We start from the raw sequence: 57,671 nt of genomic DNA on the forward strand, positions 1-57,671 counted from the left end.
CGCCGCCGTCCGGGCGCGCCAGCCCGGTCAGCAGGCGCAGCAGGGTGGTTTTTCCGGCGCCGTTGCCGCCGGTGACCTGCACCCACTCCCCGACGTCCACGGTGAACGACAGCCCACTGAACAGCGTCCTCTCGTCCCGCTCGCAGTACAGATCTCTGGCTTCAAGCATTCCCACTCATCAACGTCCTGTCAGAAACCTGGTTTAACATCACGCATATCCGGCAGTTTATGCGCGATCCCTTTGTGGCAATCGATACAGGTCTGTCCGTCTTTGACCGCCTGATCGTGCATTTTCGCCGCGACGCCTTTTTGCGCGGTCAGATCCATAAAATCGAAATTGTGGCAGTTACGGCATTCCTGCGAGTTGTTGTCTTTCATGCGCCGCCACTCATTTTGTGCCATTGTCAGGCGATGAGCTTCAAATTTCTGCGGTGTATCTATCAGCCCAAATACCTTCGCGTACAGCTCTTTACTGGCTTTGATCTTACGGATCATCTTCGGCCCCCACTCATGCGGCACATGGCAGTCAGGACAGGTGGCACGAACGCCGCTACGGTTGTTGTAGTGGACGGTTTCCATATACTCCTCATACACCGTGTTGCGCATTTCATGGCAGCTAATACAAAACTCTTCGGTGTTAGCCTTTTCCATTCCGGTATTGAAGCCGCCCCAGAAGATGATGCCGCCGATAAAACCGATTAACAGCAGCGTCCCCAACGCCAGGCGGCTGGGGCTGCGCCACCATCGCCAGACGCGCTTTATCCAGCCAGGTTTACGGTTAGAATTTTCCATAATGACCTCTTATTTCCCGTAACCTTGCGAGGGGGTAAAGGTATTGTCGATAATCGGCGCGGTATCAGACTGCGGTACGTGGCACTGCAGGCAGAAATAACGACGCGGCGCGACGTTGCCCGACACTTTACCGTCGCTGTCCATAAAGTGCGTCGGACTGATACGCGGCGCGCCCGTCGTACGATAACTTTCCACGCCGTGGCATTGCAGACAGCGGTTGGTATTGGTCGTCACCTGGTAGCCCTCGACGCTGTGCGGGATCATCGGCGGCTGGTTGACGTAATTTAGCGGCATACGTTCCTGCTCTTTCGGCATACGAATCGCCCCTTCCTGCGTCCCGGATACTTCCGGCGACTGGCTCAGATCCACTCCGTTTGCCGCCCAAACCGCACCACTTACCACCAGGGCAAGCGTGGCCATCCATTGACACAGCGCTTTCATCAGGTCATGGCTTTTCATTGTTTCGCTCCCGAACTCCATCGCATTTACACTTCATCCTTCGAGCTGCCTCTTTGTTGGCTGCGCTCGAAAATCCCAGTCACATCGTTATCTATGCTCCCGGGGATTTCCTCGCTTACCGCCGCGATGCATCCCGAATGATGTTGTGTATCGTTATTGTAAAAACATCCTCAGAACAGACATCCACGCAGCGACCGCAGGTCATGCAGTCGCGGTGAGTGACCTGCGCCGGGCTTTGCTCATCCAGCACCGGCGCACGTAGCACATGCGGTTCCGGGCAAACATGAAAACAATCCATACAGCGATTACATTTCTCACGTTTTTTGGCCGTCACGGTCACTACGCCTTTACTGCCCAGCACGCCATACAACGCGCCCATCGGGCAAATATGACCGCACCAACCGTGCTCAACGACTAATAAATCAAATAAAAACAAAGCAATAATCAGCAACGCGCCGCTACTAAATCCCATAATCAGACTACGGCCTAACAGCGACACGGGATTAATCCATTCCCACAGCAGCGTGCCGGTCAACGCCGAACCGATTAACACCACCACCAGAAGGACGTACCGTATATGGCGTGGAATCGTCGCAGACTGGTTCAGGTCAAATTTCCTGCGCATCCAGTTAGCCAAATCGGTAACGGGGTTTAGCGGGCAAACCCAACTGCAAAATAATCGCTTTCCCGCCAGCGCATACAGCACAGCGATAATCACTGCTCCCGTCAGCGCCACGGTAGCGGGAAGATGTCCACTGGCGAGACTTTCCAGGGTAATCAGCGGATCGGTCAACGGGAGGGTATCGAACAGCAAACTACTGCTGTAGTTGCCATGCAAAACCCAAAAGCCCAGCCACGGGCCGCTGAGAAACATCCCCAGCACCATAAACTGGCTGATACGGCGTAACACCAGCCAACGGTGGCTACGCCACCAGCCTTTTTTCGCCCGCGCTTCTCGCCCGGCGTCGCGTTTACGATTTGCCATCTTTCCCCTCCAGCCAGCCGAAGCGGTAATGGTGTCCTAACTCCCCTTTCGCCAATGACAACGGCAACACTTTTATCGCTGGTTGCTCCAGTACACAGACTTTTTCGCATTTGCCGCAGCCGGTACAGGCGTCGCTGTGTACAGTGGGCAGAAAGCGCGCATGTTTGCCGGTGCGCATGTTGCGATCCAGCTCCAGCGTGATGGCCTCATCGATTTTCGGGCATTCGCGGTAACAAACGTCGCAGCGCAGCCCCTGAAAGTTGAGGCAGTTTTCCTGATCCAGCAGCACCGCCAGCCCCATACGCGAGTCATCAATGGAGGCGATATCTTTATTCAGCGCCCCGCTGGGGCAGACTTTGGCGCACGGAATGTCTTCACACATTTCGCAGGGGATGTCGCGAGCGACGAAATAGGGCGTGCCTGCCGATAGCCCGGAGGCCAGCGTCGCCAGTTTTAGCGTGTCGTATGGACACGCCTGAACGCACTGCCCGCAGCGCACACAGGCGCTGGCGAAGACATTTTCATTCAGCGCGCCAGGCGGACGCAGCCGCACGCCCGTTGCGCGCGCGGTTTGCTGTTGCAAGCCCAGCGCTACGCCAACCGCCGCCAGCCCGCCCGCTGTGCGCACAACATCACGCAGAAAGCGGCGGCGGCCATTTTGGGGTTTCGCTGTACGGGACATAACGCGTTACACCTTCGCCAGCTTAACGGCGCACTTCTTGAAGTCCGTCTCTTTAGAGAGCGGGTCCGTCGCATCCAGCGTCAGGTTGTTCACTAGCTGAGCGGCATCGAAGAACGGCATATACACCAGTCCCTGCGGCGGACGGTTACGTCCACGCGTTTCGACAATCGAAATCACTTCACCGCGGCGGGATGACACTTTAACCTTATCCCCACGACGCAGATCGCGCGCTTTCGCATCCAGCGGGTGAATAAAGACCACCGCTTCCGGGAAGGCGCGATGCAATTCAGGCACGCGGCGCGTCATACTGCCGGTATGCCAGTGTTCCAGCACGCGACCGGTGGAAAGCCACAGATCGTACTCGTTGTCCGGCGACTCCGCCGCGGGTTCAAATGGCAGCGCGAAGATCACCGCTTTGCCATCCGGTTTACCGTAGAATTTGTACCCTTCCCCCGCTTTTACATACGGGTCGTTGCCTTCGCTGTAACGCCATTGCGTCTCTTTGCCTTCGACGACCGGCCAGCGCAGACCGCGCGCGTTGTGGTAATCGTCGAACGGCGCCAGATCGTGCCCGTGGCCACGTCCAAACCAGGCGTATTCTTCAAACAACCCTTTTTGCAGATAGAAGCCCAGCTCACGAGACTCATCGTTTAACTGATCCTCTTTCAGCTCGCTCAGCGGGAATTTGCTGACCGCCGGCGTGGCGAACAGAACGTCATACAGCGTTTTACCGCGCAGCTCCGGCTTCTGGGCCAGCAACGCCTCCGGCCAGACCTCCTCGGTTTTAAAACGACGGGAGAACTGCACCAGTTGCCAGAGGTCGGATTTAGCTTCGCCCGGCGCTTTAATTTGCTGACGCCAGAACTGCGTGCGGCGTTCGGCGTTGCCGTAAGCGCCTTCTTTCTCAACCCACATGGCGGTCGGCAGGATCAGATCCGCAGACAGCGCGCTCACCGTCGGGTAAGGATCGGAGACAATGATAAAGTTACGCGGATCGCGCCAGCCCGGCATCCGATCTTCATTGATGTTCGGCCCGGCCTGCATATTGTTATTACACATTACCCAGTAGACGTTCAGCTTGCCGTCTTTCAACGCGCGATCCTGCGCCACCGCGTGTAAACCCACTTTTGCCGGAATAGTGCCAGCGGGGATCTGCCAGTGTTTTTCGCAGATATCACGGTGTTTTTCGTTCGTCACGACCATGTCTGCGGGCAGACGGTGTGAGAAGGTTCCCACTTCACGCGCCGTACCGCAGGCGGAAGGCTGGCCGGTCAGCGAGAAAGGACCGCAGCCAGGCTGGGAGATTTTTCCGGTCAGCAGATGGAGGTTGTAAACCAGGTTATTCGCCCACACGCCGCGAGTATGCTGGTTAAAACCCATCGTCCAGTAAGAGATCACGCGCTTATTCGGATCGGCGTAGAGCTGCGCCAACTGTTCCAGTTGATCTTTCGGCACGCCGGTCATTTCAGCGGTCTTGTCCAGCGTATATTCCGCCACGAAGGCTTTATACTCGTCGAAGCTCATCGGCTCGGAAGCATCGGAGCCCGGATTCTTCGCCGCTTTTTCCAGCGGGTGCGTCGGGCGTAAGCCGTAGCCGATATCCGTCGCCCCTTTACGCAGGTTCACATGCTTTGTGAAGAAATCCTGATTTACCGCGTTGTTCTGAATAATGTAATTCGCGATATAGTTCAGGATCACCAGATCGCTTTGCGGGGTAAAGACAATACCGTTGTCCGCCAGCTCAAAGCTACGGTGCTGGAAGGTGGAGAGGACGGCAACCTTCACGTTCGGGTCGGACAAACGGCGGTTAGTGATGCGCGACCATAAAATCGGGTGCATCTCCGCCATGTTGGAACCCCACAGCACAAACGCATCGGCCTGCTCAATATCGTCGTAGCAGCCCATCGGTTCATCCATGCCAAAGGTGCGCATAAAGCCCACCACCGCCGAGGCCATGCAGTGACGCGCATTCGGGTCAATGTTGTTAGAGCGGAAACCAGCCTTGAACAGTTTCGCGGCGGCATAGCCTTCCCAGATGGTCCATTGACCCGATCCAAACATGCCGATCGCTTCTGGTCCTTTCTCTTTCAGGGAGGTTTTAAACTTCTCTTCCATCACATCGAAGGCCTGTTCCCAGCTCACCGGCGTAAACTCGCCGTCTTTGTGATAGCTGCCGTCTTTCATGCGCAGCATCGGCTGCGTCAGACGATCTTTACCGTACATGATTTTGGGCAGGAAGTAGCCTTTAATGCAGTTCAGACCACGGTTGACCGGCGCGTCGGGGTCGCCCTGGCAGGCGACCACACGGCCCTGCTGCGTGCCCACTAACACACCGCACCCCGTTCCGCAAAAACGGCACGGCGCTTTATCCCATTTGATGGCTTCCTGCTGCCCGACAACGGCGCGGGCGACGCCCGGCACGCTCAGACCGGCAGCCGCCGCAGCGGCCGCAACGGCGTTAGCTTTCATAAAGCTACGACGACTGAGTTTCATGGTGTTTCCTCACCTTGCTCATCCTGCTGGTGATAAACCAGCGACACCGCCAGTACGCCCTCGACATTGCGTACTGACTCAATTGTTTGCATCAGCGTTTCACTCTGATCTGCTTCCGCCACCACGATCAGTTGCCCGCTTTCAGCGTCGCTTAACGCGACTTCGCAACCCGGCAACGTATTCAACTGTGTGCCAATGGCAGCGATGTTCTGACTTTTGGCCTGCACAACCAGGCTACAGACCTGCCAGTTAGTGCGCATGGTGGTTCTCCGCTTTGATGGCTGACACGGGACAGATAGCCACACACGCCCCGCATCCGTTACAGGTCTGCGGGTCAAGCTGCGGCTGGTAAATGCCGGATAACGTGGGACGAAAGGTAATGGCCATAGGTTCACAACTGTCCTGGCAACGATGGCATTCAACCGATTGCCTGGCGAGGCAGTTTTCCGTGAGCGTAAAAACCAGATCCCAGGCCCTGGTGTGACGCGGGAGAAAAAGCGATTCGGTACAGGCCTGCGCACAGGCATAACAAAAGCTGCACTCGCCCCGTTTGAAATCTACGCTCGGATATCCCCCCGTCCCTCGCTGCAGGATGTCGGCCTCACACGCCTGGATGCAGGCGTCGCAACGCAGACAATGTACGAGAAAATAGGTTGTTTCTCTGGCCCACGGCGGAAGAATCCCATTGCTGGCGTTGCGCCAACTGCCGGTCAACATGCTTCGACGGGATAAATCAACCATGATATCGCCCTTCCATAACAACACGCTTCCATAGGGAGTGAATACCAATAAAAACCGTACAATTTATGAGTAGTTATTTTTGTAAATAAGATATTTCAGGATGTGTAAGAGATGCATACCCCGATAGAGGTAAATGCTGTTGCCGGATCAAAAGAGTGCCGGGTAAAGACTCGTAAACGTGCTTTTTCTCACATTTCAATGAGTTATATAGCTATTTATATAACGAAAACCACTAATAGCTGATAATTTCATTTACATTATCAATATCAGAATATTCCACTATATAAAAAGACACTATTTTATTAATAATCTTAAAAATATGAGTAAATACAGATTAATAGATAATATGAATATGTTAATCTGTTGTCCGTGCATACTGAAAACAGCAGAAAGGAAATACTGTGAACAATCAAATGAAGATGTTTGTCCCTGCCGTCGTCTTCGCCGCCCTCGCCAGCGCCTCTGCCTGGGCTAACAATGGTGATACCGCCCAGCCGCTGGAGAAAATCGCCCCCTATCCGCAGGCGAAAAAAGGAATGAAGCGGCAAGTGATAACCCTTACCCCTCAGCAGGATGAATCTACCCTCAAAGTGGAACTGTTGATTGGTCAAACGCTGAATGTGGATTGTAACCAGCATCGCCTCGGCGGCACGCTGGAAACAAAAACGCTGGAAGGCTGGGGCTACGACTATTATGTCTTTGATAACGTCACCTCTCCGGTATCAACCATGATGGCCTGCCCTGAAGGTAAAAAAGAGCAAAAATTCGTCACCGCCTGGCTGGGTGAAGACGGGATGCTGCGCTACAACAGCAAGCTGCCGATCGTGGTGTATACCCCGGCGAATGTGGACGTGAAATACCGCATCTGGAAAGCGGACGCTAACGTACAGAACGCCGTCACGCGATAACTTTCCCTTATCGGACATCTGCCCCACAGTCGATGCCACGATGCGGGTTTCTTTTTATCGGGTGATGCGTAAAACACTTCTGGAAACCCGCTCGTGGGACAGGTACTATGCGGCGCTTTACTATTCGCCGCACGGACGCCTGTCGGTCTGCTGTAATCAGGCCTGATTTGACCTGAGAGTGTTTATGTCTGCAACGTCTTCCCCCTCGACTACCGCTACGGAATATGCCGTTAGCCGTGTAATACGTTCTCCGCGCCTGTTGGTTCGCGAAACGCTGGCTGGCGTAATTACCGCGCTGGCGCTGATCCCGGAAGTGATCTCCTTTTCAGTTATTGCGGGCGTTGACCCTAAAGTCAGCCTGATCGCTTCCGTGGTGCTGTGTCTGGCGATGTCCGTGTTAGGCGGCCGTCCGGCAATGGTCACGGCGGCGGCAGGTTCCGTCGCGCTGGTCATCGGTCCCATGGTCAGCCAGCATGGCGTACAGTATATTTTGCCAGCGGTAGTGCTGGCCGGCGTTATTCAGATCCTGTTCGGCGTGCTGGGAATGGCGAGGCTGATGCGCTTTATTCCTACCGCCGTGATGACCGGATTTGTTAACGCGCTCGGCATTTTGATTTTCTTTGCGCAGGTGCCGCACTTCTGGAGTAAAAGTCCGTTAATCTGGGGACTGTTTGTCCTGACGCTGCTGATTGTATTGTGGGCGCCGCGCGTGATTAAAAGCATTCCCGCGCCGTTAATTGCCATCGTTCTGCTGACCGTGTTTACCGCTACAACCGGGCAACTGCTGCCTACCGTCGGCGATGAGGGTCCCATGAGTAGCGGACTGCCAGGTCTGACGCTGCTGACCGTCCCGCTTAACTGGCACACGCTGGCGATTATCTGGCCCTGTGCGTTAAGCATCGCCTTTGTCGGCCTGATGGAGTCGCTGCTGACAGCGAAACTGGTGGACGATCTGACGGCGACGCCATCGAATAAAAAACGAGAAAGCGCCGGGCTGGGTATCGCGAATATCCTGGCCGGTTTTTACGGCGGTATTGCCGGTTGTGCGATGATTGGCCAGACCATTGTCAACGTTGAAATGGGGAAAGGCCGCAGTCGCGTCTCGACGCTGGCCGCCGGCATAGTGTTGTTACTGCTGGTCACGGCGCTCAGCGAGGTGATGGCGAAGATCCCGATGGCGGTGCTGGCAGGTATTATGGCGATTGTGGCAGTGAAAACCTTTAGCTGGCACAGCATTCGACCCGCCACGCTGGCGCGTTTGCCAGTCGCAGAAACACTGGTAATGCTGATTACCGTGGCGGCAACGGTCTATACGGCAAATCTGGCGATCGGCGTCGTCGCGGGGGTTATCGCTATGCTGCTGCTTCCGCGCATTGTCAGGCGGAAAAACGCGGCGACAGCAGAAGTCCCCTCACCCGCCCCAGAAAAATAACTCGACCAGGCGTCAACATATTAACCATGCCGGATAGCGCCTTATCCGGCACAATAGTCGCATTACGCAGTACGCGCAACCGCATCACGCGAGGCGGCGTCACGTTCGTCGCCGGTGAGTTCGGTTAGCTGTCCGTTGCGCATTTCAAGCAGACGATCGGCGTGAATAAAATAGTGATCATCATGGCTGATAGCGAAAATGGTTTTGCCCATTTCCTGCATTAACGGCAACAGTACCTGATAAAACTCCCGGCGGAAATGCGGGTCCTGGTCGGCGGCCCACTCATCCAGCAAAATAATATCGCGCTCTTCCGCCAGCGCCAGCAGCAGCGCAATGCGCTTTTTTTGCCCTTTCGACAGTTTAAGATTCAAAATGCGCCCGTCGTTTAGCTCCAGCTTGTGCGTCATTTTCAGGTGCTCAAGCCACTTTTCGACCAGCGCAGGATTGGCGGGTTTCCCCTGCGGCCCCAGCAGGCGGTCGAATAACCACACATCGGTGAACACCGCAGAAAACAGTTTGCGATAATCTTCCGGCTGTCCGGCGGCAATGGGTTGACCATCAAGTAAAATCGTTCCCGATTGCGGCTGGTATAAACCGGTCAATAACATGGCCAGCGTCGATTTCCCGCTACCGTTGCCGCCAATTAAAAACAGCAGTTCGCCGCGGTGAATCGTCAGGTTGATGGGCCCCACGGAAAACGCGTTATCCTGATAGTGAAAAACCACGTTGCGCAGCTCCAGCGTCTTCCAGCCCGGAAAGGCTTTCGGCTGCGGAAAATCAGGCTTATACGGGGCGAGCGCGAATTTATTCAGTTTATTAAACGCCACCTGGGCGGTCAGTAGCGTTGGCAACGCCCCCACCGCAGACAGCAGCGGCGTGCGCAGGAACAGCAACGTCAGTGAATAGGTTGCCGCGACATTGGTATCCGCCCAGCCGAGACTATTCGCCATCCAGAAGACCAGGCCTATCGCCCCCAGCATCATGATATTCGACCAGTTGACGGCGCTCAGGTGAAAAGTATCGGCACGGATAATGTGATGACGGTACTCTTTGGCGTCCGGGATATAGCATTGCTGAAAAATCTGCTCCGCACGCTCGCGGTTTAGCGTCAGCTCTTTGCGTCCTTCCAGCACCGTCTGATAGTCGTTGTACAGCTTATCTTCGGTCTCGCGCAGGGTCGCCATATGCTGGTAAACCCGCGCCACCAGCACAAATCCGCCCCAGATAGTGATCGCCATCCAGATAGCCGTAACCAGCAACATTTTTGTCGATAGCATCGCCAGATACGCCGCCGAGCCGACGGTGAGGATAATGCCCTGTACCAGCTCAGGCAGACGCACAAAGGCGATAGTAATATTGCGAATATCGCTGGTCAGACCGGCCAGTAAAGAGGCGCTGCCCAGTTGCTCAATACGTTCAACGTGCGTATCCAGAATGCGCTTGATAAATTCGCTGCGCAGGCGGTAAACGAAATGGTGTCCCAGAGTGGTGAGCGCCAGTTGGGAACCTAATGTGACGACCATTAGTAACAGGAGCAGACCGAGAAATTCCGGCAGCACCATGACGGTGGTATCCACCGTTTCAATCAGGCGCTGATTGATAAACGCGATCAGGCCAATCCCCAGCGCCGCGCTGGCGAGGCTCAGCGCCATCACGCTAATAAATGGCCAGCGGTACTGCCGCCAGACAAGAATAAGAAGTTCCATGCATACAACCCGGACCGATAATAACAGCCTGCAGTTTAACTAACTCCACCTGCACAGCAATAATAATTCTTATTTTTATTCTTTTTCAGCCGCCTGACGGAAGGTGAGATTGTAACGAAATTCACCGGTCATGGGATGAAAGCCCGCTTTAAGCGGCTGGATACCATGATAAAACAGGCGGGACTCGCCGCCCCAGACCACGATATCGCCATGCTCCAGTAAGATCCGCTGGAGCGGATCGCTGCGACGCAGGCCGCCAAACTGAAAAACCGCCGGCACCCCCAACGAAACTGAGACGATAGGCGCGCGCAGATCCGGCTCGTCTTTATCCTGATGCAGCGACAGTTTTGCGCCGGGCGCGTAGCGATTGATCAGGCAGGCGTCCGATTGGAAGCTCGCATACCCTGCCGCGATTGCCGCCTGACGACATACGCTGGCAAACGATAACGGCAGCGCAGGCCAGGGTTTACCGGTCAACGGATCGCACACGGCATAACAATAACCGTGACGATCGGTGGTCCACCCTAACGCGCCGCAGTTGGTCATCGCCACCGACATGGTGTAGCCGCCCGGCGTCACCATCTGACGAAACGGAGACTGACTGGCGACAAACCCGATATCGTCTAATAGCGACTGCGCCGCGCGAAACGCAAAGCGGCGCAACACCACCGCGCCAGGCGCCAGGGGCTCTTGCCAGGGCGCTTCATCAGCAAATAGATCCAGCATTGCTACTCCTCTTTTTGCGCTTCTCGCTTTAATAGCTGCGCTTTTCGACGCACGCCCCAACGATAACCGGAGAGCGCGCCATCGCGACGCACGACCCGATGACACGGGATCACCATCGCCAGTTTATTCGCGCCGCACGCGCTGGCGACCGCGCGTACTGCCGTAGGTTTGCCGATAGTCGCGGCAAGCTGTTGATAGCTTACGGTTTCGCCGCAGGGAATCGCGCATAACGCCTGCCAGACCTGCTGTTGAAACGCGGTTCCCTGAATATCCAGCGGCAACGAGAGCAGCACATCGCGTGTGTTGATAGCCGCGACAACCTGCCGCACCCGTTGCTGAAAAGGCGCGTCAGCAGGTGCGTGGCGGGCCGTCGGGAAAAGGGTGTGTAATTCAGCCAGTAGCGCGTCGTCGCTATCACCGGGGAGAATCGCGCAAATCCCCCGCTCGCTTTCCGCCACCAGGCACCGTCCGTAAACCCAGTCCGTCAGCGCATAGCGAACGGAGACATTATCGCCGCCTTTGCGAAACTGTTTTGCCGTCATGCCCAGCGTCTGGTCGGCATGACGGTAGTAGCTACTGCTATCCGGGAAGCCGGCGCGGTAAATAGCCGCCGTGATCTGCTCTCCTTTCGCCAACGCCTCACGCAGCCGCCGGGCGCGCCACGCCTGCTGCCACCCTTTCGGCGTCATTCCGGTGCTCGCTTTAAACAGACGGTGCAGATGAAACGGACTCATCGCCACCGCCTGCGCCAGAGACGCCAGCGTTACCGGCGTCTCCTGCTCAAGTAAACGGCAGGCGCAGGCAATCTTATCCAACCGCCGTTGCTGCGCGCGCGCATTATCCGGCTGACAGCGCTTGCAGGGGCGAAAACCGGCGTCCAGCGCCTGCTGCGCGTTGGCAAAAAAGCGAACATTTTTACGTAACGCCCGCTTCGAGCGACAAGAAGGGCGGCAAAAAACGCCGGTGGTTCGCACCGCAAAAACGAAACGCCCGTCCGCGCTGGCATCGCGCGCCTGCACCCGCAGCCAGCATTCATCATCGGTAAGTAACGCTTTTTTCATCATAGACTCCTTCATTAAGCATAGTGCTTGCTTACATGCAGTGTGTCCGTAAATCCGCCCACAAAAACCCGTAATCTTGCGTTTTAATTCTTATCGCTCACCAGGAATGTTTTGAACTGCGGCGACATCCAGGTTTTAAAGCCTTCACCTTCTTTCATGATCATAAAGACCGCCAGCCCTTCCCGCCGCACGACCTCTTGCGCCTTTTGTGTACCGAGCACCATCAGGCCGGTGTCCCAGCCGTCCGCTTCCAGCGCCGTTGGCGCGATGACCGTAACCGATACCAGGTTGTGTTCAATGGGGCGCCCCGTTTGCGGATCGATAACGTGCGATACGCGCTTGCCATCCAGCTCATAATAGTTGCGGTAGCTGCCGGAGGTGCTGATGCCATGCCCGTTGATATCCACAATCGCCTGCACCGCGTTTTCCCGGTCGGTCGGCTTCTGAATCGCGACGCGCCACGGCAGCCCTTGCGCATTCATCCCGCGACTGCTTAATGCGCCGCCCACCGAGACCAGATAACGCGCAATGCCCTCCTGCTCCATCAGACGCGCCAGGTGATCCGCCGCATAGCCCTCCCCGACCGTGGAGAGATCAACATAAAGATCCGGCAGATCTTTTTGCAAAAACTGATGTCCAGCCCTGTCGATAACCTGCAAATGTTGCAGGCCTGTTTTCGCTTTTGCCGCATCGATTTGTGCTGGTGTTGGGATATGCAGCGGCTGCCGATCCGGTCCAAACCCCCACAGATTGACCAGCGGGCCCACGGTGATATCCATCGCGCCATCCGTCTTCGCGCCAATACGCAGCGCCGAGGTCACGATATCCGCCATGGCTTCGCTGACCGGCCAGGGCGCAAGACTGCGTGAATGGTTAAAACGCATTAGCGCGGAGTCATTTTTATAGGTGGAAAGCAACCAATCATCAGCATCAAGCTGAGTCTGGATTTTAGTCTGTAACTCTGCGGCGCGTTTCGCATCGATACCAACCACGCTCACCCGCCAGAGGGTCCCCATCGTTTTACCTTCCAGCACCTGAGCGGCAGGTGACGCTGTTGTCGTTTCGGGAGCCTCATCGCAGCCCATAAGTAAAAAAGCCGCCGCCAGACACACGGCCCGGCAAAAAGTCATTTTCATCGCTGTTTATCCTCATTCGAATGGACGCAAGCGTATATCAAAACGTCGTATTTGTACGCCGGAATAAGGCATGAAAAAAGGGCCCGCAGGCCCTTTAGCAACATCTTTTGCTGATTAGAACTGGTAAACCAGACCCAGCGCTACGATGTCGTCGGTGTTGATGCCCGCATCGCGGGTAAAGTCGTTTTTATCCAGCAGGTTGATTTTGTAATCAACATAGGTGGACATGTTTTTGTTGAAGTAGTAAGTCGCGCCGACATCAACGTATTTTACGATGTCCTGGTCGCCATAGCTGGCGCCGTAACCGTTGCTGATGTCCTTACCTTTAGACTGCAGGTAAGCTACAGACGGACGCAGACCAAAGTCGAACTGGTACTGAGCAACCACTTCAAAGTTCTGCGCTTTGTTGGCAAAACCGTAAGAGGTGGACGGGTTGCTGCCGTTAGAGGTACCAAAACGGGTTGCGTTATAGGTCTGAGAATACTGCGCTGCCAGATAGATGTTGTTCGCATCGTATTTCAGGCCGCCGGTGTAAACCGTGGCGCGATCGCCGTTACCATACAGGCGAGCGTTAGCGGTGTTGTTCTGATCGGCAGTACGTTTAGACGTGGTGATAGCGCCACCGACAGAGAAGCCTTCGCCGATTGCATAAGTCAGCGATCCGCCGTAACCGTCACCGTTCTGGTTCAGCAGGCTGCGACCGTTGGTGTTTTCACCGCTCACGCTGCCGTTTTTGCCCTGATACTGCAACGCGAAGTCCAGACCATCCACCAGGCCGAAGAAGTCGGTGTTACGGTAGGTAGCATAGCCGTTACCACGCTGCTGCATAAAGTTGTCAGCGCCGTAGGTGTCGCCGCCGAACTCCGGCAGAACGTCGGTCCAGGAGGTCACGTCATAGGTTACGCCGTAGTTACGACCATAATCGAAGGAACCTGCGTCAGCGAATTTCAGACCCGCAAACGCCACACGCGTCCAGGAGTCGTTGCTGCCTTCAGTCTGGTTGCCCTGAATCTGATATTCCCACTGGCCATAACCGGTCAGCTGATCGTTCACCTGCGTTTCGCCTTTGAAGCCGATACGCATGTAGGTCTGGTCGCCGTCGCTGCCTTTGTCGTCAGAGAAGTAGTGCAGGCCATCAACTTTACCAAACAGGTCTAATTTGTTGCCGTCTTTATTATAAATTTCAGCCGCATTCGCTGCGCCCGCCACCAGCAGAGCTGGTACCAGGAGGGACAGTACTTTAACTTTCATGTTATTAACCCTCTGTTATATGCCTTTATTGCTTTTTTATGCCACTGCTTACTGGTTAACCCTCATTAACCAGTCGGCAAGTCCATTCTCCGCAAAAATACAGAATAATCCAACACGAATATGATACTAAAACTTTTAAGATGTTACAATTATCTACATAGATGTTTCTAAATATGAATTTTACGGAACTTTTTTAAAGCAAAAATCAAGTGAAAATAAGCACAAATAGACAAAATATATTCACGAAACTTTTAAAATCAACAGGTTAAATTGATGAAATTCATAGCACTGAATGATAAAACAGAATCTTCATTCGCAACTAAAATAGTGACCGCTATCATCATTAACTTTATTTATTACCGTCATTCACTTCTGAATGTCTGTTTACCCCTATTTCAACCGGATGCTTCGCATTCGGTTTTTTTTACCCTTTTTCAGACACACCCGGCTGATTTATGCTACCTGCCTAAAACTATCACGGTTATTCACTACAATCCCCTGCTCGACCGTTCGTAAGGCATTAGCAAATAATTTCTTGATATTTAGTGCTAAACATTTATAAGTAGTCTTTATATTTGTACCGTTCTGCGAAAGTTGTACGCTTTTCCCGTCCCGCCGACGGAGCGCGTGTTAAGTTGCCCGGCATGACGTAAGAGTCTGGAAATTCATTCATTACCCTTTATACTGCCCTTCACCTTCAGCGTTGCTTTTACAGGTCGTAAACATAAATGAGTCAGTCTGACACAACGGTCTCTACCCGATTCTCCCTTCTACCGGGAAGCATTACCCGTTTCTTCTTATTGCTGATCATTGTGCTGCTGGTAACGATGGGCGTTATGGTGCAGAGCGCCGTCAACGCCTGGTTGAAAGACAAAAGCTATCAAATTGTCGATATCACCCACGCTATTCATAAACGCGTTGATACCTGGCGGTATGTTACCTGGCAAATTTATGACAACATCGCCGCGATCACTACGCCATCGACAGGTGAAGGACTTCAGGAAACGCGTCTGAAGCAGGATGTGTATTATCTTGAAAAGCCGCGACGTAAAACTGAAGCGCTGATTTTCGGTTCCCATGACAGCGCCACGCTGGAAATGACGCAGCGTATGTCAAGCTATCTGGATACGCTGTGGGGCGCGGAAAACGTGCCGTGGTCAATGTATTATCTCAACGGACAGGATAACAGCCTAATTCTTATCTCTACCCTACCGTTGAAAGATCTCTCTTCCGGCTTTAAAGAGTCCACTATTGGCAATATCGTCGATTCCCGCCGGGCAGAGATGTTGCAGCAGGCGAATGCGCTGGATGAGCGCGAAAGTTTCTCCTCATTGCGAAAACTGGCCTGGCAAAACGGTCACTATTTTACGCTGCGCACGACCTTCAATCAGCCAGGACATCTGGCGACCGTGGTGGCGTTTGATCTGCCCATTAATGATTTAATCCCGCCGGGAATGCCGCTGGACAGTTTTCGGATAGAACCTGACGCAACCCAGGCGACGGGGCGAAGCAGTGAAAAGGAAGCGCCTGATAGCGTCACGATTAGCTTTAACGGTTCAAAAATTGAGATCTCCTCAGCGCTTAACTCTACCGGAATGCGCCTGATCTGGCAGGTACCGTTCGGTACGCTTTTGCTTGATACGTTGCAAAATATTCTGCTGCCTTTACTGCTGAACATCGGGCTGCTGGCGTTGGCGTTATTTGGCTACGCTACGTTCCGTCATCAGCCGGGACGGACGACGGAATCGACATCCGGCAACGCGGCGAATAACGAGCTTCGCGTCTTACGCGCCATTAATGAAGAGATCGTTTCTCTGCTGCCGCTGGGTCTGCTGGTCTACGATCAGGAAGGAAACCGCACCGTGATCAGCAATAAAATCGCCGATCATCTGTTGCCGCATCTTAACCTGCAAAATATTACCAGCATGGCGGAACAGCATCAGGGCGTGATTCAGGCGACAATTAATAACGAACTGTATGAGATCCGTCTGTTTCGCAGCCAGATCGCTCCCCGCACGCAGATCTTTATTATTCGCGATCAGGACCGGGAAGTGCTGGTGAATAAGAAGCTTAAACAGGCGCAGCGTTTGTATGAGAAGAATCAGCAGGGCCGCGCCGCCTTTATGCAAAATATCAGCGACACGCTTAAAGAACCCGTACGCCAACTGGCGGTTAACGCCGCGGCAGTCACCATGCCGGAAAGCCTGAAACTGGCGGATCAGGCGGATGTATTGGTACGTATGATCGATGAAATCCAACTGGCGAATATGCTGGAAAATGACGCATGGAAGAGCGAAGCAACGCTGTTCTCCCTGCAGGATCTTATTGACGAAGTCGTGCCGGAAGTGCTGCCCGCCATTAAACGTAAAGGGCTGCAACTGCTGATTAATAACCATCTTAGCGGCAACGATGAACGCTGGGGCGATCGCGACGCCCTACGCCGGATTTTGCTACTGTTGATTCAGTATGCCGTCACAACGACCGCTATGGGTAAAATTACGCTTGAAGTCGAGCAGGATGAATCTATCGCGGAGCGTCTGACTTTCCGTATTCTGGATACGGGCGAAGGCGTAACGTTAAACGAGATTGATAATCTGCATTTCCCGTATATGAATGAAACGCAGGGCGACCGTTACGGCAAAGCGAATCCGCTCACCTTCTGGCTGTGCAATCAACTGGCGCGCAAACTGGGCGGTCATCTCAACATTAAAGCGCGGGAAACGCTGGGCACGCGCTATACCGTTCATGTCAAAATGCTTCCTCACGATCAGCATACTCAGGTCGAAGAGCGCCTGCTGGACGACGTGAGCGTGATGGTCGATGTGACGTCCAACGAGGTTCGCGCGATTGTGCTGCGTCAGTTAGAAAACTGGGGCGCCACCTGCATCACGCCGGATGAAAGGCAGATAAGTCAAGAATATGATCTCTTTTTAACGGATAATCCGTCTAATCTTACTGCCTCGGGCTTGCTTTTAAGCGATGATGAGTCAGGCGTGCGGAAAATTGGCCCGGGTCAGTTGCGCGTCAACTTTAATATGAGCAATGCTATGCAGGAAGCTGTACTACAACTTATCGAAGAGCAACTGGCGCAGGAAGAGATTCCCGCCTCCCCGCTCGGCGGAGATGAAAATGCCGAGCTTCATGCCAGCGGCTATTATGCGCTATTTGTAGACACAGTACCGGATGATGTTAAGAGGTTGTATACTGAGGCGGCAACCAGCGATTTCGCTGCGCTGGCCCAAACGGCCCACCGCCTGAAAGGGGTGTTTGCCATGCTTAATCTGGTACCCGGCAAGCAGTTATGTGAAACGCTGGAACATCTGATTCGTGAGAAAGATGCTCCAGGTATAGAAAAATATATCAGCGACATTGACGCCTACGTCAAAAGCTTGCTGTAGCAAGGTAGCCCAATACATGAACAATATGAACGTAATTATTGCCGATGACCACCCGATTGTACTGTTCGGTATTCGCAAATCACTTGAACAAATCGAGTGGGTGAATGTTGTCGGCGAATTTGAAGATTCCACAGCATTGATCAACAACCTGCCGAAATTAGATGCGCATGTGTTGATCACTGACCTCTCCATGCCGGGAGATAAATACGGCGATGGGATCACCTTGATCAAGTACATCAAGCGTCATTTTCCGAGCCTGTCTATTATCGTTCTGACCATGAACAACAATCCGGCGATCCTGAGCGCCGTGTTGGATCTTGATATTGAAGGGATCGTACTCAAGCAGGGTGCGCCAACCGATCTGCCTAAGGCGCTGGCCGCGCTGCAAAAAGGCAAAAAATTCACCCCAGAAAGCGTTTCTCGTCTGCTGGAGAAAATCAGCGCAGGCGGTTACGGCGATAAGCGCCTGTCGCCAAAAGAGAGCGAAGTATTACGCCTGTTCGCCGAGGGCTTCCTGGTCACCGAAATCGCCAAAAAGCTCAACCGCAGCATTAAGACCATCAGCAGCCAGAAGAAATCGGCGATGATGAAACTGGGCGTAGAGAATGATATCGCGCTGCTCAACTATCTCTCTTCCGTCACCCTGAGTCCGACAGACAAAGAATAAATCGCTTTTACGTTACCCAGCCTGATGGCGCTACGCTTATCAGGCCTACCAGTCGACTCATCTTTTGCAGGCCGGATCAGGCGACGCCGCCATCCGGCATTTTTTATGCCCGCGTTTTACGTACCCGTTCGGCATACACCGCCAGCGTCTGTTTCAACACATCCAGCGTCACAGGCTTCGACAAACAGCTGTCCATACCGGACTCCAGGCAGCGTTGTTTCTCTTCCGCCAGCGCGTTCGCCGTCACGCCGACGACCGGCAGCGTCAGCCCAAGCTGACGGATACGCTGCGTCAGGCGGTAGCCGTCCATGTTCGGCATGTTCACATCGCTCAGAACAATATCGATAGCATTTTTACTCAGCACATTCAGAGCGTCCACGCCATCATTGGCTGTCTTACACTGATACCCCAGCGATCCCAGTTGATCGGCCAGCAAACGGCGATTGATCGGATGATCGTCAACGACCAGAATCATCATGTCGTCATTTGAATCTGCGGTTTTATCCGTCGTCGGCAATGCGCTGGAAAGCGCTTCACTATCCAGCTCAATACTATAGATACGCGCCAACAGCGCGGGCAACTCATGCACCGACGCCACACTATGCACCCACTCGCCCGACGCTCTTTCCAACGGAATCCCAATATGACGGCGGCAAAAGACGACCGCCGCCCTCCCCTGCCAGGTATGCTCCAGCGCGTCATCGACAATCAAAATATCGTCCGCGGCGGGCTCTTGCCCTTCATAACGCTGCGTATGAACGCCGCTACGCGCCAGACTGGTCTCAATAAACTGGCACAAAGAAGTATTGCGCACCGCCAGCCAACAGCAGGTTCCGGCGAGTCCTTCCACGCCCTTTTTCACAGGGTATTGCGCGCCATAAAGCGGGATGCGCAGCGTAAACTGGCTTCCCATTCCAGGCTCCGAATCGACGGAAATATCGCCGTCCATCATGCTGATCAATTTTTCGCAAATCGCCAGCCCCAGACCGGTCCCCTGAAAGTTACGCTGTACGCCGGTTCCCACCTGGAAGAAGGGATCGAACAGGCGAACCACCTCTTTTGTCGGAATACCAACCCCGGTATCCCGCACGCGAATGCTGAGATAATCCCCATCACAGCGCACATGCAGCACGATGCAGCCAATATCGGTAAACTTAATGGCGTTGCTCAACAGGTTTGAAATGACCTGCTGTAAACGCATCGGGTCGCCGTTCAGCGATACCGGCACGTCAGGCTCAATAAAACAATACAGGCCGAGCTGCTTACGCACCACCAGCGGCAGATAATTGGCGGTGATATGATTCATCACCTCTCGCGGTGAAAATTCGCGCGGCTCAATCTTTAGCTGTTCCGACTCAATTTTCGAGAAGTCGAGAATGTCGCTGATAATTTTCAGCAACAGACTGGAGGAGTTATTCATCGCCGTGACCAGACGATCCACGCCTTTTGGCAGCTCTTTGGTTTGCAGCAGATCGAGATTGCCAATGATACCGTACAGCGGTGTGCGCAATTCATGGCTGACCGTCGCAAGGAACATGGATTTAGACTGGCTTGCCTGTTCCGCCGCCTGCGCCATCTCCTGCAGCGACTCTTCCATTTTGACGCGCGTACTCACATCTACCAACACGCAAATCGCGACGTTTTCATTGCGATAGCGGGAATGGACGAAGCTAATTTGCAAATTGGTATTATTGCTGGTCAATACATCAACGAAGTTAACCTGCTGGCCGCAAATGATTTGCGTCAGGCGCTGTCTGTCTTCATGCGTGAGCATGTTCAGGTAGGTGTGCGCCAGTTCGTTACTCAGTATATTGACACCATCAATAGTGCGCAGAATACAGATTCCCACCGGCGCGGAGGCGACGATTTTACGGTTGAACTGTTCATGCTCTTCCAGGCGCTGAGCATCGCTCTCCGCCGGAATGAAAATTCGCCGCTCATACATCCGCGCAAGCGTAAACAGCCCTGCGCCCACCAGCACGTTCAGCAGGATAGCGTTCAGGATAAGAATACGAATACGCTCCAGGACTAAATCTACAGGCACAGAATAGACAATACTGAGCGAGGATGGCGGCAGGCTTTTTTTGAGCACCAGTTCGCGAAAACCTGGCGTATAACCAAACCAGGAGCGCTCCTGCATCCAGCGCGGCTCCGCTTTAATAATGCCGTCAGGACCGGTCAACGAAATCAGCGAATGGCCGTTCTCATCAATAATGGTGACGCCCATCGGCAAACTGCCGGGCGTGAAAAAATTTTCCATGCGGATGGGCTGCTCGACGCCCAGCAGCGCCTGCAGACGGTTGGCCAGATACACCGGCGTCAGCGCATAAAAATAGCCCACGCCCTGACGCGCGCCCTGGCTTATCCAGAAAAGGTTATTCCCACTTTCTTCCTGCGGCGCGTTGCGGTATTTCATAATCCGCTCATGTAACGCTTTTAACGCATCATCGCGCTCCACGGGCATTTCACGCAGGCCGAAATTCGCCATACAGAGGTTATCGCTGCCAATCAGGAAAACGCGGTTAAGATCATACGCCGCTGAAAAGTTGTCGCGCCAGTAACGCATAAACCAGGCCAGCGACTCCAGCGATCCGCGCCAGGCGGAGCCCATCGCCGCACAGTCTGAGTCGGCGAATAGCGGTTCAAAGTCCGGCACCACCATTTTGTCATCACGCGCACGCGACGACATGACGCCGTTTTCCGCCGTTAAACGGTTCTCGGCGATATATTTGAGCTCTTTCATCACATCCGACGTGCGCTGGATAAAACGCTGCGCCTGATCGGAGCTAAGGTTGAACTCCTGACGAATTTCAGATTCCCGCTGGTGCAGGGCATTGACGATGTAAAACACCGAAACAAAGGCGATTAAGAGCCAAATGAGTAACGCTAACGCTCTGAATAAGTAGCGCGAGACTTTCAGCGTAGTTCGAAAGGAAGCAAGGTATTTCAAAGGGGCGAAGCTCCGCCTCAGGATGTAAATAGAATGTGACTAAGGTAGCGGTAAATGACGTAGCCCGCAACGGCAAAGAAAAAGGGCCGGATATCCGGCCCTCGCACAGCAATAACATTACTCGTCAGCGTCATCCGCAACGTCGTCATCGCTTTCCGCTTCCGGGGCGATATCCTCATCCCCTTCCGCCACGCTGCCATCGATAGCGTCGAGTTCTTCGTCATCTACCGGTTCAGCAACGCGTTGCAGACCCACCACGTTTTCATCTTCCGCCGTGCGGATAAGGATAACGCCCTGGGTATTACGTCCCACTACGCTGATCTCGGACACTCGGGTACGCACCAGAGTACCGGCATCCGTGATCATCATGATCTGGTCGCAATCGTCTACCTGTACCGCGCCGACAACGGAACCGTTGCGCTCGGTCACTTTGATAGAGATAACGCCCTGCGTCGCGCGAGACTTGGTCGGGTACTCGTCCGCTGCGGTACGCTTCCCGTAGCCGTTTTGCGTTACGGTCAGAATAGCGCCTTCGCCGCGTGGGATGATCAGAGAGACGACTTTATCGTCTCCCGCCAGCTTAATACCGCGCACACCGGTCGCGGTACGCCCCATCGCACGGACGGCGTCTTCTTTGAAGCGCACCACTTTACCCGCGGCCGAGAACAGCATGACTTCGTCAGAACCAGAAGTCAGGTCAACGCCAATCAGCTCGTCGCCGTCGTTGAGGTTCACCGCGATAATACCGGCGGAACGCGGACGGCTGAACTCGGTCAGCGCCGTTTTCTTCACGGTACCGCTGGCGGTCGCCATGAAGACGTTGACGCCTTCTTCGTACTCACGAACCGGCAGAATTGCGGTGATACGTTCGTTGGCTTCCAGCGGCAGCAGGTTAACGATCGGACGACCGCGCGCGCCACGACTGGCTTCCGGCAACTGATAGACCTTCATCCAGTACAGACGGCCCCGGCTGGAGAAGCAGAGGATGGTGTCATGGGTGTTGGCCACCAGCAGGCGGTCGATAAAGTCTTCTTCTTTAATACGCGCGGCAGATTTACCTTTCCCACCACGACGTTGTGCTTCGTAATCCGTCAGCGGTTGATATTTGACGTAACCCTGGTGAGACAGCGTCACGACAACATCTTCCTGGCTAATCAGATCTTCGATATTAATATCGGCGCTGTTGGCGGTGATTTCGGTACGACGCTCATCGCCGAACTGATCGCGAATTAACTCCATCTCTTCGCGGATCACTTCCATCAGGCGATCGGCGCTGCCCAGAATGTGCAGCAGTTCAGCAATCTGCTCCAGCAACTCTTTGTATTCGTCGAGCAGTTTTTCATGCTCCAGGCCGGTCAGTTTCTGCAAACGCAGATCCAGAATCGCCTGCGCCTGCTGTTCAGTCAGGTAGTACTGACCGTCACGCACGCCAAATTCTGGCTCCAGCCATTCCGGACGCGCGGCGTCATCACCGGCGCGCTCCAGCATCGCAGCAACGTTGCCCAGATCCCACGGACGCGAGATCAGCGCCGCTTTCGCTTCCGCCGGCGTCGGCGCGCGGCGAATCAGTTCGATAATCGGGTCGATGTTGGCCAGCGCAATCGCCAGAGCTTCAAGGATATGCGCACGGTCACGGGCTTTACGCAGTTCAAAAATAGTACGACGCGTCACCACTTCACGGCGGTGGCGCACGAACGCTGAAATGATGTCTTTCAGGTTCATGATCTTCGGCTGGCCGTGATGCAGCGCCACCATGTTAATACCGAAGGAAACCTGTAGCTGGGTCTGGGAGTAGAGATTATTAAGCACCACCTCGCCCACCGCATCGCGTTTCACTTCAATCACGATGCGCATCCCGTCTTTGTCGGATTCGTCACGCAGCGCGCTGATGCCTTCCACGCGTTTATCTTTCACCAGCTCGGCGATTTTCTCGATCAGGCGCGCTTTGTTTACCTGATAGGGAATTTCATGGACGATGATGGTTTCACGGCCCGTTTTCGCGTCAGCTTCAACTTCCGCGCGGGCGCGGATGTACACTTTGCCACGACCGGTACGGTAGGCTTCTTCGATACCACGACGACCGTTGATGATCGCGGCGGTCGGGAAGTCCGGACCCGGAATATGTTCCATCAGCCCTTCAATGCTAATGTCTTCGTTGTCGATATACGCCAGGCAGCCGTTAATCACTTCCGTCAGGTTGTGCGGCGGGATATTCGTCGCCATACCAACTGCGATACCGGAAGAACCGTTCACCAGCAGATTCGGAATTTTGGTCGGCATGACGTCCGGAATTTTTTCCGTACCGTCATAGTTATCCACGAAATCCACCGTCTCTTTTTCGAGATCGGCCATCAGTTCGTGGGCGATTTTCGCCAGACGGATCTCCGTATAACGCATTGCCGCCGCGGAGTCGCCGTCAATAGAACCGAAGTTACCCTGACCATCCACCAGCATGTAACGCAGCGAAAATGGCTGCGCCATACGAACGATGGTGTCATACACTGCGGAATCGCCGTGGGGATGGTATTTACCGATTACGTCACCAACGACACGGGCAGATTTTTTATAGGCTTTGTTCCAGTCATTGCCCAATACGTTCATGGCGTAAAGTACGCGACGGTGTACCGGCTTCAGGCCATCTCGGACATCCGGCAGCGCACGGCCAACAATGACCGACATCGCATAATCCAGATAGGAGCTTTTCAGCTCTTCCTCAATGTTGACCGGTGTAATTTCTCTCGCAAGGTCGCTCATCTAACCGCTATCCCTCTACTGTATCCCGGATTCAAAGGTCGCAAATTATAACACAACCGCGTTGATTGAGGTAAACCAATACCGTTTATTCGCCGGGAATGCCTGATATACTTATTTGTCTTGCTAAATAAGGAGTAGAAGCCCCTATGAATGCCGAAAAAGCGCCGGAACGCCATAACGTTGACCATGAAGAAATTGCCAAATTCGAAGCCGTCGCGTCGCGCTGGTGGGATCTGGAGGGCGAATTCAAGCCATTGCATCGCATCAACCCTCTACGCCTTGGCTACATTACTGAGCGCTCAGGCGGCCTGTTCGGTAAAAAGGTACTCGACGTCGGCTGCGGCGGCGGCATTCTGGCGGAAAGTATGGCACGTGAAGGCGCAACCGTCACCGGGCTGGATATGGGCTTTGAGCCTTTGCAGGTCGCCAAACTGCATGCGCTGGAAAGCGGCATCGAGGTAGAGTACGTGCAGGAGACGGTTGAGGAACATGCGGCAAAACACGCCCAGCAATACGACGTCGTCACCTGTATGGAAATGCTGGAGCATGTTCCCGATCCGCAATCGGTGGTCCACGCCTGCGCCCAACTGGTTAAACCCGGCGGCGAGGTGTTCTTCTCAACGTTGAACCGCAATGGGAAATCCTGGCTGATGGCGGTTGTCGGCGCTGAGTATATTCTGCGCATGGTGCCAAAAGGCACGCACGACGTGAAGAAATTCATTAAGCCTGCTGAACTGTTAAGCTGGGTAGATGAAACCGTCCTGAAAGAGCAACATATCACCGGGCTGCACTACAACCCGATAACCAATACTTTCAAACTCGGTCCCGGAGTAGACGTTAACTACATGTTGCATACCCGCGCTAAAAAAGCCTGACATCAAAGAATTTTCCTATAAGGGTTGCGTTAGATCATCGGGCGCAACCTTTCTCTTCGATGAAGAAATCAGCATTCGATCAAATTTTGATTTTTTTTTATGAATTGTTGACATCCTCTCCAGGCCTTATCAGACGCGCATTTAGCGATTCTTACTCTTTTACAACCGCAATTTAACGCCAAAATCAACTCTTGTACTCAAAAGAATCCCTACTAGAATACTCACCATATAGCGTTTCACTTATCGATTACCCCCTATATATAGTATTTATCCACAGAGTTAGTCACAACGTGGCGTTGTGGATAAGCGGGGGGATATTTTTTCTTTCACGGACAGGTAAACAGGTAGAAAACCACATGAATCAGAGTCTGCTGGTGACAAAGCGTGACGGCCGTACTGAGCGCATCAATCTCGACAAAATTCATCGCGTGCTTGATTGGGCGGCAGAAGGACTGAATAACGTATCGGTTTCTCAGGTCGAGCTACGCTCGCATATTCAGTTTTATGATGGGATTAAGACCTCCGATATCCATGAAACTATTATTAAGGCCGCCGCAGACCTGATCTCTCGCGATGCGCCGGATTATCAATACCTGGCTGCACGTCTGGCGATTTTCCACCTGCGTAAGAAAGCCTTCGGCCAGTTTGAGCCGCCCGCACTTTACCACCATGTGGTAAAAATGGTTGAGCTTGGCAAATACGACAATCATCTGCTGGAAGACTACACGGAAGAAGAGTTCAAGCAGATGGATTCGTTTATCGTTCACGATCGCGATATGACCTTCTCCTACGCTGCCGTTAAGCAGTTAGAAGGGAAATATCTGGTGCAAAACCGCGTAACCGGCGAAATCTATGAAAGCGCGCAGTTCCTTTATATTCTGGTAGCGGCCTGCCTGTTCTCGAACTACCCGCGTGAAACGCGTCTTGACTATGTAAAACGTTTTTACGATGCGGTCTCTACGTTCAAAATCTCGCTGCCGACACCCATCATGTCCGGTGTGCGTACCCCAACCCGTCAGTTCAGCTCCTGCGTACTGATCGAGTGTGGCGACAGTCTGGATTCCATCAACGCCACCTCCAGCGCTATCGTGAAATACGTTTCTCAGCGCGCCGGTATCGGCATCAACGCGGGACGCATTCGTGCGCTGGGTAGCCCGATTCGTGGCGGCGAAGCCTTCCACACCGGCTGCATCCCGTTCTACAAGCACTTCCAGACGGCGGTGAAATCCTGCTCGCAGGGCGGCGTGCGCGGCGGCGCGGCGACACTGTTCTACCCGATGTGGCACCTGGAAGTGGAAAGCCTGCTGGTGCTGAAAAACAACCGTGGCGTGGAAGGCAACCGCGTACGCCACATGGATTACGGCGTACAGATCAACAAACTGATGTATACCCGCCTGCTGAAGGGCGGCGACATTACGCTATTCAGTCCGTCCGATGTGCCTGGGCTATACGATGCGTTCTTCGCCGACCAGGACGAATTCGAACGCCTGTACGTGAAATATGAGAACGATGACAGCATCCGCAAACAGCGTGTGAAAGCGGTCGAACTGTTCTCCCTGATGATGCAGGAACGCGCCTCTACCGGTCGTATCTATATCCAGAACGTTGACCACTGCAACACCCACAGCCCGTTTGACCCGGTTGTCGCCCCGGTACGCCAGTCTAACCTGTGTCTGGAGATCGCCCTGCCAACCAAACCGCTGCACGATGTTAACGATGAAAACGGCGAAATTGCGTTGTGTACGCTGTCAGCATTCAATCTGGGCGCCATTAAAACTCTGGACGAGCTGGAAGAACTGGCTATTCTGGCAGTACGCGCTTTGGATGCTCTGCTCGATTATCAGGATTACCCGATTCCGGCAGCCAAACGCGGCGCAATGGGCCGTCGTACGCTGGGCATTGGCGTGATTAACTTCGCCTACTGGCTGGCGAAAAACGGTAAACGTTATTCCGACGGCAGCGCCAATAATCTGACGCATAAAACCTTTGAAGCCATTCAGTACTATCTGCTTAAAGCGTCCAACGAACTGGCGAAAGAGCAAGGCGCCTGCCCATGGTTCAACGAAACCACCTATGCAAAAGGCATTTTGCCGATCGACACCTACAAAAAAGATCTGGATGCGATCGTCAACGAACCGCTGCACTACGACTGGGAACAGCTGCGTGAGTCGATCAAAACCCACGGTCTGCGTAACTCCACGCTATCGGCGCTAATGCCGTCGGAAACGTCATCCCAGATCTCCAACGCCACCAACGGTATCGAACCACCGCGCGGCTACGTCAGCATCAAGGCCTCGAAAGACGGTATTTTGCGTCAGGTCGTGCCGGATTATGAGCATCTGAAAGACGCTTACGAACTGTTGTGGGAGATGCCGAACAACGACGGTTATCTGCAACTGGTGGGTATCATGCAGAAGTTTATCGATCAGTCGATTTCCGCCAATACCAACTACGATCCGTCACGTTTCCCGTCAGGAAAAGTACCGATGCAGCAACTGCTGAAAGATTTGCTCACCGCGTATAAGTTTGGCGTGAAAACTCTGTACTATCAAAATACCCGCGACGGCGCGGAAGATGCGCAGGACGATTTGGCGCCTTCTATTCAGGACGATGGCTGCGAAAGCGGCGCTTGTAAGATCTGATGAATAGTGCCGGGTAGCGCTATGCTTACCCGGCCTACGATTGTACGGTTTGTAGGCCGGATAAGGCGCTTGCGCCGCCATCCGGCGCTCATCCCATAAAGGATTCACTTCAATGGCATACACCACTTTTTCACAGACGAAAAACGATCAGCTCAAGGAACCCATGTTCTTTGGCCAGCCGGTCAACGTTGCACGCTATGACCAGCAGAAATATGACATCTTCGAAAAACTGATCGAAAAACAGCTCTCTTTCTTCTGGCGTCCGGAAGAGGTCGACGTCTCCCGCGATCGTATCGACTATCAGGCGTTGCCGGAGCACGAAAAACATATCTTCATCAGCAACCTCAAATACCAGACGCTGCTGGATTCCATTCAGGGGCGTAGCCCGAATGTCGCCCTGCTGCCGCTCATTTCCATCCCGGAGCTCGAGACGTGGGTAGAGACCTGGGCGTTTTCTGAGACGATCCACTCACGATCCTACACCCATATTATTCGTAACATCGTCAACGATCCGGCGGTCGTTTTTGACGATATCGTGACCAATGAGCAAATTCAGAAGCGCGCCGAAGGTATCTCCGCCTACTACGACGAACTTATTGAGATGACCAGTTACTGGCATCTGCTCGGTGAAGGCACCCATACCGTTAATGGCAAAACGGTTGTCGTGAATCTGCGTGAGCTGAAGAAAAAACTGTATCTGTGCCTGATGAGCGTGAACGCGCTGGAAGCCATCCGCTTCTACGTCAGCTTCGCCTGCTCTTTCGCATTTGCCGAGCGTGAACTGATGGAAGGCAACGCCAAAATTATCCGTCTGATCGCCCGTGACGAAGCTCTGCATCTGACCGGCACACAACATATGCTGAACCTGTTGCGTAGCGGCGTGGACGACCCGGAGATGGCGGAAATCGCCGAAGAGTGTAAACAGGAATGTTATGACCTGTTCGTGCAGGCGGCGCAGCAGGAAAAAGAGTGGGCGGACTATCTGTTCCGCGACGGTTCGATGATCGGCCTGAATAAAGATATCCTGTGTCAATACGTTGAATATATTACTAATATTCGTATGCAGGCGGTGGGGCTGGATCTGCCGTTCCAGACCCGCTCCAACCCAATCCCGTGGATCAATACCTGGCTGGTGTCCGATAACGTTCAGGTCGCGCCACAGGAAGTGGAAGTTAGCTCTTATCTGGTCGGACAAATCGATTCGGAAGTCGATACCGACGATCTGAGTAATTTCCAGCTCTGATGGGACGCGTCACGCTGCGTATCACTGGCACACAACTGCTGTGCCAGGATGAACACCCTTCTCTGCTGGCCGCGCTGGAATCGCATAACGTTGAGGTGGAGTATCAGTGCCGCGAAGGGTATTGCGGCTCCTGTCGTACCCGGCTGGTTGCCGGTCAGGTTGACTGGATTACGGAACCTTTAGCGTTTATCCAGCCGGGAGAGATTTTGCCCTGCTGCTGCAGGGCAAAAGGCGATATCGAAATAGAGATGTAACTCAGTGCAACTCGCTGGTGGAAACCAAAGGCATCGCGCCACGTTTTTTCATCTGCACGGCATACAGTGCGCCAGCGAGCACCACCAGCACCGCGCCAGCGACATAAATCATACGATAGCCAACCGACTCAACCATCATTCCCATGATAAAGGCGCCAATCGCCATTCCGGCATCCATCGCGTTAAAGAACAGTGAATTCGCCACGCCGATTTTATGCGGTTCAACCGAGCTGATAATTTGCGTCTGGAAAACCGGCGTGACCGAACCGTAGCCGATACCAATTAGCCCGCCGGAAATAATCATCATGATGCTGCCATTGGTGTAGCCCAGCGCCACCAGACCGATGGTAAAAGCCAACAGGCATGGGTAAACAACATATTTCGGCCCTTTTTTATCACAAATATTCCCGGTGAAGGTACGGCATATCATCAGGAAAATAGCGTAGCACAGCAGGAAATTACTGGCCGCCGCCATTAAATCCAGCTCACGAGCATACAGCGCCAGGAAAGCCGACACGCCGGCATAGGAGAAAGTCATAAAAAAGGTGACCAGCGCAAAAGGCAAGGCGGCGCGGTCAAACATCGCGGCAAAACCCAGATTCGGTTTCGAACCATCGGCATGACGAATTACCGGAGGGACCGTCACAATCAGGGAAAGCAAAATCCCTAACACCGCTACAGCGGAACAAAGCCAGAATGCGGCAGTGAACGCGTTCCAGCGGGCCATATTCAAACCGATCCACGGTCCTACGACCATCGCCAGGCCCATCGCTAAAGAGAAAAAGCTGATGCCCTCTCCACGTCGGGAGGCCGGAATCAACCGCGCTGAAATAGTTCCTTTTACCGTGGTAATAACACCAAACGTAATCCCATGAAGTACGCGGATAAAGAGCAGCGACTCAATGGAATGGCAAACCGGATACAGCGCGGTAATCACCAAAAAAGCCAGAGAAGAGAGCACCAGAATCTTTTTATTCGAATATTTTCCCACCCACTGTCCGGCAAACGGCCGAATAACAATTGCCGCAGCCAGGAAACATGTCACTAACAATCCTGCCTTATCTGCAGAAGCATGCAGGCGGTCAGCGATATAAATGGGTAATAAGGTTAGCAGTACATAAAAAACAAAAAAGATAATAAAACTAACTATGGTTATTGCCCAAAAATCCTTCGTCCATAATTTTTCTTTCATTCTTAACGACCCGTTCAGATGGCGCACGCAGGCAACGCTCAGCTCAACTGAACACCTATCAGGTGCGTCAAAATGTGATGTATTCGATAGAATCGCAGTATAAACAAGTGCACTCTATTAGAAAAATTAATCGTTTTAATTATATTAATTAGGTTTTACTAATGACACTAACCCAAATCCACGCCCTGCTTGCCGTACTGGAGTACGGCGGATTTACCGAGGCCAGCAAACGGCTATACATGACGCAATCCGCCGTCAGCCAGGCCATCTCCGCGCTTGAGGAGGAGCTCGGCGTTGACATATTGATTCGTGAGCGTCGTAAAGAGATTGAGCTTACCGCCGCCGGTAGCCGCATCGTCAGGCACTTACGCGCGATCCAGCGCGACGTCAACGCGGTAAAAGAGATTGCCGAACAAGAAAAAAAGAACCCGGCCCGTACGCTACGGATTGGCTGTTTTCCCAGCGCCTGCGCCTGCATTTTACCCGGCGTCATTCGCTATTTTGAAAGCCATCATCCAAATGTAAAAATTATCCCTTATGAAGAGAACAGTACGGCTATTATTGATTCGCTGCAGGACGGAAGTATTGATGCCGGTTTCGTTCCTTTCCCGGTCAATGGTATGTATTGCGTCCCCATTTACCGGGATAAATTCACCGTAGTGGTGCCTGAAAATCATCCCCTGGCGACCAACAGTACAGTAACAGTCGAAGAACTGATGGACGAACCACTTATTGTCAGTAAAGGTCGTTATGAATTAAGCATTATGGCGTTGTTTAAAGAAAAGGGGATTGAGCCGATATTTAAATATGAATTTAACCATCCCGATACTGCGCTGAATTTTATTCGCCAGGGATTAGGCATCGCCTTATTGCCAGAATTAACCTTAAAAGCCACGACAGGAAAATTATGCTCCGTGGCGCTGGAACCCACCTTTTATCGACAAATTTCCCTGTTAGCAAAAGAACCGCCGGTAGAAGGAAGTCCGCTATTTTTATTACAAAAATGTATGGAAACACTGACCGATGAGGGTTTGCTATAAAACAATACCGCCTGATGGCATTGCGTTTACCAGACCTGCGCTGGCAAACGTTGCGCCAGGCCGGATGAGGCGTTTATGCCCTCATCCGGCGCTTCACTTCGACTATGGCAAACCTTTAGTCATTTTTTTGCAGGAACATGACCGCCTTATCCGGGAAGTCGGTGAACAGCCCGTCGACGCCCGCCTTGTTATACAGGATGTCGTACAACTGATTAACGTCTGTGGCATAGTCCGGCAATTGATCGGCACGCACAGTGTAAGGATGCACTACCATCTTATTCTGATGCGCGTCTTGCACCATTCCAGTCAGTTTGATATTCCCTTTTGTTGAGCCTTCCGCGACCAGCATATGGTAATCCGGACCAATACCGTCCGCATATTCCGCCACCTGCTTCATAGCGCCCGGCTTAAACATCCAGTCGTAGTTGTAATTTACCCAACGACCGTCCGGCTGTTTCTGCTGTGTTTCATTCCAGTCGGTATACGCAATAAGTTGAACCAGATTGAGATCCATCCCCATTTTGGGTTCCAGTTCATTCTTAATACGTTTCAGCTCAGCGACATCAAAACACTGCAAATAGACATTATCCTGCTTGCCGGTGTAACCATACTTCTTCAGCACTTCCAGCGTTTTCGCGGCAATATCTTTCCCTTCCTGATGATGGAACCACGGTGCTTTAATTTCCGGATAAATACCGATATTTTTACCGGTAGAGTGATTTAATCCCTGAACGAATTCAATTTCCTCTTCAAAGGTATGAATGCGGAAATCAGATTTTCCCATCGGGAAACGGCCCGGATAAGTTTGTACTTTTTTGCCGTTTTCAATATCAAACCCTTCAGTAAACTTCAGGGATTTAATTTCATCCAGCGTAAAATCGATAGCGTAATAGCGCCCATCTTTACGCGCCCGGTCCGGAAAACGGTCTGCGACGTCAGTCACCCGGTCAAGGTAGTGGTCATGGAGGACGACCAGATGGTCGTCCTTTGTCATCACCAAATCCTGTTCCAGATAATCTGCCCCTTGCGCATACGCCATCGCTTTCGCCGGTAGCGTATGCTCCGGCAGATAACCGCTGGCGCCACGGTGGGCGATAACGACTTTTTCAGCCGCCACGGCGCCGCTTCCGATGGCCATTCCTGCCAACATCAACGCCACGCTAAGATTTTTCAGTGTGGTTTTCATGTTATTAGCCTCCGTTGCGTTTTAACTGCTGCTCATCATGATGGCGTTTTTCGCCAATCATCACGACCACCAGCAGGATTACCGCCAGAATGCTGCCGCCAATCATCACCATAAAGCCGCCATCCCAACCGAAGAAGTCAACGGTATAACCCACAATGGCGCTTGCAGCGACAGAACCGCCCAGATAACCAAACAGACCGGTAAAGCCCGCCGCCGTACCCGCCGCTTTTTTCGGCGCCAGTTCCAGCGCATGCAGACCGATCAACATTACCGGGCCGTAGATCAGGAAGCCGATGATAATCATACAAGCCATATCAACGTTCGGGTTTCCTGCCGGGTTCATCCAGTAAACGATGGTCGCGATAGTCACCAGGGTCATAAAGAATACGCCCGTCGCGCCACGGTTGCCGCGGAAGACTTTGTCTGACATCCAGCCGCACAACAGGGTGCCTGGAATACCGGCATATTCATAGAGGAAATATGCCCAGGAGGATTTATCGAGTGCGAAATGTTTCACTTCTTTCAGGTACGTTGGCGACCAGTCGAGGATACCGTAGCGCAGCAGGTAGACAAACACGTTGGCGATAGCGATATACCACAGTAATTTGTTCGGCAGTACGTACTGCATGAAGATTTGCTTCGCGGTGAGCTCTTCTTCCGCTTTTTCGTTGTAGTCGTCCGGATAGTCATTTTTATACTCTTCGATAGGCGGCAGACCGCAGGATTGCGGCGTATCGCGCATCATTGCGAAAGCGAACAGCGCCACCACAATCGCGCCAAAGGCTGGCATATAGAGCGCCGCTTTCCAGTCGTTAAACCACGCCATCCCCAGCAGGAACAGCAGTGGCGGGATCCCGCCGCCGACGTTATGCGCACAGTTCCAGACCGACACAATGCCGCCGCGCTCTTTCTGCGACCACCAGTGAACCATCGTACGTCCGCACGGCGGCCACCCCATCCCCTGGAACCAGCCGCAAAGGAACAACAGTACAAACATCACGGCGATGCTGGATGTCGCCCACGGCACAAAGCCCATAAACAACATGACTGCTGCGGCCAGAATCAACCCTGCCGGCAGAAAAACGCGCGGATTCGAGCGATCGGACACCGAACCCATTATAAATTTCGAAAAACCATAAGCGATGGAAATCCCGGACAGCGCAAAGCCCAGATCGCCGCGTGAAAAACCCTGTTCTACCAGGTAGGGCATCGCGAGGGCAAAGTTCTTGCGCACCAGATAATACGCGGCATAGCCAAAGAATATCCCCAGGAAAATCTGCCAGCGTAATCGGCGATAGGTCGGATCAATCTCCGCCGCTGGCAAGCGCGCTTTATGCGGCGCTGGTTTAAAAATACTCAACATATTGTAGCCTCCGTGGCCCGTATTTTATTTAGAAGTAAACACCGCAGTTCGTTCAAACAACCCCGCTGCTCCCAGTGTGGCCGGGATGTTAAGTAAAGATACGTCACGTTAATGTGAATTACAGCACATATTGTTACAGATTTATGAATAATGTTCAGAAAGGCGCACGAAATCACGTTTCATTTTCGAATAATGAGCGATTATGCGCGAAATCAAACATTTCATATGATTTGTATGGCTAAATGATAAAAAACGAACTGTGAGGAAAAACAATGAAAACTCGCGACTCGCAAGCAAGTGACGTGATTATCATTGGCGGTGGAGCAACAGGCGCAGGGATCGCCCGCGACTGCGCGCTGCGCGGTTTACGTGTCATTCTGGTGGAGCGGCATGATATAGCGACCGGCGCGACCGGGCGTAACCACGGGCTGCTGCACAGCGGCGCTCGTTATGCGGTTACCGATGCGGAATCCGCGCGCGAGTGCATTAGTGAAAACCAGATTTTAAAACGGATCGCCCGCCATTGCGTCGAACCGACGGATGGTCTGTTTATTACGTTGCCGGAAGATGATCTTGCGTTTCAGGCCACCTTTATTCGCGCCTGTGAAGCGGCAGGCATTCGCGCTGAAGCCATCGATCCGCAGCAGGCTCGCATCATCGAACCTTCCGTTAACCCTGCGCTCATCGGTGCGGTAAAAGTGCCGGATGGCACCGTGGACCCTTTCCGCCTTACCGCCGCCAATATGCTGGATGCCAGAGAACATGGCGCAATCGTGTTAACGGCGCATGAAGTGACCGGGCTCATTCGTGAAGGCACAACGGTCTGCGGCGTCCATGTGCGCAACCATCTCACTGGCGAAACCCAGACGCTTCACGCGCCGGTGGTGGTCAATGCGGCAGGTATCTGGGGGCAACGGATCGCCGAATACGCCGACCTGAGTATTCGCATGTTCCCGGCGAAAGGCTCGCTGTTGATCATGGACCATCGGATCAACCAGCATGTCATTAACCGCTGCCGGAAACCATCGGATGCCGACATTCTGGTACCTGGCGATACGATTTCACTGATCGGCACCACCTCTACCCATATTGATTACAATGAGATAGACAGCAACCGCGTCACCGCAGATGAAGTAGATATCCTGCTGCGTGAAGGGGAAAAACTGGCTCCTGTCATGGCGAAGACGCGTATTCTGCGCGCGTATTCCGGCGTCCGCCCGCTGGTGGCCAGCGATGACGATCCCAGCGGTCGTAACGTCAGCCGCGGTATTGTGCTGTTCGACCACGCCGAACGCGACGGGCTTGAAGGCTTCATTACCATTACCGGCGGGAAGCTAATGACTTACCGCCTGATGGCGGAATGGGCGACCGATGCCGTGTGCCGCAAGTTGGGCAATACCCGCCCCTGCATCACGGCGGATACGCCGTTGCCTGGCTCAAAAGAGTCTACGGAACATACGCTGAAACGCATTATCTCGCTTCCCGCGCCGCTACGCGGATCGGCGGTTTATCGGCATGGCGATCGCACGCCGGGGTGGCTGAGCGAAGGCCGCCAACACCGTAGCCTGGTCTGTGAATGCGAGGCCGTCACGGCGGGGGAAGTGCAGTATGCCGTCGAAAACTTAACCGTGAACAGCCTGCTGGATCTGCGCCGTCGCACCCGCGTAGGGATGGGCACTTGCCAGGGCGAACTGTGCGCCTGCCGCGCGGCCGGGCTATTGCAGCGTTTTAATGTGACGACCGCGGCGCAATCTATTACGCAACTCTCTGAATTTCTGAATGAGCGCTGGAAAGGCGTACAACCTGTCGCCTGGGGAGACGCGCTGCGCGAAAGCGAATTCACGCGCTGGGTTTATCAGGGATTATGCGGTCTGGAGAAGGAGCACCAGGATGAAATTTGATACGGTTATTATGGGCGGCGGTCTCGCCGGTTTGCTGTGCGGACTGCAACTCCAGCAGCATGGATTACGCTGCGCCATCGTCACCCGCGGACAAAGCGCGCTGCATTTTTCCTCCGGCTCGTTGGATCTGCTCAGCGCCCTGCCCGACGGCCAACCGGTGACCGACATTACCGCCGGGCTTGATGCGCTGCGCCGCCAGGCGCCTGAACATCCTTATTCGCGTTTGGGCGCGCAAAAAGTCCTTACGCTGGCGCAACAGGCGCAAACGCTACTTAACGCCAGCGGCGCGCAGTTATACGGTGATGTACAGCAGGCGCACCAGCGTGTAACGCCACTTGGCACATTGCGTTCAACCTGGCTTAGCTCGCCGGAAGTGCCGGTCTGGCCGTTATCCGCACAGCGAGTTTGCGTCGTCGGCGTTAGCGGATTACTGGATTTCCAGGCGCACCTTGCGGCAGCGTCGCTGCGTCAACGCGATCTCAACGTGGAAACCGCAGAAATCGACCTTCCGGAACTGGACGTACTGCGTGATAACCCGACGGAATTTCGCGCGGTCAATATTGCGCGTCTGCTTGATAACGAAGAAAAATGGCCGCTGCTGTACGACGCGCTGTCGCCAATAGCGACAAACTGCGACATGATCATCATGCCCGCCTGTTTCGGGCTGGCGAACGATACGCTGTGGCGCTGGCTTAACGAACGTCTGCCCTGCGCGCTCACGCTGCTGCCGACGCTGCCGCCATCGGTGCTCGGTATTCGTCTGCACAATCAGCTCCAGCGCCAGTTTGTTCGTCAGGGCGGCATCTGGATGCCGGGCGATGAAGTGAAGAAAGTCACCTGCCGTCGCGGTACCGTGAGCGAAATATGGACCCGCAACCATGCCGATATCCCACTGCGCCCGCGTTTTGCCGTACTTGCCAGCGGTAGCTTCTTTAGTAGCGGTCTGGTTGCCGAGCGTGAAGGGATCCGCGAACCTATTTTAGGGCTCGACGTACAGCAAACGGCCACCCGCGCCGAATGGTATCAACAACATTTCTTCGACCCACAGCCCTGGCAGCAGTTTGGCGTCGTGACGGATGACGCTTTCCGCCCCTCCCTTGCGGGCAACACGGTAGAAAATCTGTATGCAATAGGTTCTGTGCTGGCGGGATTCGATCCTATAGCTGAGGGATGCGGCGGCGGCGTCTGCGCAGTCAGCGCCCTCCAGGCCGCGCACCATATCGCTGAGCGTGCAGGAGAACAGCAATGAGCGACACACGTTTTGAAAGTTGTATTAAATGTACGGTGTGCACCACCGCGTGCCCGGTCAGCCGCGTTAATCCTGGCTACCCTGGCCCTAAACAGGCCGGACCGGATGGCGAACGCCTGCGTCTGAAAGACGGCGCGCTGTATGATGAGGCGCTGAAATATTGCATTAACTGCAAACGGTGTGAGGTCGCCTGTCCGTCGGACGTGAAGATTGGCGATATCATCCAGCGCGCCCGCGCGAAATACGATACGACGCGCCCGTCATTGCGTAACTTTATTCTCAGCCATACCGATCTGATGGGCAGCGTTTCAACGCCGTTCGCGCCGGTGGTCAATACCGCCACCGCATTAAAGCCAGTGCGCCAGTTGCTTGATTACGCGCTCAAAATCGATCATCGCCGCACCTTACCAAAATACTCTTTCGGCACCTTCCGCCGCTGGTATCGTAGCGTGGCGGCGCAGCAGGCTAAATACAAAGATCAGGTCGCCTTTTTCCATGGCTGTTTTGTGAATTACAACCATCCGCAGCTCGGAAAAGATCTGATTAAGGTGCTGAACGCAATGGGCACCGGCGTACAGTTACTGAGTAAAGAGAAGTGTTGCGGCGTACCGCTGATCGCTAACGGTTTTACGGATAAAGCTCGCAAGCAGGCTATCAGCAATGTGGAGTCGCTACGCGAGGCGATTGCCGTCAAAGGTATTCCGGTCATCGCCACGTCATCCACCTGTACGTTTGCGTTGCGCGATGAATATCCTGAAGTGCTGGACGTGGACAACGCCGGGCTGCGCGAACATATCGAGCTGGCCACCCGCTGGCTATGGCGCAAACTGGATGCCGGGAAAACGCTGCCGCTTAATCCTTTGCCGCTGAAAGTGGTCTACCATACGCCGTGTCATATGGAAAAAATGGGCTGGACGCTTTACACGCTTGAACTGTTGCGGCAAATTCCGGGGCTTGAATTGACGGTACTTGATTCACAGTGCTGCGGCATTGCCGGTACGTATGGATTTAAAAAGGAAAACTATCCGACATCACAGTCCATCGGCGCGCCGCTGTTCCGCCAGATTGAAGAGAGCGGCGCCGACATTGTCGTCACCGATTGTGAAACCTGTAAGTGGCAAATTGAGATGTCTACAAGCAAACGCTGCGAACACCCCATTACGCTACTGGCCCAGGCGCTCGGCTAAGTAAATAGCGCCGGAACCCCTCCGGCGCCATTACCCTGATAACCCGGACCGATTTTCCATCAGACATATACCCTTCATACTTCAAGTTGCTTATGTGTTGGCTACGCATTATTTTGGGTATAAACACGGATGTCTCTTTGCAATAACCTGCCCTATTTGGTCAACCATGACCGCTAACTCACGGGGTCATGACAGATAACGACGTTACTGTTATAGAGCAATATCTCTTGCATCGACGCGTTACCAGCTCCCTTTAAAGAGGGGGAATAACTGAATACCCCCAATAATAATTGGGGGTTATGTGAATAATAAGAAAATCAGGTCTATGCCTGATGTAATATATTCCCCACCAGCAATAATATTTTTTAAAATAATTATACATTACAATATTCGCTACTCTCGCCTATCAGGAAACAGAGCAAAATGAATATATGTGTAAATTCACTTTACCGATTGAGCATACCGCAATTTCACAGCTTATATACAGGAAATGTGAGCGATGAGACGCTTGCGTTGTTGTTTAGCGCAGTAGAGAACGGTGATCAGAATTGTATTGATCTGTTATGCAATCTTGCGTTACGCAACGATGACCTGGGACATAGAGTTGAGAAATTTCTTTTTGATCTCTTTAGCGGAAAAAGATTGGGCTCACCAGATATAGATAAAAAAATCAATCAGGCTTGCCTTGTATTACATCAAATTGCTAATAACGATATAACAAAAAATAATACTGACTGGAAAAAGCTACATATCCCTTCCAGATTGCTTTATATGGTCGGTTCCGCGACAACCAACCTTTCTGAACAAATAGAAATAGCATATCAAATTATGGGCAACCAGTACGCTCAGACAGTTCACGAACAAGTCGGAGTTGATAATCTTTGGTGTGGCGCGCGAATGTTGTCGTCAGATGAGCTGGCAGCTGCAACGCCAGGTCTGGTTCAAGAGTCATCTCTTCTCTCGGTAAACTATCCTATTGGGCTTATTCACCCTACCACCGAAGAAAATATGTTAAGCACTCAGTTACTTGAAAAGATTGCTCAATCAGGATTATCAGACAATGAAGTCTTCCTGATAAATACAGGAAATCACTGGATTATCTGCTTATTTTACAAACTTGCGGAAAAAATAAAATGCCTTATTTTTAACAGTTATCATGATTTAAATCAAAATACTAAGCAAGATATTATAGAAGCAGCAAAAATTGCAGGCATATCAGAAAGCGATGGGGTTGATTTTATTGAAATGAATTTACAAAAGAATGTACCCAACGGCTGTGGTCTATTTTGTTACCATGTAATTCAACTCTTATCGAATGCCGGGCAAAACGATCCTGTTACCATACTACGAGAATTTGCGGAAAATTTCTTAACGCTTTCAGTAGAGGAACAAATACTATTTAACATCAAAACCCGGCGACAAATATATGAATACAGTCTCCAGTAATGGAGAGTACTTAGAGCCTATCCCATTAGGCTATTTTATTCGCCATTTTGGGACCGGGCAGTGCTCAAAATCCTCACGTACTACGTGTACGCTCCGGTTTCTGCGCGCTGGCTAGCCCCAAACTGGCTTCAACAATTACGCCTGGTGGGATAGGCTCTTATCCTGAAATGATGCCCTGCGAAGAATTTATAAGTATATAAGGGTGGGAAGGCCAGGCCTTCCCACTAAAAGTTCTATACCCTTCATACTTCAAGTCGCTTATGTGTTGGCTACGGATTACTCGGCCCATCCATGGGCCTCGCCCTGACGGGCCGTCGCACGCGACGTTCAAATCTGCTCCCGGCAGATTTGTCGTTCACCCCAGTCACATAGTTATCTATGCTCCTGGGGACTCACTCCCTTGCCGCCTTTAAGCAACTCGAATTATTTTGGGTATATGCCGTCAATGATTCAACCACGTCTATCCAGCCATGCTCGCTGGTAATGACCTCGCCATTAAGCCAGCGGCGCAGCATATTTAGCGCCATCATCGCGCAGACCTCCTGACGTATTGCCAGACTATACCGATTGGCGCTAAAACGCACGCGTAAGGCATACGTGCCATCCGGCGTCGCCAGCGCGAAATTAAGATGTTCGTTTTCCAGCCCCGACACGGCCAGCGCCAGACCGGCATAATGATTGCTGCGTCGTTCTGTCGTCCAGTGCGCCGTTTGCGCCAGCGTCTCTTCCTGAGAAGGAACGACTTCGCTGGCAAGAACCGGCGCCCCGGCGCGGGAAAGCTGTAGCGCCAGTAAACCGCTGGTGTATTGCTCGCTCAACGTCAGACTCAACTGCCTTTCCTGCAGGCAGCGGGCTATTTGCGCCGGCAAATTTTCCGTACCTTCAAAAATCAGGTTCTGCCCGGCAACCCGTTTGACCTCTGGCCATAACGCCAGCATCGCCTCCCGTTGCGTCGCCGGGCCGGTCAACTTCAGTTCAATGATCGGCATTGATGAGCGATACCCCATCGTCACGCCGGGCGGCAACGGCAGTGAATCGAGACGCTGCGCGAGGTCACTTTCTGAACGTCCAAAAGTCGTTAACCGCAGGCAAAGCGGCGGCTCCGGCAGCGAAAAACGCGCGCGTAACCGCGGTAAGATTTCCTTCTCCACCATAATCTTAAATTCCGACGGTACGCCGGGGGTGAAAAACATCAGGCAGCGGTTGAGCTGTAGCGCAAATCCACAGGCAGTGCCGACCGGATTATTAATAAACTCCGCGCTGGCAGGCAGTTCCGCCTGTTTACGGTTGCTCGGCGCCATCACGCGACCACGCTGCTGAAAGTAACGTTCCATTTCGGTCAGCCACGCCTGGTGCAGTACTAATCCTTCGCCTTTTGCCGTTGCCGCGGCGAGCGCGCTTAAATCATCGCTGGTCGGCCCTAACCCGCCATTAACAATCAAAACATCAGCATGTTGACTGCGTTCACGCAAGATAGCGACCAGACTGTCCAGATTATCGCCTACCGTATTTCGCCGTGATAACGGAACGCCCTGATGAAAGAAAAAATCAGCCAGCCAGGCGGCATTGGTGTCAACGATTTGTCCGTGCAACACCTCATCCCCGGTGGATAGCATTTCCACATTTAGCATTGTGTTCTCCTGCTCTTATGATGAAAACACTATAACGCAAAGACGAATATGACGTGGAAAGAAGAATGACGGGAAAAGGAGGAATATGGCGCGACGATTGCCGCGCCGTTAGCATCAAAAACTGGCGTTTACGCCAACATAAGGGCCGTCAGCAATCGCATTATCGCGGTTGCCGTCTTTACCCGCCAGGTTCAGGTAACGATAACCGGCTTCAATGCTCAGCGGGCGCATAATGGTGAAACGCGCGCCTGCATTCGCTTCTTCATAACTGTCGATACCGCTGGACAGCGAATCTGGTGAATAATAATACTCGCCGAACAGACGGAAGCTGTTGCCGATTTTCCATTGTAGCCCACCGCCGACAGCCGCCGCATAGCCTTCATCGCTGTCTTTCGGATTGGTATAAATACCTTTACCGCCGACCGTCGCCAGCAGCGGTCCCACCGGAATGTTCAGCCCCAGACCAACGCCCGCAGCGTCGCCATCATCATCGTTGTGCATCCAGTTGCCGCTTAGCGCCAGTCCCGTCGATTCCGTACCAAAACCCACGCCAATGTTGGTGTAATCTTCGCCCGCCTGGCCGCTAATACTGATGGCCTGCGCCGATGCAGAAACGAACAGCATTCCGGCAAAACCTAATAATATGCTTTTTTTCATTTTTACCCTTTCCAGCAAGCACATAAAGAAAAACTCCCCAAAACGGCAGAATTGTACTGCCAGACGCTGAGGAATCAATGCACTAAGAAACCATTCCAAAAACATATTGTAACGAAATACTACTTTCGCCATGCCGCATCATTGCGCCATCACATGGCGACGCCTGCATCAACTGGATTAACAAAAAACGCAGTCTGCGTTATCACTTCCATTTTTCACAAAGAATTTCGCAGAACGATTTGTTAAGCTGATGACCTGGTGGTTTAAGGAAGCGACTTATGCGTCAACGAACTATAGTTTGCCCATTAATTCAAAATGATGGCTGTTATCTGCTGTGCAAAATGGCCGACAACCGCGGCGTCTTTCCCGGTCAGTGGGCGCTGTCGGGCGGCGGGGTCGAGCCAGGCGAACGTATTGAAGAGGCGCTGCGTCGGGAGATTCGGGAGGAACTCGGCGAGCAGCTGATTCTGAGCGATATTACGCCGTGGACCTTCCGCGACGATATCCGCGTTAAAACGTACGCTGATGGCAGACAAGAAGAGATTTATATGATTTATCTCATCTTCGACTGTGTTTCCGCTAATCGCGATATATGTATTAACGACGAATTTCAGGACTACGCCTGGGTCAAGCCAGAAGAACTGGCGCTGTATGATTTGAATGTAGCGACACGCCACACATTAGCATTGAAAGGGTTATTATAATGACGACAGCCGCTTCAGGCTGTCTTTACGCTTTTAACATGCGGCTAGCCGGGAACAAATTCACCATCTAAAAAGAGTTTTCCGTTTTCCGCATGCATAACGAGCGCATTAAGATAGTCCGGATCAAACTTTACGCCGCGCTTATTTTTTGCAATATACGTCAAACAATGATTATGGGTAAAAATGACTATATTTTTATTCTGCGACTTTTTCAGTAACGTATTGATTGAAGCATAAATACCGCTGCCGCAATCCATCATTTTTTTATCCACCGTAAGCGACCTGCCTGCGGAAAACCAGGTTGCCGACTGGATGGTACGCACCGTATTACTGGAATAGAGACTGTAATTTTGTATATCGGCACTGAAGGCTTTACCCAGCGCTCTGGCATCTTGCGCACCGTTGACCGTAATCCCCGTACTGTCTGACAGGCAGGTATTATCGGAACGATCGCATCGCTCGGCATGGCGGAATAACACGACTACCGGATGCTGCTTCGCCAGCGCCGCCAGCGCTTTACCGTTAATCTGCGGTAGACCGTTACCACTCCAGGCATGTTGTGAGATCAACCCGGCGATAATAACCAACGCCCCCGCCAGAGTCGCGAGATAGCGTTTGTTTTTAATAAAGCGTAGGGTAAATGCCAGCACATTAACCTCTCAGGCAAACAGTGCAGCTAACTTAATAGCAATACGATTAAAGACGGAAGACCAGACCAGAAACATAAAACAGCTTTTTGACAGGCATAAAGTGCCTTAAACTTTCGGCGAAAGCAAAGCATAATTCCATTAAAAATTATATTTTTACTTCACCTTAATTTCTTAATGTTAATTTAATATTCATCCAGTAGGGTTCAGCTAAATGCGTTAAAAAATAAGCCCTTTTCTATTGCCGAAATATTTGAAAAGCGGCGTTCAATGGCTGAAGGAAAAATGATGTCGGACTTTTTGCCTTTCTCTCGTCCGGCGATGGGCGCGGAAGAGCTCGCTGCCGTTAAGACCGTACTGGACTCAGGTTGGATAACAACCGGCCCGAAAAATCAGGAACTGGAAGCGGAGTTTTGTCGGCTAACAGGCAATCAATATGCCGTTGCCGTCAGTTCAGCCACTGCCGGTATGCACATCGCGTTGATGGCGCTGGGCATTGGTGAAGGCGACGAGGTCATTACACCGTCAATGACGTGGGTTTCTACGCTAAATATAATCGTTTTACTCGGCGCGACCCCCGTCATGGTCGATGTCGATCGCGATACGCTGATGGTCACGCCTGAACATATCGAAGCCGCGATTACGCCACAAACCAAAGCAATTATTCCCGTCCACTACGCTGGCGCGCCCGCCGATCTGGACGCTATTTACGCTCCTGCCGAGCGTTATGGCATCCCGGTGATTGAAGACGCGGCGCACGCGACAGGAACCAGCTACAAAGGTCGCCACATTGGCGCCCGGGGCACCGCGATTTTCTCCTTCCACGCCATTAAGAACATTACCTGCGCTGAAGGCGGTATCGTTGTCACGGATAACCCGCAATTCGCCGATAAACTGCGCAGTCTCAAGTTTCACGGGCTTGGCGTTGATGCCTGGGATCGACAGAGCGGTGGACGCGCGCCACAAGCGGAAGTCCTGGCGCCGGGCTACAAATATAATTTGCCCGACCTCAACGCCGCTATCGCGCTTGCTCAGTTACAGAAACTGGATGCGCTTAACGCTCGCCGCGCCGCCATCGCAGCGCAGTACCACCAGGCAATGGCAGACCTGCCTTTTCAGCCTCTGAGCCTTCCGTCGTGGGAGCATATTCACGCCTGGCATTTATTCATTATCCGGGTCGATGAAGCCCGCTGCGGTATTACCCGGGATGCTCTGATGGCATCGCTGAAAACGAAAGGCATCGGCACAGGGCTGCATTTCCGCGCCGCGCATACGCAAAAATATTATCGCGAACGTTTCCCAACGCTCACGCTGCCTGACACCGAGTGGAACAGCGAGCGGATCTGCTCACTGCCGCTCTTTCCGGACATGACCGAGAGTGACTTTGATCGGGTCATTACCGCCCTTCATCAGATAGCAGGACAATAAGCATGTTTGACGCCGCCCCCATAAAAAAAGTCTCGGTAGTTATTCCTGTCTATAACGAACAGGAAAGCCTGCCGGAATTGATAAGACGCACCACCGCCGCCTGCGAGAGTCTGGGCAAAGCGTGGGAGATTTTATTGATAGATGATGGTAGCAACGATAGCTCGGCGGAGCTGATGGTTAAGGCGTCCCAGGAGGTCGGTAGCCATATCATCTCTATTTTACTCAACCGTAACTACGGTCAACATGCAGCGATTATGGCGGGGTTTAGCCATGTAAGCGGCGATCTTATCATTACGCTGGATGCCGATCTGCAAAACCCGCCGGAAGAGATCCCGCGCCTGGTGGCGAAAGCCGATGAAGGGTTCGATGTGGTAGGCACCGTGCGCCAGAACCGACAGGACAGCCTGTTTCGCAAATCGGCGTCAAAAATCATTAATCTACTGATCCAGCGCACAACGGGCAAAGCGATGGGCGATTACGGCTGCATGTTACGCGCCTATCGCCGCCCTATTATCGATACTATGTTGCGCTGCCATGAACGCAGCACCTTTATCCCTATTCTGGCCAACATTTTCGCTCGTCGGGCTACCGAGATCCCGGTACATCACGCTGAACGTGAATTTGGCGACTCTAAATACAGTTTTATGCGTCTCATTAACCTGATGTATGACCTGGTGACCTGCCTGACGACGACGCCGCTGCGCCTGTTGAGTCTGCTGGGCAGCGTTATCGCCATCGGCGGGTTTAGCCTGTCGGTATTGCTTATTGTACTTCGCCTGGCGCTGGGGCCGCAGTGGGCGGCGGAAGGCGTATTTATGCTCTTTGCCGTTCTGTTTACCTTCATCGGCGCGCAATTCATCGGTATGGGACTGCTGGGCGAATACATCGGTCGCATTTATAACGATGTCCGCGCCCGCCCCCGCTATTTTGTTCAACAAGTTATCTACCCGGAAAGCACGCCGTTTACTGAGGAAAGTCACCAATGAAAGCCGTTATTTTTGCCTATCACGATATGGGATGTCAGGGCGTGCAGGCCGTACTGGATGCCGGGTATGAGATTGCCGCGATTTTCACTCATGCCGACAATCCTGCGGAAAACACCTTTTTTGGCTCCGTCTCCCGGCTGGCGGCAGGATTAGGGATTCCGGTTTATGCGCCGGATAACGTAAATCATCCTATCTGGGTCGACCGCATCGCTGAGCTTGCGCCGGATATTATTTTTTCGTTCTATTACCGCAACCTGTTAAGCGAAGAAATTCTGCACCTCGCCCCGGCTGGCGCATTCAATCTGCACGGTTCTCTATTACCTGCCTATCGTGGCCGTGCGCCGCTAAACTGGGTTCTGGTTAACGGCGAAAGCGAAACGGGCGTAACGCTGCATCGTATGGTCAAACGTGCCGACGCCGGAGAGATTGTCGCCAGTCAACGCGTCGCTATTGCGCAGGACGATGTTGCGCTTACCTTGCATCATAAGCTATGTCAGGCCGCGCGCCAGTTGCTTAATAGCATCCTGCCCACCATGAAATGCGGCGATATACCTTCTGTTCCCCAGCGTGAGTCTGACGCTACGTATTATGGTCGCCGCAGGCCGGAAGATGGCCTTATCGACTGGCACAAACCGGTCTCCACGGTGCATAACCTGGTGCGGGCGGTAGCCGCCCCCTGGCCCGGCGCGTTCAGCTATAACGGCTCGCAAAAATTCACTATCTGGTCTTCCCGAATTTGTCCGGATGCGCAGGGCGCGCTTCCCGGCTCGGTAATTTCGGTCTCTCCGCTGCGGGTCGCCTGCGCCGATGGCGCGCTGGAGATTATTACCGGCCAGGCCGGAGACGGTATTACTGTACAGGGCTCGCAGCTTGCACAAACGCTTGGTCTGGTGGCGGGCGCGCGTTTGAACCGTCCACCAGCGACCAGCGGTAAACGTCGCATTCGCGTTCTCATCCTCGGCGTCAACGGTTTTATCGGCAATCATTTGACCGAACGGTTACTGAATGAAGAGAATTACGAGGTCTACGGTATGGATATCGGCAGCAACGCCATTAGCCGATTCCTGCTCCACCCTCGCTTTCATTTCGTGGAGGGAGATATCAGCATCCACTCAGAATGGATCGAATATCATGTCAAAAAATGCGATGTCGTACTGCCGCTGGTAGCAATTGCTACCCCGATTGAATACACCCGCAACCCGCTGCGCGTCTTTGAACTTGATTTTGAAGAAAATCTGCGGATTATCCGTTATTGCGTGAAATACCGTAAACGCGTGGTTTTCCCCTCTACCTCTGAAGTGTACGGCATGTGTACGGACGCCTCTTTTGACGAGGACAAATCGAATCTGATCGTCGGGCCGGTGAATAAGCCACGCTGGATTTACTCCGTTTCCAAACAGCTTCTCGACCGGGTGATTTGGGCTTATGGCGAAAAAGAGGGATTGCGCTTCACGCTTTTCCGTCCCTTTAACTGGATGGGGCCGCGGCTGGATAGCCTGAACGCGGCGCGTATCGGCAGTTCACGCGCGATAACGCAGTTGATTCTGAACCTGGTAGAAGGGACGCCGATCAAGCTTATCGACGGCGGTCAGCAGAAGCGCTGTTTCACCGATATTCGTGACGGGATCGAAGCCTTATTCCGCATTATTGTGAATGATGGCGATCGGTGCGATGGCAAAATCATTAATATCGGCAACCCTGACAACGAAGCCAGTATTCAGGAACTGGCGACGCTGTTGCTCGACAGTTTTGATAAGCATCCGCTGCGCTGCCATTTCCCACCGTTTGCCGGTTTCCAGGTCGTCGAAAGCCGTAGTTATTACGGCAAGGGTTATCAGGATGTCGCACACCGGAAACCCAGTATCGACAATGCCAGGCGCTGTCTGGGCTGGGAACCGTCTATTGCGATGCGGGATACGGTTGAAGAAACGCTGGACTTCTTTTTGCGCAGCGTAGATATCGCGGAACGCGCATCATGACGAAAGTCGGTTTACGCATTGATGTTGATACCTTGCGAGGAACGCGTGAAGGTGTTCCCCGGCTGCTGGCGACATTGCATCGCCACGGCGTTCAGGCCAGCTTTTTCTTCAGCGTCGGGCCGGACAATATGGGACGTCATCTTTGGCGTCTGATAAGACCGCGATTTTTATGGAAAATGCTACGTTCAAACGCCGCTTCGCTCTACGGCTGGGATATCCTGCTGGCCGGTACCGCCTGGCCGGGAAAAAATATCGGCAACGCCAATGCCGGGATCATTCGTGAAACGGCAACATACCATGAGACGGGACTACATGCCTGGGATCACCATGCGTGGCAGACTCACAGCGGCCACTGGAGTATCCGCCAGCTTGAAGAAGATATTGCGCGCGGCATAACGGCGCTTGAGGCCATTATCGGAAAACCCGTCACCTGCTCAGCCGCGGCCGGCTGGCGAGCGGATGGGCGCGTTGTTCGTGCGAAAGAGCCGTTCAACCTGCGGTATAACAGCGATTGCCGTGGAACCACCTTATTCCGTCCGCTACTGATGCCGGGCCAGACAGGGACGCCGCAAATCCCCGTTACCTTACCCACGTGGGATGAGGTTATCGGCCCCGCCGTTCAGGCGCAGTCGTTCAATACCTGGATTATCTCCCGTATGTTGCAGGACAAAGGCACGCCGGTATATACCATCCACGCGGAAGTCGAAGGTATTGTCCATCAGCCGCTGTTTGAAGATTTGCTCGTTCGTGCACGCGACGCGGGGATCACCTTTTGTCCTCTGGGCGAACTGCTGCCGACATCGCCTGAGTCTCTGCCGTTGGGGCAAATTGTACGTGGACACATCCCTGGCCGTGAAGGTTGGCTGGGGTGTCAACAGGCCGCGAGCGCCTCATGATGAAATCGATACGCTATTATCTGGCTTTCGCCGCGTTTATCGCGCTCTACTATGTTATTCCTGTCAATAGCCGTCTGCTCTGGCAGCCGGATGAAACGCGCTATGCCGAAATAAGTCGGGAGATGCTGGCGTCTGGCGACTGGATCGTGCCGCATTTTCTGGGATTACGTTATTTTGAAAAACCGATAGCCGGTTACTGGATAAACAGTCTGGGTCAGTGGCTTTTTGGCGCTACCAATTTTGGCGTGCGGGCTGGCGCTATTTTAACGACATTGCTGGCCGCAGCGCTGGTGGCGTGGCTGACGTTCCGCTTATGGCGGGATAAACGTACCGCGTTGCTCGCCTCCGTTATCTTTCTCTCCCTCTTTGCCGTTTACAGTATCGGGACGTATGCGGTACTCGACCCGATGATCGCGCTTTGGCTTACGGCCGGGATGTGTTGTTTCTGGCAGGGGATGCAGGCCACGACCCGAACGGGCAAGATTGGGATGTTTTTGCTACTGGGCGCAACCTGCGGTCTGGGTGTATTAACTAAAGGCTTCCTCGCCCTGGCCGTACCGGTAGTGAGCGTGCTGCCGTGGGTCATTGTCCAGAAACGCTGGAAGGACTTTTTGCTATACGGCTGGCTGGCGGTCTTGAGCTGCTTTGTGGTTGTCCTTCCCTGGGCGATCGCCATTGCGCGACGCGAAGCCGATTTCTGGCATTACTTTTTCTGGGTGGAGCATATCCAGCGATTCGCCATGAGCGATGCCCAGCATAAAGCCCCTTTCTGGTACTATCTGCCGGTACTGCTCGCGGGAAGTTTACCGTGGCTGGGGTTACTGCCTGGCGCGCTTAAACTGGGCTGGCGCGAGCGAAACGGCGCATTCTATTTGCTCGGATGGACGATCATGCCGCTTCTCTTTTTCAGCATTGCGAAAGGGAAACTGCCCACCTATGTTCTTTCCTGTTTCGCACCAATAGCGATACTCATGGCGCGCTTTGTCCTGCATAACGTAAAAGAAGGCGTCGCCGCGCTACGTGTCAACGGCGGGATCAACCTGGTGTTCGGGTTAGTCGGGATCGTCGCGGCGTTTGTCGTCTCCTCATGGGGCCCGCTGAAATCGCCGGTGTGGACACATATCGAAACCTATAAAGTGTTTTGCGTCTGGGGCGTCTTTACTGTTTGGGCGTTTGTGGGCTGGTATAGCCTCTGTCATAGCCAAAAATACCTATTACCCGCGTTTTGTCCGCTGGGACTGGCGCTGCTGTTCGGCTTTTCCATCCCCGACAGGGTGATGGAGTCCAAACAGCCACAGTTTTTTGTCGAAATGACCCAGGCGCCTTTGGCATCAAGCCGCTATATTCTTGCCGACAACGTCGGCGTCGCCGCCGGGCTGGCCTGGAGTCTGAAACGAGACGATATTATGCTCTACGGACACGCGGGCGAACTCAGGTATGGTCTTAGCTATCCTGATGTGCAGGATAAATTCGTTAAAGCCGACGATTTTAACGCCTGGCTCAACCAGCATCGTCAGGAGGGCATTATTACGCTAGTACTTTCAATAGCCAAAGATGAAGACATCAGCGCTCTTTCCCTTCCCCCTGCGGACAATATTGATTATCAGGGGCGTCTGGTGTTAATTCAGTATCGGCCTAAATGATCGGCGTCGTTCTGGTGCTTGCCAGTCTGCTCAGCGTTGGCGGTCAGCTCTGCCAGAAGCAAGCGACACGGCCATTGACGACAGGCGGACGCCGCCGCCACCTGATGCTATGGCTGGGCCTGGCGCTGGTATGCATGGGTGCAGCGATGGTGCTGTGGCTGCTGGTGCTACAAACCCTGCCGGTGGGAATTGCTTACCCGATGTTGAGTCTGAATTTTGTCTGGATCACGTTAGCGGCATGGAAAATCTGGCATGAACAGGTTCCGCCCCGCCACTGGTTGGGCGTCGCATTGATTATCAGCGGCATTATCATTCTGGGGAGTGCGGCATAATGGGCGTAATGTGGGGACTGATAAGCGTTGCGATTGCCTCCCTCGCCCAGTTGAGTTTAGGATTCGCCATGATGCGGCTGCCATCGATAGCGCATCCGCTGGCGTTTATTTCCGGACTGGGCGCATTTAATGCCGCGACCCTGGCGCTATTCGCCGGTTTGGCGGGGTATCTGGTTTCCGTCTTCTGCTGGCATAAGACATTACACACGCTCGCGCTCAGCAAAGCCTATGCGCTGCTGAGTCTCAGCTATGTGCTTGTCTGGGTAGCCTCAATGCTGTTACCCGGTTTGCAAGGCGCTTTCAGCCTGAAAGCGATGCTCGGCGTATTGTGTATTATGGCGGGGGTAATGCTGATTTTTCTGCCCGCCAGATCATGAAGGCTTGCGCGTCAACCGCTGCCATTCGTCGCAGGAATAACAGCGTGCATCAACGATTTTTAAGGTCTGGTGTTTTTCCCGATTAATACAATACTGCGCATCCTGTAAAGGCGACAGGATATCGCCGGGACTCAGTAATATCATGGAATTCGCCTCGGCGATCATTTTTAGCGAACCGCCGCTATCGCACAGCACCAGAACATGGCACGCCCTCTTTTTGACATAATGCGATTTCTTAACCAACCATTCCATAGCGCCCCCGTTTCACGCTTATTGTTCATAACACGTTACACATCAACGGATAAACAAAACGGCAATAGCGATGGAATGGTTGTATATTAACCTAACATTAATTTTTACAGTTCTCACACACCCACTGCTGGAGCGCACGGCGAGATATTTTAATCCCTCCGTTTTTCAGTTCTGAAGGCAACGTCAACCAGCGAACCGGCTGCTGAAAACGCGCCAGCTTATCGCGAACCCATTCAGCGAGGTTCACGTCTCCGGCCTGCGATGCATACTCCACAACCGCAACGGGACGATGACCAAACTCTTTATCTTCTACCGGCACGACGAAGGCTTGTTGCACCAGCGGATGCGCGTTAATAACGCGTTCGACTTCCTCCGGCTGAATGCCTTCGCCGCCGCTAAAGAACAGGTTGTCCAGCCGCCCGGCGATGGTTAGCCTGCCGTGGTTCAGCTCGCCGCGATCGCGCGTGGCAAACCAACCCTCGTCATTAACCAGCGGGATCAGTTTGCCATCACGCCAGTAACCTTCCGCCATACTGGCGGCGCGCAGCCAGACTTCATTATCGACGATTCTGATCTCTCTGCAGGGAAGCGGCGCGCCCACATCATCCGAACCATCGGCCTCTTTGGCGCATACCGTAGACGCGAACTCCGTGAGCCCATACCCGCACCAGCAGCGAATCCCTTGTTTGCTGGCCTGGTCGGTGAGTTCAACCGGAATCACCGCGCCGCCGAGCAAAACGGCTTTCAGCGTCACCGCCGCCCGATTCGCCAGCAGCCGCCATAGCTGCGTCGGCACCAGCGAAGCATGAGTACACCCTGCCAGCATCTGCTCCAGCGGTTGCTTATCGCGTACCGTCATGCGCGCCCCGGCGAAGAGCCAACGCCACATAATACCCTGCCCGGATACATGAAACAGCGGCAGCGATAGCAGCCAGTCATCCTGAGGGCCAAACGGCATTAGCGAAAGCACCCCCTGCGCGCTGGCAAGATGCGCCTGGCACGTATGTACAGCCGCTTTTGGCAATCCTGTGGAACCCGATGTCAGCGTCATAGAAACCAGACGCTGCGGTTGCCAGGCCACGGCATACGCCGCTGTGCTCTTTTGTATCTGCAACGCGGTTAACCCGGAAAATACGTTTTCGCCTTCCAGTGTCAGCGCAAAACGCAGCGTTAACTCCGGTAACAGCGCCTCCAGCAACGTCTGGGGCAACTGCGGGTTGACGGGCAGAACCCGCGCGCCGCACTGCATCAGCGCAAGCCATGCCAACAGAGTGCGCGGCTGATTCCCGGCGCGCAGCAGGACACCGTCGCCCTCCCGTACGCCCTGCGCGGCAAACCCATCCGCCAGCGCATCAATACGCTCACAGAGGGCGCGCCAGCTTAGCACTTCATCGTTCAGGCGCAGAGCGGGCGCCTGACTGCGAACCTGACGCCAGTGGCGCCACGGCCAGTCCGTGAATGTCATAACAGTCGTTCCAGCTCATCACGCTTCAGACAAGGCGACGCGCTACCGGGCCAGGGGCGAACCTGTTGCGCCTGCATCAGATGCAAGGTATCCAGTCCAGGCAGCGTTCCCGGCGTCAACCAGGCGGCAATCCGCGCCAGTTGCGTCAGGCCGAGGCTGGACTCGATCGAAGAGCTGATGACCGCCGTCAGTCCCAACGCATGGGCGGCCGCGACGTGCTCACGCACTTTATCAAGCGATCCGGTCAGCGTAGGTTTGATAACCACAGCCTTGACGCCCTCTTCGGCTTCAAAGGTGAAATCCGCTTCGCGCAGACTTTCGTCCCAGGCAATCGCGATGCCGGTTTCACGGGCAAAGGCGCGGGAATCATCCCGCGTCTTACACGGTTCTTCGAGAAAGGCGATACGAGCGCGGTAGTCTGGATTAACATACTTTGCGAACTGTTGGGCTTTTAGCGGCGTCCAGGCGCGATTTGCATCCAGACGCAGATGCAGATCCGGGATCGCCTCCAGCAGCAAATTAACCACCATGCCGTCACGTACCGCTTCATAGAGACCCACTTTGACCTTAGCGATTTTCTCGCCGGGCATATCGGCAAGCCGTAGCACCAAATCGTCAGGATCGCCAGTGCATAACGGCGCAGCGCGATAGTCCGCCGCCTCCGGCAAGACGCCAGTCAGTTCCGCCAGCGCGCAGCTTGCGCCAAACGCGACCGAAGGCATCTCCGGTAATCCCTCGCTCCCCAGAAGCCAGTCGTTCACCCATGTTAGTAGCGCCGTCTGCGCCTCTTCCCACGTTTCCTGACTGAAGCCCGGCAGCGGGGAGATCTCTCCCCACCCTTCACGCTCGCCGTCACGCAGACAAACATACAGCCCGTCGCGAGTTTTTAACCGCCTGTCGCGCAGAACCACCCCCGCGTCCATGGGGATCTGCCAGCGGTATACCTGCGCGCTACGCATTATGGGTTCCGTTTGAATTTGCTGAAGTCAGGCTGACGCTTCTGGTTAAAGGCGTTACGGCCTTCCTGCCCTTCTTCCGTCATGTAGAACAGCATGGTAGCGTTGCCCGCCAGCTCCTGCAGCCCGGCCTGACCGTCACAATCGGCATTCAGCGCGGCTTTCAGGCAACGCAGCGCCATCGGACTGTTTTGCAACATTTCGCGGCACCAGCGCACGGTCTCTTTTTCCAGATCCGCCAGCGGAACAACGGTGTTAACCAGCCCCATGTCCAGCGCCTGTTGCGCATCGTACTGGCGGCACAGGAACCAGATTTCACGCGCTTTCTTCTGACCAACGATACGCGCCATATACGAAGCGCCCCAGCCGCCGTCAAAGGAGCCGACTTTCGGACCGGTCTGGCCGAAGATGGCGTTTTCCGCCGCGATGGTCAGGTCGCACATCATGTGCAGCACATGACCACCGCCGATGGAGTAACCCGCGACCATCGCGACAACCGGTTTTGGACAGGTGCGAATCTGGCGCTGGAAATCCAGCACGTTCAGGTGATGCACGCCGGAGTCATCCTGATAACCGCCGTAATCGCCGCGCACCTTCTGGTCGCCGCCCGCGCAAAATGCTTTATCGCCTTCGCCGGTCAGAATAATCACGCCCACGTTGTCGTCGTAACGGGCATCCGCCAGCGCCTGAATCATCTCTTTGACGGTCAACGGACGAAATGCATTGCGCACCTGCGGACGATTAATGGTGATTTTTGCAATACCGTCGGTGGATTTTTCATAACGAATGTCGGTGTAACCCTCCGAGCAGTCGTGCCATTCTACCGGTGCGTAAAGCATTGTTTCATCAGGATAGATCATAGTGTGTCCTTTAGTCAGAGACGCAGAATCTGAGCCAGACTGTCTACCACGCCAGCGGGGTTTTCCCGATGCGCGTTGTGTCCGGCGTTACGAATAACATGGCATGTCGCCGCCACTTCCTGCGCCAGGGCGCGGAATTTGCTGTCGCGTTCGCCACATAAATAATAAAACGGAAATGCCAGCGCGTTGAGCGCCTCGCGTAAATCCGGCTGGGCGGCAAGCGATGTCGCCTCCAGCATCGCAGCCAGCGTTTCGCCGTTATTCTGGCTACGCAGCACCGTCAGCGCCTGCCTTTGCTGCGCCGTCAGCGAGGCGAACACCGGCTGCTGATACCAGTCGTGAAAAACCTCAGTCAGGGGTTCACGACGAAAACGCTCTGCCCAGCGCCCGTCGGACAATCGTCTTTCAGCGCGCGCCTGTTCATTTTGCAGCCCCGGATGACCGCCTTCGACCACCAGGCCGCACAGGCCTGGTATTCCCTGGCAGGCTGCCATCATCGCCACCCGGCCGCCAAGAGAGTATCCCACCAACCAAAACTTTAGTATGTTGTAACTAATTAACGTAGCGCGCAGTAATCTGATGACATCGGCAAATCCGCCGACCGGAATAGCCGCAGATCCGCCATGTCCCGGTAAGTCAATATAGAGCCGCGAACAGCCGTGAAACTGTTCGCCAACCGGCTGCCATTCACGGCAATCGCCAGAAAAACCGTGCAGGAAAACCAGCGAGGGCGCCCCAGGCTGTCCGGGCATGTGCTGCGCGTGCAACATCATAGATGGCTTACCTGAGCCAAAAGTTGCTGCAACGTCTGCGCGCCGTCCGTATCGTTTACCACCAGCTCAATCACCGTCGTCGCCGGGGTTCGCCACGCGCCAGCCAGCGCAGACTCCAGTTCTTCCCAGTTTTCCGGGCGATGATAGCGCAGGTTAAACATGGCGGCCGCATGGTCAAAATGGACGTTTTGCGGCATCAAATAAAAGCGCTCACGTTTGCTTTGCGGCGTCGGCAGCAGGGAAAAGATCTGCCCGCCGTTATTGTTGACCACAATCAACACAAACGGCGCGGATACCTGACGTAGTAATGCCAGCGCGTTAAGATCGTACAGCGCGGATAAATCGCCGACGATAGCCAGCGTCGATTTGGCGCTGGCGCGCTGCACGCCCGCCGCCGTGGAAAGCAGGCCGTCAATGCCGCTTGCCCCGCGATTGCTGTATACCGGATAGCCGGCCGGCAACTGTGACAGCGCGTCGATCAGACGTACCACCAGACTATTGCCCACGAACAATTGCCCCTGCTCCGGCAGATAGTCGCGGATACGGTGCGCCAGCTGCGCTTCGCCAAAGGTGTCTCGCTGCGCAACCACCCGTTGCCACGCCAGTTCCGCCAGACGCGGGATCTTTACACACCACGGTTTACGTTTTTCCGCCGGATGCAGTTCCAGCCAGTCGGCGATTTTCGCTACCAGTCTGCGTCCACGATGGTGCGCCGGGTCCAGACGACCTTCAATATTGTCGATTACCCAGTACTCTTCCGGCTCGCAGGTTGCCTGCCATTGCAGTAAGCGTTTTCCGGTAAGGCTACTGCCAAGCTGGACGACAATCTGCGCCTGCTGCAGTTCGGTCACCGCTTTGGCGTTGCCGAGCCACAGGTCGGCGCACGGCAGCGGCTGCCCGGTTTGCGACAATACGTCGCCAATTAATGGCCATCCCAGAGTTTGCGCCCACTGCGCCACTTTTTTGCCTTCTTCCGCGCTCATACGCCCGGCGACGACGACGCCGCGTTTTTGTCGCCAGAAGAACCAGTCGCGCTGTTTGTCGCTTTCCAGTCGACGCGCTTCGCGCAGCCAGGGTTTTTCATCCTGCCACCAGTCGCCGAGACGCTGCAGCCAGACCAGACCGGTGTCATTCATATCGCCATACAGCGGTTCGGCAAAAGGACAGTTAATGTGCAGCGCGCCCGCATGAAGCATGGCGAGCGCATTGTCGATGGTCGACACCAGCCAGCGCGCCGGAATATCCTGCGTGGGACGCGGCAACGACAGCGTTTGGGAGGGGTGTGAGGCAAACATCCCCGCCTGACGGATCGCCTGGTTGGCGCCGCAGTCAATCAGCTCCGGCGGGCGATCGGCGGTAAGTAAAATGAGCTTCTCGCCCGTCAGACCCGCCTCAATCAGCGCCGGATAAAGGTTCGCCACGGCGGTACCTGAAGTGACAATAACGGCAACCGGCTGTTGGCTGACTTTCGCCAGCCCTAACGCCAGATGACCAAGCCCACGCTCATCAAAGTGCGTATGGTGAATAAAAGCAGGATTCTCTGCCGCCGCCAACGTGAGCGGCGTGGAACGGGAGCCAGGGGCGATACAAACATGCCTGACGCCATGACGGGTTAAGGCTTCCAGGATGACCGCCGCCCAGCGCCGGTTAAATGCACTTACTGACATGAGTTTGTCCGGTATCAATCATTGGGACTAAGTATAAAGAGCCGCAAAAATGGATTATTGATATGGGTCGGGAATATGTGACTCATTACACATCCATCTGCAATAAGGTACGTAACCCGGCCGCTTTATTATCTATTTCCTGCCATTCCTGTTCCGGATCGGAGCCGCGGACGATTCCCGCGCCGGCATACAATCGCACCACATTGGCCGTCACTTTGGCTGAACGTAATGTCACGCAAAACTCACTTTGCCGCGTGGAGAGATAGCCTGCCGACCCGGCATACCATTCACGTTCGAACGGCTCATGTTGTTCTATAAAACAACGCGCGGGTTCACGAGGGATCCCGGCGACCGCCGCGGTAGGCTGTAACTGGTGCAGGCAGAGCGTGTCGTCCGCCTGATTAAGCGCCGTCCAGATACAGCGGCGCAAATGCTGTACCTTGCGCAGTCTGAGCACCTGCGGCGGCAGCACATCCAGCGAGTGGGTGCAATTTTGCAGTCGCTGGCAGATGTCTTCGACAACCAGCATATTTTCTCGCTGGTTTTTATCGTCTTTCATTAACCATTCGCCAAGCTGCCAGGCTTTATGGTTATCCGGATGGTTCGCCACCGTCCCGGCCAGCGCTTCGGTACGTAGCGCCGTTTCACGCCGCCGCCAGAGCCGCTCCGGCGATGATCCCAGAAAGGCGGTATCGGCGG

The 57,671-nt window shown here is 53.8% G+C and carries 49 protein-coding genes (1 of these 49 running past the window's edge); 21 read left to right on the forward strand and 28 right to left on the reverse strand.

The features are described from left to right. The 8 genes from ACLD4K_RS04855 to napF form a co-directional block, all read right to left on the reverse strand. The coding region (locus ACLD4K_RS04855) for an ATP-binding cassette domain-containing protein (protein ID WP_411011511.1) at nucleotides 1-169 on the reverse strand (169 nt) is incomplete at its 3' end. A 20-nt stretch (nucleotides 170-189) separates the two neighbouring features. Then, on the reverse strand, nucleotides 190-792 hold the full coding sequence (napC, locus tag ACLD4K_RS04860; RefSeq protein ID WP_000431778.1) for a cytochrome c-type protein NapC: 603 nt from the start codon (nucleotides 790-792) through the stop codon (nucleotides 190-192). Nucleotides 793-801: 9 nt separating this feature from the next. Continuing rightward, entirely contained in the window at nucleotides 802-1,251 is a 450-nt protein-coding gene (napB, locus tag ACLD4K_RS04865; RefSeq protein ID WP_000835182.1) for a nitrate reductase cytochrome c-type subunit, read from the reverse strand. Nucleotides 1,252-1,366: 115 nt separating this feature from the next. Then, nucleotides 1,367-2,236 carry a quinol dehydrogenase ferredoxin subunit NapH gene (gene napH / locus ACLD4K_RS04870; protein WP_000013528.1) on the reverse strand — a complete coding sequence of 290 codons (870 nt, stop codon included), beginning with the start codon at nucleotides 2,234-2,236 and terminating at the stop codon, nucleotides 1,367-1,369. After that, entirely contained in the window at nucleotides 2,223-2,918 is a 696-nt protein-coding gene (gene napG / locus ACLD4K_RS04875) for a ferredoxin-type protein NapG (protein ID WP_000091679.1), read from the reverse strand. The genes napH and napG overlap by 14 nt, the downstream gene beginning before the upstream one ends. 6 nt (nucleotides 2,919-2,924) lie before the next feature. Continuing rightward, nucleotides 2,925-5,411 carry a nitrate reductase catalytic subunit NapA gene (gene napA, locus ACLD4K_RS04880; RefSeq protein WP_000778097.1) on the reverse strand — a complete coding sequence of 829 codons (2,487 nt, stop codon included), beginning with the start codon at nucleotides 5,409-5,411 and terminating at the stop codon, nucleotides 2,925-2,927. After that, nucleotides 5,408-5,671 carry a chaperone NapD gene (gene napD, locus ACLD4K_RS04885; RefSeq protein ID WP_108638495.1) on the reverse strand — a complete coding sequence of 88 codons (264 nt, stop codon included), beginning with the start codon at nucleotides 5,669-5,671 and terminating at the stop codon, nucleotides 5,408-5,410. The genes napA and napD overlap by 4 nt, the downstream gene beginning before the upstream one ends. Continuing rightward, on the reverse strand, nucleotides 5,661-6,152 hold the full coding sequence (napF, locus tag ACLD4K_RS04890) for a ferredoxin-type protein NapF (RefSeq protein WP_411011471.1): 492 nt from the start codon (nucleotides 6,150-6,152) through the stop codon (nucleotides 5,661-5,663). The genes napD and napF overlap by 11 nt, the downstream gene beginning before the upstream one ends. A 413-nt stretch (nucleotides 6,153-6,565) precedes the next feature. On the opposite strand from napF, the gene eco reads away from it, so the two are divergent. Continuing rightward, the gene (gene eco / locus ACLD4K_RS04895) at nucleotides 6,566-7,060 is read left to right on the forward strand and encodes a serine protease inhibitor ecotin (protein WP_411011512.1); all 495 of its coding nucleotides are present in this window, start codon (nucleotides 6,566-6,568) and stop codon (nucleotides 7,058-7,060) included. Nucleotides 7,061-7,244: 184 nt separating this feature from the next. Then, on the forward strand, nucleotides 7,245-8,492 hold the full coding sequence (locus ACLD4K_RS04900) for a SulP family inorganic anion transporter (protein ID WP_108638497.1): 1,248 nt from the start codon (nucleotides 7,245-7,247) through the stop codon (nucleotides 8,490-8,492). Nucleotides 8,493-8,554: 62 nt separating this feature from the next. On the opposite strand, the gene ACLD4K_RS04905 is transcribed toward ACLD4K_RS04900, so the two are convergent. From ACLD4K_RS04905 to ACLD4K_RS04925, 5 genes are all read right to left on the reverse strand, one after another. Continuing rightward, on the reverse strand, nucleotides 8,555-10,198 hold the full coding sequence (locus ACLD4K_RS04905) for a multidrug ABC transporter permease/ATP-binding protein (RefSeq protein WP_411011472.1): 1,644 nt from the start codon (nucleotides 10,196-10,198) through the stop codon (nucleotides 8,555-8,557). A gap of 75 nt (nucleotides 10,199-10,273) precedes the next feature. Beyond that, nucleotides 10,274-10,924: a DNA oxidative demethylase AlkB gene (gene alkB / locus ACLD4K_RS04910; protein WP_411011473.1), complete on the reverse strand. Its 651-nt coding sequence runs from the start codon at nucleotides 10,922-10,924 to the stop codon at nucleotides 10,274-10,276. Between the two features lie 2 nt (nucleotides 10,925-10,926). Then, a complete protein-coding gene (gene ada / locus ACLD4K_RS04915; protein WP_031603929.1) occupies nucleotides 10,927-11,988 on the reverse strand; it encodes a bifunctional DNA-binding transcriptional regulator/O6-methylguanine-DNA methyltransferase Ada in 1,062 nt (353 codons plus the stop codon). 80 nt (nucleotides 11,989-12,068) lie between these two features. Beyond that, on the reverse strand, nucleotides 12,069-13,121 hold the full coding sequence (apbE, locus tag ACLD4K_RS04920; RefSeq protein WP_000784304.1) for an FAD:protein FMN transferase ApbE: 1,053 nt from the start codon (nucleotides 13,119-13,121) through the stop codon (nucleotides 12,069-12,071). Between the two features lie 114 nt (nucleotides 13,122-13,235). Next, on the reverse strand, nucleotides 13,236-14,372 hold the full coding sequence (locus ACLD4K_RS04925) for a porin OmpC (protein ID WP_000865526.1): 1,137 nt from the start codon (nucleotides 14,370-14,372) through the stop codon (nucleotides 13,236-13,238). A gap of 728 nt (nucleotides 14,373-15,100) precedes the next feature. Between ACLD4K_RS04925 and rcsD the strand changes: the two genes are divergently transcribed. Then, entirely contained in the window at nucleotides 15,101-17,770 is a 2,670-nt protein-coding gene (gene rcsD / locus ACLD4K_RS04930) for a phosphotransferase RcsD (protein ID WP_411011474.1), read from the forward strand. A 16-nt stretch (nucleotides 17,771-17,786) separates the two neighbouring features. Then, nucleotides 17,787-18,437 (forward strand): response regulator transcription factor RcsB, encoded by a 651-nt coding sequence (gene rcsB, locus ACLD4K_RS04935; RefSeq protein WP_001061919.1) that lies wholly within the window; start codon nucleotides 17,787-17,789, stop codon nucleotides 18,435-18,437. Nucleotides 18,438-18,540: 103 nt separating this feature from the next. On the opposite strand, the gene rcsC is transcribed toward rcsB, so the two are convergent. Together rcsC and gyrA are read right to left on the reverse strand one after the other, a co-directional pair. Further along, nucleotides 18,541-21,387, reverse strand: coding sequence for a two-component system sensor histidine kinase RcsC (gene rcsC, locus ACLD4K_RS04940; RefSeq protein WP_411011475.1), 2,847 nt, complete (start codon nucleotides 21,385-21,387; stop codon nucleotides 18,541-18,543). Between the two features lie 117 nt (nucleotides 21,388-21,504). After that, nucleotides 21,505-24,141 carry a DNA topoisomerase (ATP-hydrolyzing) subunit A gene (gene gyrA / locus ACLD4K_RS04945; RefSeq protein ID WP_001281271.1) on the reverse strand — a complete coding sequence of 879 codons (2,637 nt, stop codon included), beginning with the start codon at nucleotides 24,139-24,141 and terminating at the stop codon, nucleotides 21,505-21,507. 146 nt (nucleotides 24,142-24,287) lie between these two features. Here gyrA and ubiG point away from each other — a divergent pair, with 146 nt between their 5' ends. The 4 genes from ubiG (at nucleotide 24,288) to yfaE (ending at nucleotide 29,155) form a co-directional block, all read left to right on the forward strand. After that, nucleotides 24,288-25,016: a bifunctional 2-polyprenyl-6-hydroxyphenol methylase/3-demethylubiquinol 3-O-methyltransferase UbiG gene (ubiG, locus tag ACLD4K_RS04950; RefSeq protein ID WP_411011476.1), complete on the forward strand. Its 729-nt coding sequence runs from the start codon at nucleotides 24,288-24,290 to the stop codon at nucleotides 25,014-25,016. Nucleotides 25,017-25,372: 356 nt separating this feature from the next. Then, nucleotides 25,373-27,658: a class 1a ribonucleoside-diphosphate reductase subunit alpha gene (nrdA, locus tag ACLD4K_RS04955; protein WP_001076491.1), complete on the forward strand. Its 2,286-nt coding sequence runs from the start codon at nucleotides 25,373-25,375 to the stop codon at nucleotides 27,656-27,658. 112 nt (nucleotides 27,659-27,770) lie between these two features. After that, nucleotides 27,771-28,901 (forward strand): class Ia ribonucleoside-diphosphate reductase subunit beta, encoded by a 1,131-nt coding sequence (gene nrdB, locus ACLD4K_RS04960; protein ID WP_000332026.1) that lies wholly within the window; start codon nucleotides 27,771-27,773, stop codon nucleotides 28,899-28,901. Next, nucleotides 28,901-29,155, forward strand: coding sequence for a ferredoxin-like diferric-tyrosyl radical cofactor maintenance protein YfaE (yfaE, locus tag ACLD4K_RS04965; protein ID WP_000533921.1), 255 nt, complete (start codon nucleotides 28,901-28,903; stop codon nucleotides 29,153-29,155). The genes nrdB and yfaE overlap by 1 nt, the downstream gene beginning before the upstream one ends. 1 nt (nucleotide 29,156) lies before the next feature. On the opposite strand, the gene ACLD4K_RS04970 is transcribed toward yfaE, so the two are convergent. Further along, nucleotides 29,157-30,347 carry an MFS transporter gene (locus ACLD4K_RS04970; protein ID WP_000660250.1) on the reverse strand — a complete coding sequence of 397 codons (1,191 nt, stop codon included), beginning with the start codon at nucleotides 30,345-30,347 and terminating at the stop codon, nucleotides 29,157-29,159. Nucleotides 30,348-30,508: 161 nt separating this feature from the next. Between ACLD4K_RS04970 and ACLD4K_RS04975 the strand changes: the two genes are divergently transcribed. After that, entirely contained in the window at nucleotides 30,509-31,387 is an 879-nt protein-coding gene (locus tag ACLD4K_RS04975) for a LysR family transcriptional regulator (RefSeq protein ID WP_000176721.1), read from the forward strand. A gap of 115 nt (nucleotides 31,388-31,502) precedes the next feature. Here ACLD4K_RS04975 and glpQ read toward each other — a convergent pair whose 3' ends face one another. Together glpQ and glpT are read right to left on the reverse strand one after the other, a co-directional pair. After that, complete coding sequence (gene glpQ / locus ACLD4K_RS04980; RefSeq protein ID WP_000858946.1) at nucleotides 31,503-32,573, reverse strand: glycerophosphodiester phosphodiesterase; 1,071 nt, start codon at nucleotides 32,571-32,573, stop codon at nucleotides 31,503-31,505. A gap of 4 nt (nucleotides 32,574-32,577) precedes the next feature. Continuing rightward, complete coding sequence (gene glpT / locus ACLD4K_RS04985) at nucleotides 32,578-33,936, reverse strand: glycerol-3-phosphate transporter (protein ID WP_000948740.1); 1,359 nt, start codon at nucleotides 33,934-33,936, stop codon at nucleotides 32,578-32,580. A 272-nt stretch (nucleotides 33,937-34,208) separates the two neighbouring features. On the opposite strand from glpT, the gene glpA reads away from it, so the two are divergent. The 4 genes from glpA (at nucleotide 34,209) to sseL (ending at nucleotide 39,719) form a co-directional block, all read left to right on the forward strand. After that, nucleotides 34,209-35,837 carry an anaerobic glycerol-3-phosphate dehydrogenase subunit A gene (gene glpA / locus ACLD4K_RS04990; RefSeq protein WP_411011477.1) on the forward strand — a complete coding sequence of 543 codons (1,629 nt, stop codon included), beginning with the start codon at nucleotides 34,209-34,211 and terminating at the stop codon, nucleotides 35,835-35,837. Continuing rightward, entirely contained in the window at nucleotides 35,827-37,086 is a 1,260-nt protein-coding gene (gene glpB / locus ACLD4K_RS04995; RefSeq protein ID WP_411011478.1) for a glycerol-3-phosphate dehydrogenase subunit GlpB, read from the forward strand. Before glpA ends, glpB begins: the two co-directional genes overlap by 11 nt. Next, nucleotides 37,083-38,273: an anaerobic glycerol-3-phosphate dehydrogenase subunit GlpC gene (gene glpC, locus ACLD4K_RS05000; protein WP_001285726.1), complete on the forward strand. Its 1,191-nt coding sequence runs from the start codon at nucleotides 37,083-37,085 to the stop codon at nucleotides 38,271-38,273. Before glpB ends, glpC begins: the two co-directional genes overlap by 4 nt. 423 nt (nucleotides 38,274-38,696) lie before the next feature. Then, nucleotides 38,697-39,719 carry an SPI-2 type III secretion system effector deubiquitinase SseL gene (gene sseL, locus ACLD4K_RS05005; protein WP_411011479.1) on the forward strand — a complete coding sequence of 341 codons (1,023 nt, stop codon included), beginning with the start codon at nucleotides 38,697-38,699 and terminating at the stop codon, nucleotides 39,717-39,719. A gap of 392 nt (nucleotides 39,720-40,111) precedes the next feature. Here sseL and ACLD4K_RS05010 read toward each other — a convergent pair whose 3' ends face one another. Further along, entirely contained in the window at nucleotides 40,112-41,350 is a 1,239-nt protein-coding gene (locus ACLD4K_RS05010; RefSeq protein WP_411011480.1) for a nicotinamide mononucleotide deamidase-related protein YfaY, read from the reverse strand. A 114-nt stretch (nucleotides 41,351-41,464) separates the two neighbouring features. Continuing rightward, entirely contained in the window at nucleotides 41,465-42,007 is a 543-nt protein-coding gene (locus ACLD4K_RS05015) for a YfaZ family protein (protein WP_001670658.1), read from the reverse strand. Nucleotides 42,008-42,285: 278 nt separating this feature from the next. On the opposite strand from ACLD4K_RS05015, the gene nudI reads away from it, so the two are divergent. Then, nucleotides 42,286-42,711: a nucleoside triphosphatase NudI gene (nudI, locus tag ACLD4K_RS05020; RefSeq protein ID WP_001249902.1), complete on the forward strand. Its 426-nt coding sequence runs from the start codon at nucleotides 42,286-42,288 to the stop codon at nucleotides 42,709-42,711. A gap of 44 nt (nucleotides 42,712-42,755) precedes the next feature. Here nudI and pmrG read toward each other — a convergent pair whose 3' ends face one another. Further along, nucleotides 42,756-43,361, reverse strand: a complete 606-nt coding sequence (pmrG, locus tag ACLD4K_RS05025; protein ID WP_411011481.1) for a lipopolysaccharide core heptose(II)-phosphate phosphatase PmrG — start codon at nucleotides 43,359-43,361, stop codon at nucleotides 42,756-42,758. A gap of 285 nt (nucleotides 43,362-43,646) precedes the next feature. Here pmrG and arnB point away from each other — a divergent pair, with 285 nt between their 5' ends. The 7 genes from arnB to arnF are packed head-to-tail and all read left to right on the forward strand — an operon-like array spanning nucleotide 43,647 to nucleotide 50,999. Beyond that, entirely contained in the window at nucleotides 43,647-44,786 is a 1,140-nt protein-coding gene (gene arnB, locus ACLD4K_RS05030) for a UDP-4-amino-4-deoxy-L-arabinose aminotransferase (protein ID WP_411011513.1), read from the forward strand. A gap of 2 nt (nucleotides 44,787-44,788) precedes the next feature. Continuing rightward, nucleotides 44,789-45,772 carry an undecaprenyl-phosphate 4-deoxy-4-formamido-L-arabinose transferase gene (arnC, locus tag ACLD4K_RS05035; RefSeq protein WP_411011482.1) on the forward strand — a complete coding sequence of 328 codons (984 nt, stop codon included), beginning with the start codon at nucleotides 44,789-44,791 and terminating at the stop codon, nucleotides 45,770-45,772. Continuing rightward, nucleotides 45,769-47,751, forward strand: a complete 1,983-nt coding sequence (arnA, locus tag ACLD4K_RS05040) for a bifunctional UDP-4-amino-4-deoxy-L-arabinose formyltransferase/UDP-glucuronic acid oxidase ArnA (protein ID WP_023240315.1) — start codon at nucleotides 45,769-45,771, stop codon at nucleotides 47,749-47,751. Before arnC ends, arnA begins: the two co-directional genes overlap by 4 nt. Next, nucleotides 47,748-48,647: a 4-deoxy-4-formamido-L-arabinose-phosphoundecaprenol deformylase gene (arnD, locus tag ACLD4K_RS05045; RefSeq protein ID WP_000169766.1), complete on the forward strand. Its 900-nt coding sequence runs from the start codon at nucleotides 47,748-47,750 to the stop codon at nucleotides 48,645-48,647. Before arnA ends, arnD begins: the two co-directional genes overlap by 4 nt. After that, complete coding sequence (gene arnT / locus ACLD4K_RS05050; protein WP_023202373.1) at nucleotides 48,644-50,290, forward strand: lipid IV(A) 4-amino-4-deoxy-L-arabinosyltransferase; 1,647 nt, start codon at nucleotides 48,644-48,646, stop codon at nucleotides 50,288-50,290. Before arnD ends, arnT begins: the two co-directional genes overlap by 4 nt. Continuing rightward, nucleotides 50,287-50,622 (forward strand): 4-amino-4-deoxy-L-arabinose-phosphoundecaprenol flippase subunit ArnE, encoded by a 336-nt coding sequence (gene arnE / locus ACLD4K_RS05055; RefSeq protein WP_411011483.1) that lies wholly within the window; start codon nucleotides 50,287-50,289, stop codon nucleotides 50,620-50,622. The genes arnT and arnE overlap by 4 nt, the downstream gene beginning before the upstream one ends. Further along, on the forward strand, nucleotides 50,622-50,999 hold the full coding sequence (arnF, locus tag ACLD4K_RS05060) for a 4-amino-4-deoxy-L-arabinose-phosphoundecaprenol flippase subunit ArnF (protein ID WP_000538692.1): 378 nt from the start codon (nucleotides 50,622-50,624) through the stop codon (nucleotides 50,997-50,999). Before arnE ends, arnF begins: the two co-directional genes overlap by 1 nt. Here the strand turns inward: arnF and pmrD are convergent. The 7 genes from pmrD to menF all read right to left on the reverse strand — a co-directional run. Further along, nucleotides 50,994-51,251 carry a signal transduction protein PmrD gene (gene pmrD / locus ACLD4K_RS05065; RefSeq protein ID WP_000455132.1) on the reverse strand — a complete coding sequence of 86 codons (258 nt, stop codon included), beginning with the start codon at nucleotides 51,249-51,251 and terminating at the stop codon, nucleotides 50,994-50,996. The genes arnF and pmrD overlap by 6 nt on opposite strands. A gap of 97 nt (nucleotides 51,252-51,348) precedes the next feature. After that, a complete protein-coding gene (menE, locus tag ACLD4K_RS05070; RefSeq protein WP_411011484.1) occupies nucleotides 51,349-52,716 on the reverse strand; it encodes an o-succinylbenzoate--CoA ligase in 1,368 nt (455 codons plus the stop codon). Beyond that, nucleotides 52,713-53,675: an o-succinylbenzoate synthase gene (menC, locus tag ACLD4K_RS05075; protein WP_411011485.1), complete on the reverse strand. Its 963-nt coding sequence runs from the start codon at nucleotides 53,673-53,675 to the stop codon at nucleotides 52,713-52,715. The genes menE and menC overlap by 4 nt, the downstream gene beginning before the upstream one ends. Further along, complete coding sequence (menB, locus tag ACLD4K_RS05080) at nucleotides 53,675-54,532, reverse strand: 1,4-dihydroxy-2-naphthoyl-CoA synthase (protein ID WP_000640013.1); 858 nt, start codon at nucleotides 54,530-54,532, stop codon at nucleotides 53,675-53,677. The genes menC and menB overlap by 1 nt, the downstream gene beginning before the upstream one ends. 14 nt (nucleotides 54,533-54,546) lie before the next feature. Continuing rightward, on the reverse strand, nucleotides 54,547-55,305 hold the full coding sequence (menH, locus tag ACLD4K_RS05085; RefSeq protein WP_219557941.1) for a 2-succinyl-6-hydroxy-2,4-cyclohexadiene-1-carboxylate synthase: 759 nt from the start codon (nucleotides 55,303-55,305) through the stop codon (nucleotides 54,547-54,549). Beyond that, nucleotides 55,302-56,972, reverse strand: coding sequence for a 2-succinyl-5-enolpyruvyl-6-hydroxy-3-cyclohexene-1-carboxylic-acid synthase (menD, locus tag ACLD4K_RS05090; protein WP_411011486.1), 1,671 nt, complete (start codon nucleotides 56,970-56,972; stop codon nucleotides 55,302-55,304). Before menD ends, menH begins: the two co-directional genes overlap by 4 nt. A gap of 85 nt (nucleotides 56,973-57,057) precedes the next feature. Next, nucleotides 57,058-57,671, reverse strand: partial view of an isochorismate synthase MenF gene (gene menF, locus ACLD4K_RS05095; RefSeq protein ID WP_079962710.1) — the end only. It continues 682 nt past the right edge of the window; 614 of the gene's 1,296 nt are visible here — the last part of the coding sequence; its start codon lies off the right edge, out of view; the stop codon is at nucleotides 57,058-57,060.

Origin of the sequence: Salmonella sp. 741265055_HSA (genome assembly GCF_046569525.1) — a bacterium.
GTDB classification, from domain to species: Bacteria; Pseudomonadota; Gammaproteobacteria; order Enterobacterales; family Enterobacteriaceae; genus Salmonella; species Salmonella enterica.

What these genes read in the sequence shown, in the direction of transcription:
- napC (WP_000431778.1), bottom strand. Translation starts at nt 792, where the DNA reads ATGGAAAATTCTAACCGTAAACCTGGCTGGATAAAGCGCGTCTGGCGA.
- napB (WP_000835182.1), bottom strand. Translation starts at nt 1,251, where the DNA reads ATGAAAAGCCATGACCTGATGAAAGCGCTGTGTCAATGGATGGCCACG.
- napH (WP_000013528.1), bottom strand. Translation starts at nt 2,236, where the DNA reads ATGGCAAATCGTAAACGCGACGCCGGGCGAGAAGCGCGGGCGAAAAAA.
- napG (WP_000091679.1), bottom strand. Translation starts at nt 2,918, where the DNA reads ATGTCCCGTACAGCGAAACCCCAAAATGGCCGCCGCCGCTTTCTGCGT.
- napA (WP_000778097.1), bottom strand. Translation starts at nt 5,411, where the DNA reads ATGAAACTCAGTCGTCGTAGCTTTATGAAAGCTAACGCCGTTGCGGCC.
- napD (WP_108638495.1), bottom strand. Translation starts at nt 5,671, where the DNA reads ATGCGCACTAACTGGCAGGTCTGTAGCCTGGTTGTGCAGGCCAAAAGT.
- napF (WP_411011471.1), bottom strand. Translation starts at nt 6,152, where the DNA reads ATGGTTGATTTATCCCGTCGAAGCATGTTGACCGGCAGTTGGCGCAAC.
- eco (WP_411011512.1), top strand. Translation starts at nt 6,566, where the DNA reads ATGAAGATGTTTGTCCCTGCCGTCGTCTTCGCCGCCCTCGCCAGCGCC.
- ACLD4K_RS04900 (WP_108638497.1), top strand. Translation starts at nt 7,245, where the DNA reads ATGTCTGCAACGTCTTCCCCCTCGACTACCGCTACGGAATATGCCGTT.
- ACLD4K_RS04905 (WP_411011472.1), bottom strand. Translation starts at nt 10,198, where the DNA reads ATGGAACTTCTTATTCTTGTCTGGCGGCAGTACCGCTGGCCATTTATT.
- alkB (WP_411011473.1), bottom strand. Translation starts at nt 10,924, where the DNA reads ATGCTGGATCTATTTGCTGATGAAGCGCCCTGGCAAGAGCCCCTGGCG.
- ada (WP_031603929.1), bottom strand. Translation starts at nt 11,988, where the DNA reads ATGATGAAAAAAGCGTTACTTACCGATGATGAATGCTGGCTGCGGGTG.
- apbE (WP_000784304.1), bottom strand. Translation starts at nt 13,121, where the DNA reads ATGAAAATGACTTTTTGCCGGGCCGTGTGTCTGGCGGCGGCTTTTTTA.
- ACLD4K_RS04925 (WP_000865526.1), bottom strand. Translation starts at nt 14,372, where the DNA reads ATGAAAGTTAAAGTACTGTCCCTCCTGGTACCAGCTCTGCTGGTGGCG.
- rcsD (WP_411011474.1), top strand. Translation starts at nt 15,101, where the DNA reads ATGAGTCAGTCTGACACAACGGTCTCTACCCGATTCTCCCTTCTACCG.
- rcsB (WP_001061919.1), top strand. Translation starts at nt 17,787, where the DNA reads ATGAACAATATGAACGTAATTATTGCCGATGACCACCCGATTGTACTG.
- gyrA (WP_001281271.1), bottom strand. Translation starts at nt 24,141, where the DNA reads ATGAGCGACCTTGCGAGAGAAATTACACCGGTCAACATTGAGGAAGAG.
- ubiG (WP_411011476.1), top strand. Translation starts at nt 24,288, where the DNA reads ATGAATGCCGAAAAAGCGCCGGAACGCCATAACGTTGACCATGAAGAA.
- nrdA (WP_001076491.1), top strand. Translation starts at nt 25,373, where the DNA reads ATGAATCAGAGTCTGCTGGTGACAAAGCGTGACGGCCGTACTGAGCGC.
- nrdB (WP_000332026.1), top strand. Translation starts at nt 27,771, where the DNA reads ATGGCATACACCACTTTTTCACAGACGAAAAACGATCAGCTCAAGGAA.
- yfaE (WP_000533921.1), top strand. Translation starts at nt 28,901, where the DNA reads ATGGGACGCGTCACGCTGCGTATCACTGGCACACAACTGCTGTGCCAG.
- ACLD4K_RS04970 (WP_000660250.1), bottom strand. Translation starts at nt 30,347, where the DNA reads ATGAAAGAAAAATTATGGACGAAGGATTTTTGGGCAATAACCATAGTT.
- ACLD4K_RS04975 (WP_000176721.1), top strand. Translation starts at nt 30,509, where the DNA reads ATGACACTAACCCAAATCCACGCCCTGCTTGCCGTACTGGAGTACGGC.
- glpQ (WP_000858946.1), bottom strand. Translation starts at nt 32,573, where the DNA reads ATGAAAACCACACTGAAAAATCTTAGCGTGGCGTTGATGTTGGCAGGA.
- glpT (WP_000948740.1), bottom strand. Translation starts at nt 33,936, where the DNA reads ATGTTGAGTATTTTTAAACCAGCGCCGCATAAAGCGCGCTTGCCAGCG.
- glpA (WP_411011477.1), top strand. Translation starts at nt 34,209, where the DNA reads ATGAAAACTCGCGACTCGCAAGCAAGTGACGTGATTATCATTGGCGGT.
- glpB (WP_411011478.1), top strand. Translation starts at nt 35,827, where the DNA reads ATGAAATTTGATACGGTTATTATGGGCGGCGGTCTCGCCGGTTTGCTG.
- glpC (WP_001285726.1), top strand. Translation starts at nt 37,083, where the DNA reads ATGAGCGACACACGTTTTGAAAGTTGTATTAAATGTACGGTGTGCACC.
- sseL (WP_411011479.1), top strand. Translation starts at nt 38,697, where the DNA reads ATGAATATATGTGTAAATTCACTTTACCGATTGAGCATACCGCAATTT.
- ACLD4K_RS05010 (WP_411011480.1), bottom strand. Translation starts at nt 41,350, where the DNA reads ATGCTAAATGTGGAAATGCTATCCACCGGGGATGAGGTGTTGCACGGA.
- ACLD4K_RS05015 (WP_001670658.1), bottom strand. Translation starts at nt 42,007, where the DNA reads ATGAAAAAAAGCATATTATTAGGTTTTGCCGGAATGCTGTTCGTTTCT.
- nudI (WP_001249902.1), top strand. Translation starts at nt 42,286, where the DNA reads ATGCGTCAACGAACTATAGTTTGCCCATTAATTCAAAATGATGGCTGT.
- arnB (WP_411011513.1), top strand. Translation starts at nt 43,647, where the DNA reads ATGTCGGACTTTTTGCCTTTCTCTCGTCCGGCGATGGGCGCGGAAGAG.
- arnC (WP_411011482.1), top strand. Translation starts at nt 44,789, where the DNA reads ATGTTTGACGCCGCCCCCATAAAAAAAGTCTCGGTAGTTATTCCTGTC.
- arnA (WP_023240315.1), top strand. Translation starts at nt 45,769, where the DNA reads ATGAAAGCCGTTATTTTTGCCTATCACGATATGGGATGTCAGGGCGTG.
- arnD (WP_000169766.1), top strand. Translation starts at nt 47,748, where the DNA reads ATGACGAAAGTCGGTTTACGCATTGATGTTGATACCTTGCGAGGAACG.
- arnT (WP_023202373.1), top strand. Translation starts at nt 48,644, where the DNA reads ATGATGAAATCGATACGCTATTATCTGGCTTTCGCCGCGTTTATCGCG.
- arnE (WP_411011483.1), top strand. Translation starts at nt 50,287, where the DNA reads ATGATCGGCGTCGTTCTGGTGCTTGCCAGTCTGCTCAGCGTTGGCGGT.
- arnF (WP_000538692.1), top strand. Translation starts at nt 50,622, where the DNA reads ATGGGCGTAATGTGGGGACTGATAAGCGTTGCGATTGCCTCCCTCGCC.
- pmrD (WP_000455132.1), bottom strand. Translation starts at nt 51,251, where the DNA reads ATGGAATGGTTGGTTAAGAAATCGCATTATGTCAAAAAGAGGGCGTGC.
- menE (WP_411011484.1), bottom strand. Translation starts at nt 52,716, where the DNA reads ATGACATTCACGGACTGGCCGTGGCGCCACTGGCGTCAGGTTCGCAGT.
- menC (WP_411011485.1), bottom strand. Translation starts at nt 53,675, where the DNA reads ATGCGTAGCGCGCAGGTATACCGCTGGCAGATCCCCATGGACGCGGGG.
- menB (WP_000640013.1), bottom strand. Translation starts at nt 54,532, where the DNA reads ATGATCTATCCTGATGAAACAATGCTTTACGCACCGGTAGAATGGCAC.
- menH (WP_219557941.1), bottom strand. Translation starts at nt 55,305, where the DNA reads ATGATGTTGCACGCGCAGCACATGCCCGGACAGCCTGGGGCGCCCTCG.
- menD (WP_411011486.1), bottom strand. Translation starts at nt 56,972, where the DNA reads ATGTCAGTAAGTGCATTTAACCGGCGCTGGGCGGCGGTCATCCTGGAA.